The sequence below is a fragment of the Aeromonas hydrophila subsp. hydrophila ATCC 7966 genome, assembly GCF_000014805.1.
Taxonomy (GTDB): Bacteria; Pseudomonadota; Gammaproteobacteria; order Enterobacterales; family Aeromonadaceae; genus Aeromonas; species Aeromonas hydrophila.
The window spans coordinates 217,501-275,171 of sequence record NC_008570.1 but is presented as its reverse complement, the minus strand read 5'-3'; the positions used below and the strand labels follow the sequence as shown (position 1 = coordinate 275,171).

General features: G+C 61.1%; 45 protein-coding genes, 1 tRNA gene, 3 rRNA genes and 1 pseudogene (2 of these 50 only partly in view). 24 read left to right on the top strand and 26 right to left on the bottom strand.

Going from position 1 to position 57,671, the window contains the following annotated elements; all coding sequences use genetic code 11:
* The 6 genes from AHA_RS01235 to AHA_RS01210 form a co-directional block, all read right to left on the bottom strand.
* Nucleotides 1-142, bottom strand: the beginning of a protein-coding gene (locus AHA_RS01235; protein WP_011704258.1) for an Rrf2 family transcriptional regulator. Its footprint begins 311 nt before the window's first position; 142 of the gene's 453 nt are visible here — the first part of the coding sequence; the start codon lies at nucleotides 140-142; its stop codon lies beyond the left edge, outside the window.
* A gap of 299 nt (nucleotides 143-441) precedes the next feature.
* Complete coding sequence (locus AHA_RS01230; RefSeq protein ID WP_011704257.1) at nucleotides 442-1,281, bottom strand: PfkB family carbohydrate kinase; 840 nt, start codon at nucleotides 1,279-1,281, stop codon at nucleotides 442-444.
* A 119-nt stretch (nucleotides 1,282-1,400) separates the two neighbouring features.
* Nucleotides 1,401-2,516: an alanine dehydrogenase gene (gene ald / locus AHA_RS01225; protein ID WP_011704256.1), complete on the bottom strand. Its 1,116-nt coding sequence runs from the start codon at nucleotides 2,514-2,516 to the stop codon at nucleotides 1,401-1,403.
* The gene (locus AHA_RS01220; RefSeq protein WP_011704255.1) at nucleotides 2,513-3,268 is read right to left on the bottom strand and encodes a glutamine amidotransferase-related protein; all 756 of its coding nucleotides are present in this window, start codon (nucleotides 3,266-3,268) and stop codon (nucleotides 2,513-2,515) included. Before AHA_RS01220 ends, ald begins: the two co-directional genes overlap by 4 nt.
* 84 nt (nucleotides 3,269-3,352) lie before the next feature.
* Entirely contained in the window at nucleotides 3,353-4,849 is a 1,497-nt protein-coding gene (locus tag AHA_RS01215) for a CoA-acylating methylmalonate-semialdehyde dehydrogenase (RefSeq protein WP_011704254.1), read from the bottom strand.
* A gap of 98 nt (nucleotides 4,850-4,947) precedes the next feature.
* Nucleotides 4,948-6,279 (bottom strand): aspartate aminotransferase family protein, encoded by a 1,332-nt coding sequence (locus AHA_RS01210; protein WP_011704253.1) that lies wholly within the window; start codon nucleotides 6,277-6,279, stop codon nucleotides 4,948-4,950.
* A gap of 185 nt (nucleotides 6,280-6,464) precedes the next feature.
* On the opposite strand from AHA_RS01210, the gene AHA_RS01205 reads away from it, so the two are divergent.
* From AHA_RS01205 to AHA_RS01185, 6 genes are all read left to right on the top strand, one after another.
* A complete protein-coding gene (locus tag AHA_RS01205; RefSeq protein ID WP_011704252.1) occupies nucleotides 6,465-7,007 on the top strand; it encodes a cupin domain-containing protein in 543 nt (180 codons plus the stop codon).
* Between the two features lie 261 nt (nucleotides 7,008-7,268).
* Nucleotides 7,269-8,765, top strand: a complete 1,497-nt coding sequence (locus tag AHA_RS01200; protein WP_011704251.1) for an aldehyde dehydrogenase — start codon at nucleotides 7,269-7,271, stop codon at nucleotides 8,763-8,765.
* A gap of 125 nt (nucleotides 8,766-8,890) precedes the next feature.
* Nucleotides 8,891-9,064: a hypothetical protein gene (locus AHA_RS21745; RefSeq protein ID WP_016349064.1), complete on the top strand. Its 174-nt coding sequence runs from the start codon at nucleotides 8,891-8,893 to the stop codon at nucleotides 9,062-9,064.
* A gap of 125 nt (nucleotides 9,065-9,189) precedes the next feature.
* The gene (gene rarD, locus AHA_RS01195; protein WP_011704249.1) at nucleotides 9,190-10,092 is read left to right on the top strand and encodes an EamA family transporter RarD; all 903 of its coding nucleotides are present in this window, start codon (nucleotides 9,190-9,192) and stop codon (nucleotides 10,090-10,092) included.
* Between the two features lie 67 nt (nucleotides 10,093-10,159).
* Nucleotides 10,160-10,978, top strand: a complete 819-nt coding sequence (locus AHA_RS01190) for an AraC family transcriptional regulator (protein ID WP_011704248.1) — start codon at nucleotides 10,160-10,162, stop codon at nucleotides 10,976-10,978.
* Nucleotides 10,979-11,057: 79 nt separating this feature from the next.
* On the top strand, nucleotides 11,058-11,705 hold the full coding sequence (locus AHA_RS01185; protein WP_045790883.1) for a LysE family translocator: 648 nt from the start codon (nucleotides 11,058-11,060) through the stop codon (nucleotides 11,703-11,705).
* Nucleotides 11,706-11,804: 99 nt separating this feature from the next.
* On the opposite strand, the gene mgtA is transcribed toward AHA_RS01185, so the two are convergent.
* Complete coding sequence (gene mgtA, locus AHA_RS01180) at nucleotides 11,805-14,573, bottom strand: magnesium-translocating P-type ATPase (protein WP_011704246.1); 2,769 nt, start codon at nucleotides 14,571-14,573, stop codon at nucleotides 11,805-11,807.
* A 1,230-nt stretch (nucleotides 14,574-15,803) separates the two neighbouring features.
* On the opposite strand from mgtA, the gene AHA_RS01175 reads away from it, so the two are divergent.
* A complete protein-coding gene (locus AHA_RS01175; RefSeq protein ID WP_164927510.1) occupies nucleotides 15,804-17,426 on the top strand; it encodes a methyl-accepting chemotaxis protein in 1,623 nt (540 codons plus the stop codon).
* A 125-nt stretch (nucleotides 17,427-17,551) separates the two neighbouring features.
* Entirely contained in the window at nucleotides 17,552-18,661 is a 1,110-nt protein-coding gene (locus AHA_RS01170; protein WP_172583076.1) for a YeeE/YedE thiosulfate transporter family protein, read from the top strand.
* Nucleotides 18,662-18,747: 86 nt separating this feature from the next.
* Here AHA_RS01170 and AHA_RS01165 read toward each other — a convergent pair whose 3' ends face one another.
* Together AHA_RS01165 and AHA_RS01160 are read right to left on the bottom strand one after the other, a co-directional pair.
* Nucleotides 18,748-19,941 carry a DUF2920 family protein gene (locus AHA_RS01165; protein ID WP_164927509.1) on the bottom strand — a complete coding sequence of 398 codons (1,194 nt, stop codon included), beginning with the start codon at nucleotides 19,939-19,941 and terminating at the stop codon, nucleotides 18,748-18,750.
* A 126-nt stretch (nucleotides 19,942-20,067) separates the two neighbouring features.
* A complete protein-coding gene (locus AHA_RS01160) occupies nucleotides 20,068-20,688 on the bottom strand; it encodes a LysE family translocator (RefSeq protein WP_011704242.1) in 621 nt (206 codons plus the stop codon).
* Between the two features lie 101 nt (nucleotides 20,689-20,789).
* On the opposite strand from AHA_RS01160, the pseudogene AHA_RS01155 reads away from it, so the two are divergent.
* A pseudogene (locus AHA_RS01155) lies at nucleotides 20,790-21,674 on the top strand (LysR substrate-binding domain-containing protein).
* Between the two features lie 9 nt (nucleotides 21,675-21,683).
* On the opposite strand, the gene AHA_RS01150 reads toward AHA_RS01155, so the two are convergent.
* Nucleotides 21,684-22,358: a chromophore lyase CpcT/CpeT gene (locus AHA_RS01150; RefSeq protein ID WP_172583075.1), complete on the bottom strand. Its 675-nt coding sequence runs from the start codon at nucleotides 22,356-22,358 to the stop codon at nucleotides 21,684-21,686.
* A gap of 271 nt (nucleotides 22,359-22,629) precedes the next feature.
* Here AHA_RS01150 and AHA_RS01145 point away from each other — a divergent pair, with 271 nt between their 5' ends.
* From AHA_RS01145 to AHA_RS01135, 3 genes are all read left to right on the top strand, one after another.
* Nucleotides 22,630-23,286 (top strand): DUF3313 domain-containing protein, encoded by a 657-nt coding sequence (locus AHA_RS01145; protein WP_011704238.1) that lies wholly within the window; start codon nucleotides 22,630-22,632, stop codon nucleotides 23,284-23,286.
* Nucleotides 23,287-23,383: 97 nt separating this feature from the next.
* Nucleotides 23,384-23,896 carry a cupin domain-containing protein gene (locus AHA_RS01140; RefSeq protein ID WP_011704237.1) on the top strand — a complete coding sequence of 171 codons (513 nt, stop codon included), beginning with the start codon at nucleotides 23,384-23,386 and terminating at the stop codon, nucleotides 23,894-23,896.
* Nucleotides 23,897-23,976: 80 nt separating this feature from the next.
* Nucleotides 23,977-24,426 (top strand): SRPBCC family protein, encoded by a 450-nt coding sequence (locus tag AHA_RS01135; RefSeq protein ID WP_011704236.1) that lies wholly within the window; start codon nucleotides 23,977-23,979, stop codon nucleotides 24,424-24,426.
* Nucleotides 24,427-24,514: 88 nt separating this feature from the next.
* Here AHA_RS01135 and AHA_RS01130 read toward each other — a convergent pair whose 3' ends face one another.
* Complete coding sequence (locus AHA_RS01130; protein ID WP_011704235.1) at nucleotides 24,515-25,015, bottom strand: DUF1993 domain-containing protein; 501 nt, start codon at nucleotides 25,013-25,015, stop codon at nucleotides 24,515-24,517.
* Nucleotides 25,016-25,295: 280 nt separating this feature from the next.
* On the opposite strand from AHA_RS01130, the gene ydfZ reads away from it, so the two are divergent.
* Nucleotides 25,296-25,493, top strand: coding sequence for a putative selenium delivery protein YdfZ (ydfZ, locus tag AHA_RS01125; RefSeq protein ID WP_011704234.1), 198 nt, complete (start codon nucleotides 25,296-25,298; stop codon nucleotides 25,491-25,493).
* A 491-nt stretch (nucleotides 25,494-25,984) separates the two neighbouring features.
* Nucleotides 25,985-27,145 (top strand): CgeB family protein, encoded by a 1,161-nt coding sequence (locus AHA_RS01120; protein ID WP_011704233.1) that lies wholly within the window; start codon nucleotides 25,985-25,987, stop codon nucleotides 27,143-27,145.
* 92 nt (nucleotides 27,146-27,237) lie between these two features.
* Here the strand turns inward: AHA_RS01120 and AHA_RS01115 are convergent, their stop codons facing one another.
* A complete protein-coding gene (locus AHA_RS01115; protein WP_011704232.1) occupies nucleotides 27,238-27,750 on the bottom strand; it encodes a hypothetical protein in 513 nt (170 codons plus the stop codon).
* Nucleotides 27,751-27,924: 174 nt separating this feature from the next.
* Here AHA_RS01115 and AHA_RS01110 point away from each other — a divergent pair, with 174 nt between their 5' ends.
* The 3 genes from AHA_RS01110 (at nucleotide 27,925) to AHA_RS01100 (ending at nucleotide 31,114) form a co-directional block, all read left to right on the top strand.
* Nucleotides 27,925-28,362, top strand: a complete 438-nt coding sequence (locus tag AHA_RS01110) for a DUF2846 domain-containing protein (RefSeq protein WP_011704231.1) — start codon at nucleotides 27,925-27,927, stop codon at nucleotides 28,360-28,362.
* A gap of 86 nt (nucleotides 28,363-28,448) precedes the next feature.
* Nucleotides 28,449-29,561, top strand: a complete 1,113-nt coding sequence (locus AHA_RS01105) for a DUF262 domain-containing protein (RefSeq protein ID WP_164927507.1) — start codon at nucleotides 28,449-28,451, stop codon at nucleotides 29,559-29,561.
* On the top strand, nucleotides 29,558-31,114 hold the full coding sequence (locus AHA_RS01100; protein ID WP_011704229.1) for an AAA family ATPase: 1,557 nt from the start codon (nucleotides 29,558-29,560) through the stop codon (nucleotides 31,112-31,114). The genes AHA_RS01105 and AHA_RS01100 overlap by 4 nt, the downstream gene beginning before the upstream one ends.
* A gap of 99 nt (nucleotides 31,115-31,213) precedes the next feature.
* On the opposite strand, the gene uvrD is transcribed toward AHA_RS01100, so the two are convergent.
* Nucleotides 31,214-33,385, bottom strand: coding sequence for a DNA helicase II (gene uvrD, locus AHA_RS01095; RefSeq protein ID WP_011704228.1), 2,172 nt, complete (start codon nucleotides 33,383-33,385; stop codon nucleotides 31,214-31,216).
* A 432-nt stretch (nucleotides 33,386-33,817) separates the two neighbouring features.
* Here uvrD and AHA_RS01090 point away from each other — a divergent pair, with 432 nt between their 5' ends.
* The 4 genes from AHA_RS01090 to AHA_RS01075 all read left to right on the top strand — a co-directional run bounded on the left by AHA_RS01090 (nucleotide 33,818) and on the right by AHA_RS01075 (nucleotide 38,646).
* Nucleotides 33,818-34,816, top strand: coding sequence for a BMP family lipoprotein (locus AHA_RS01090; protein WP_024944638.1), 999 nt, complete (start codon nucleotides 33,818-33,820; stop codon nucleotides 34,814-34,816).
* An 83-nt stretch (nucleotides 34,817-34,899) separates the two neighbouring features.
* A complete protein-coding gene (locus AHA_RS01085; protein WP_011704226.1) occupies nucleotides 34,900-36,480 on the top strand; it encodes an ABC transporter ATP-binding protein in 1,581 nt (526 codons plus the stop codon).
* An 82-nt stretch (nucleotides 36,481-36,562) separates the two neighbouring features.
* On the top strand, nucleotides 36,563-37,678 hold the full coding sequence (locus tag AHA_RS01080; RefSeq protein ID WP_005307647.1) for an ABC transporter permease: 1,116 nt from the start codon (nucleotides 36,563-36,565) through the stop codon (nucleotides 37,676-37,678).
* Nucleotides 37,679-37,680: 2 nt separating this feature from the next.
* Entirely contained in the window at nucleotides 37,681-38,646 is a 966-nt protein-coding gene (locus tag AHA_RS01075) for an ABC transporter permease (protein ID WP_011704225.1), read from the top strand.
* A 56-nt stretch (nucleotides 38,647-38,702) separates the two neighbouring features.
* Here the strand turns inward: AHA_RS01075 and AHA_RS01070 are convergent, their stop codons facing one another.
* On the bottom strand, nucleotides 38,703-39,608 hold the full coding sequence (locus AHA_RS01070; protein ID WP_005307641.1) for a LysR substrate-binding domain-containing protein: 906 nt from the start codon (nucleotides 39,606-39,608) through the stop codon (nucleotides 38,703-38,705).
* Nucleotides 39,609-39,727: 119 nt separating this feature from the next.
* Here AHA_RS01070 and AHA_RS01065 point away from each other — a divergent pair, with 119 nt between their 5' ends.
* Nucleotides 39,728-40,855, top strand: a complete 1,128-nt coding sequence (locus AHA_RS01065; RefSeq protein WP_005307638.1) for an S-(hydroxymethyl)glutathione dehydrogenase/class III alcohol dehydrogenase — start codon at nucleotides 39,728-39,730, stop codon at nucleotides 40,853-40,855.
* 49 nt (nucleotides 40,856-40,904) lie between these two features.
* On the top strand, nucleotides 40,905-41,741 hold the full coding sequence (fghA, locus tag AHA_RS01060) for an S-formylglutathione hydrolase (protein ID WP_011704224.1): 837 nt from the start codon (nucleotides 40,905-40,907) through the stop codon (nucleotides 41,739-41,741).
* 53 nt (nucleotides 41,742-41,794) lie between these two features.
* Here fghA and AHA_RS01055 read toward each other — a convergent pair whose 3' ends face one another.
* Complete coding sequence (locus AHA_RS01055) at nucleotides 41,795-42,517, bottom strand: head GIN domain-containing protein (protein ID WP_011704223.1); 723 nt, start codon at nucleotides 42,515-42,517, stop codon at nucleotides 41,795-41,797.
* 364 nt (nucleotides 42,518-42,881) lie between these two features.
* Between AHA_RS01055 and ovoA the strand changes: the two genes are divergently transcribed.
* Nucleotides 42,882-45,032: a 5-histidylcysteine sulfoxide synthase gene (gene ovoA, locus AHA_RS01050; RefSeq protein ID WP_011704222.1), complete on the top strand. Its 2,151-nt coding sequence runs from the start codon at nucleotides 42,882-42,884 to the stop codon at nucleotides 45,030-45,032.
* Between the two features lie 57 nt (nucleotides 45,033-45,089).
* Here ovoA and AHA_RS01045 read toward each other — a convergent pair whose 3' ends face one another.
* The 11 genes from AHA_RS01045 to AHA_RS00995 all read right to left on the bottom strand — a co-directional run.
* Nucleotides 45,090-46,061, bottom strand: coding sequence for a bile acid:sodium symporter family protein (locus AHA_RS01045; RefSeq protein WP_010635494.1), 972 nt, complete (start codon nucleotides 46,059-46,061; stop codon nucleotides 45,090-45,092).
* A 211-nt stretch (nucleotides 46,062-46,272) separates the two neighbouring features.
* The gene (locus AHA_RS01040; RefSeq protein ID WP_011704221.1) at nucleotides 46,273-47,709 is read right to left on the bottom strand and encodes an amino acid permease; all 1,437 of its coding nucleotides are present in this window, start codon (nucleotides 47,707-47,709) and stop codon (nucleotides 46,273-46,275) included.
* A gap of 166 nt (nucleotides 47,710-47,875) precedes the next feature.
* On the bottom strand, nucleotides 47,876-48,214 hold the full coding sequence (locus AHA_RS01035; protein WP_164927506.1) for a tRNA-binding protein: 339 nt from the start codon (nucleotides 48,212-48,214) through the stop codon (nucleotides 47,876-47,878).
* A gap of 76 nt (nucleotides 48,215-48,290) precedes the next feature.
* On the bottom strand, nucleotides 48,291-49,736 hold the full coding sequence (locus AHA_RS01030; protein ID WP_011704219.1) for an amino acid permease: 1,446 nt from the start codon (nucleotides 49,734-49,736) through the stop codon (nucleotides 48,291-48,293).
* Between the two features lie 102 nt (nucleotides 49,737-49,838).
* Nucleotides 49,839-50,294, bottom strand: coding sequence for a beta-galactosidase subunit beta (locus tag AHA_RS01025; RefSeq protein ID WP_011704218.1), 456 nt, complete (start codon nucleotides 50,292-50,294; stop codon nucleotides 49,839-49,841).
* A complete protein-coding gene (gene ebgA / locus AHA_RS01020) occupies nucleotides 50,291-53,365 on the bottom strand; it encodes a beta-galactosidase subunit alpha (protein WP_011704217.1) in 3,075 nt (1,024 codons plus the stop codon). Before ebgA ends, AHA_RS01025 begins: the two co-directional genes overlap by 4 nt.
* Before the next feature lie 321 nt (nucleotides 53,366-53,686).
* On the bottom strand, nucleotides 53,687-54,652 hold the full coding sequence (gene ebgR, locus AHA_RS01015) for a transcriptional regulator EbgR (protein WP_011704216.1): 966 nt from the start codon (nucleotides 54,650-54,652) through the stop codon (nucleotides 53,687-53,689).
* Between the two features lie 154 nt (nucleotides 54,653-54,806).
* Nucleotides 54,807-54,921: ribosomal RNA gene (gene rrf, locus AHA_RS01010) — 5S ribosomal RNA — on the bottom strand.
* A gap of 23 nt (nucleotides 54,922-54,944) precedes the next feature.
* Nucleotides 54,945-55,020 (bottom strand) — tRNA-Thr (locus AHA_RS01005).
* A 106-nt stretch (nucleotides 55,021-55,126) separates the two neighbouring features.
* Nucleotides 55,127-55,241 (bottom strand): 5S ribosomal RNA (gene rrf, locus AHA_RS01000).
* Between the two features lie 117 nt (nucleotides 55,242-55,358).
* Nucleotides 55,359-57,671: ribosomal RNA gene (locus AHA_RS00995) — 23S ribosomal RNA — on the bottom strand (it continues 576 nt past the right edge of the window).

Sequence of the window (57,671 nt, the reverse complement as noted above, 5' to 3'; positions counted from 1 at the left end):
GATGCACTATCTTGACCACGTGGTTGCGGGAGATGGCAAAGGTATCGGCCACCTCGGTGATGGTCGACAGGCGATCTCCCGGCTGGACCGCCAGAAAAGTCAGGGTACGCAGGGCATAGTCGGTAAATCGTGTCAGTTGCATGGTCGCACTTGCCTCTTACTACAAGTCAGAAATCAGGACGACAACCTAAAGCTAAGAGGCGGGGAAGCGCTTGCGCCCGCGCAAGGTCCGCATCTTAATCTGAGTCGTGGAATGACAAGGTTAAGAGCAGCTCAGGCGGGTGTCGATGAAGATGCACATAAATCGACACTTTCTTTGATTGATCGCAAACTTGCAGGGTTAGTCCAAGGTTTTGGGGGGTTATGGCGGTTAAATTCGCCGGTTTTCCCCTCCGCCTCGGCCCGTACAAGGCGACCTCATCGGCAACAGTTCATGGCGGCTCAGTGCGGCTGCCTGAGCCAGTTTTTCAGGGCGCTGGAGGGGATGGAACTCTCGGAGGCGACCGCGAAGGCACCCCAGTCCACCGCGCACTGCAGCGCATCCCGGATCGCCATGCCTCGCGCCAGCCCGTGGATCAGGCCGCCGGCGAAGGCATCTCCCGCCCCCGTGGTGTCCACCACCGACACCGGCCGTGCCGCCACCCGGATCTGCTCCTCGCCGTGAATGGCCACCGCCCCCGCCTTGCCTTCGGTCAGCACCAGCCAGGCCAGCTGCTCGCCGGCGATCTGGCGGGCGTGCTGCCAGGGATCGTCCACTTCGCCGAGGTCGGAGCGGGAAGCCACCAGCACGTGGCAGGGGCGACGCGCCTGGCCGCCCTTGGGATACTGAGCCACCACGAAGCTCTTGCCGAGCATCTGGCGCATGTAGCCGATGATGGCGGTGCCCGGGTAGTTCACGTAGAGGCAGTCCACCCCCTCGCTCGGCAGATCACCCGGCAGGTCCGGGCGCCGTGGCCGCCTGAGGATGGTGCGCTCGCCGGTGGAGTCCACCAGGATCAGCAGCTCGCCGGTCTCGCCGCCAAAGCGCTCCACATGGCTGCAATCCAGGCCGTAGCCCGCCGCCTGCTCCAGCAGCCAGTCGCCAGTTTCGTCCAGCCCGATGCGCGAGGCGATGGTCACCTCGTGGCCGGCCCACACCAGCCCGATGCCGGTGTTGGCGGCGCCACCGCCGAGCCGGCGACCCTGATCCAGGTATTGCAGGCGGGCACCGGCCACCAGGGGTTCGGAGAGGGAGAGCACGTGATCACAGTTGAGATTGGCGAGCAGCAGAATGCGGGACATGAAGAGACCTCACTGACAGGGGAGCCCAGTATATGAGAAAGGGCCGTGGCGGCCCTCCCTGAAATCGCGGGGTTTGTGAGCCCGCTCGACGTTTGCCGAGCGGGCGCGCAACGGCTGCGTCAGCCCAGTACCGACTCGGCGCTGACGTACTCGTAGCCGAGTGCCTGCGCCACCGCCGCCTGGGTTATCTTGCCCTTGAACACGTTCAGACCGGCCCGCAGGTGACGATCGTCCTGCAGCGCCCGGGCATAGCCCTTGTCCGCCAGCGCCAGCACGAACGGCAGGGTGGCGTTGGTCAGCGCGAAGGTGGAGGTGCGCGCCACCCCGCCCGGCATGTTGGCCACGCAGTAGTGGATGATGCCGTCCACCACGTAGGTGGGCTCCTCGTGGGTAGTCGGGTGGGAGGTCTCGAAACAGCCGCCCTGATCGATGGCCACGTCCACCAGCACCGAGCCCTTGCGCATCAGCTTGAGCATGTCGCGGGTCAGCAGCTTGGGCGCCGCCGCCCCCGGGATCAGTACGGCACCGATCACCAGATCGGCCTGGGCGATGCACGCCTCTATGTTGGTGCGGGTGGAGTAGAGGGTCTTGAGGGCCGGGCCGTACAGGCTGTCCAGCTCCCGCAGCCGCGGCAGGGAGCGATCCAGGATGGTGACGTCGGCCCCCAGTCCCAGCGCCATGCGCGCCGAATTGACGCCGACCACCCCGCCACCCAGCACCACCACCTTGGCGGGCGCCACCGCGGGCACCCCGCCCAGCAGGGTGCCGTTGCCTCCCTGCGCCTTCTCCAGGCTGTGGGCACCGGCCTGGATCGCCATCCGCCCCGCCACCTCGGACATGGGCGCCAGCAGCGGCAGGCCGCCGCGATCATCGGTCACCGTCTCGTAGGCGATGGCCACCGCCCCCGAGTGCACCAGCAGCTGGGTCTGCACCGGGTCCGGCGCCAGGTGCAGGTAGGTGAACAGCAGCTGACCCGGCCTGAGCAGTTCGCACTCCTCCGGCTGGGGCTCCTTCACCTTCACTATCATCTCGGCCCGGGCGAAAATCTCCGCCGCGCTGGCCACCAGTTCGGCACCGGCTGCCTGGTACTCGGCGTCGGACAGCCCGATCGCCTCGCCTCCCTGCTGCTGCACCAGCACCTTGTGTCCCCGGGCCGTCAGCTCCTGCACTCCGGCGGGAGTCATGCCGACCCGGTATTCATGGTTTTTGATTTCCTTGGGTACGCCAATAATCATGCTCGCTCTCCTGCTGTGATCCCGCCGGCAGCCGTGTCGGCGCCGGGCAGGATGCCCAAAAATTGCAACAACCACTGCATCATGGTGGCCGAATCCACCTCCCCCTCCAGCGAGGAGAGGCTGCGCTGGTAACGATCGTCCGGCAGCAGATCCCGCCGCCGCTCGATCAGCGCCCGGTTGTACTCCACCGAGAATTCCGGATGTCCCTGGATGGCCACTATGTGGTCACCCTGCAAAAACATGAAATTGGGACAAAAATCATTGCCCGCCAGCCGGGTGGCCCCCGGCGGCAGCTGCTCCACCTGATCCTGGTGGCTGGCCAGGATCCGGATGGTCTCGAGCCCAGGCTCCATCCAGGGTTGTCGCGCCAGCATGGGATGGACCGACACCCCCAGCCCCCAGCCCTTGGTGGATTTCATCACCTCGCCCCCCAGCGCCTGGGCGATCACCTGGTGGCCGAAGCAGACCCCGGCCAGCTTGACGTCGGCATCGTGGGCGCGCCGGATCCAGTCGCGCAGCGCCCGGATCCAGGGGATGTCGCTGTAGGCATCGTGGCGCGAGCCGGTGATGAGCCAGGCATCGCACTCGTGCAGATCGGCCGGCAGCTCGCCATCGAGCGCCGACCAGACCCGAAACTCCAGCCCGGGGGCCAGTGCCCGGAAGCCCTTGATAAACATCTCGGAGTAAACGGGGCCGAAATCCCCCACCAAGTCGGGGTCCAGCCGGTCACAATCGAGAATTCCCAGTCGCATCTGTTACTCCTTCACAGTGATAGCGGCGAACGAAGGTGGATTCCTGCCACCGGGCCATGTCCGGGCTAGCTGCTGCATGGTTGATTACTTCATGGTCGGCATGGAGAACTCCGCGCCCGCCCGCAGGCTCTGGGGCCAGCGGGCAGTCACCGTCTTCATCCGGGTATAGAAGCGCACCCCATCCGGCCCGTGCATGTTGAGCGGCCCGAAGATGGACCGCTTCCAGCCACCAAAGCTGTGAAACGCCATGGGCACCGGGATGGGAACGTTCACCCCTACCATACCGACCTGCACGCGGGCGGTGAAGTCCCGCGCGGTGTCGCCGTCACAGGTGAAGATGGCGGTGCCGTTGCCGTACTCGTGTTCGTTGATGAGCCTGAGCGCCGTCTCGTAGTCTGGCGCCCGCACGATGGCAAGCACAGGGCCGAAGATCTCCTCCCGGTAGATGCGCATCTCGGGGCCGACCCGGTCGAACAGGCTGCCGCCGATGAAGTAACCCTCGCCGTGGCTCAGGCCCCGACCGTCCACCACCAGCTCGGCTCCCTCGGCCACCCCCTGATCCACATAGCCGCGCACCTTGGCCAGGTGCTCGCGGCTGATGAGCGGCCCCATCTCGTTCTCCGGGCTCTGGCCCAGCCCCGGGCCCACCCGCAGCGCCGCCACCAGCGGCGACAACCTGGCCACCAGCGCATCGGCCGTCTCGTCCCCCACCACCACGGCCACCGAAATGGCCATGCAGCGCTCGCCGGCCGCACCGTAGGCCGCTCCCATCAGGGCGGAGACCGCCAGTTCGAGATCAGCATCCGGCATCACCAGCATGTGGTTCTTGGCGCCGCCCAGCGCCTGCACCCGCTTGCCGTGGGCCGAGGCGGTGGCATAGATGTACTGGGCGATGGGGGTGGAGCCGACAAACGACACGGCACCGACCCGCGGGTCGGTCAGCAGCACGTCTACCACCTCCTTGTCACCGTTGACCACGTTGAGCACCCCGTCCGGCAGGCCGGCCTGCTTGAGCAGCTCGGCCATGCGCAGGGAGAGGGAGGGATCCTTCTCGGAGGGCTTGAGAATGAAGGTGTTGCCGCAGGCGATGGCCACCGGGAACATCCACAGCGGCACCATGGCCGGGAAGTTGAACGGGGTGATGCCGGCGCAGACACCCACCGGCTGCATCATGGAGTGGCTGTCGACCCCGCGCCCCACGTTGAGGGAGTGCTCCCCCTTGAGCAGGTGGGGAATGCCGCAGGCAAACTCCACCACCTCGAGGCCACGAGTCAGCTCGCCCTGGGCGTCGGAGAACACCTTGCCGTGCTCGCGACTGATCAGCCGCGCCAGATCGTCCCTGTGCTGCTCCATCAACTCCTTGAAGCGAAACAGCACCCGGGCTCGCACCAGCGGCGGAGTCTGCGCCCAGTCAGCCAGGGCGCGCTCGGCGCTGGCGATGGCATCCTGGCACTCGGCGGCGGTGCTGAGCACCACCTGACCCTGCTGCTGGCCGGTGGCCGGGTTGAAGATGGCTCCGAAGCGCTCGCTGCGGCTCTCGGTCGTCTCGCCGTCGATGAAGTTGCTGACCCTGTATGTCATAAATCCTCCGTGATGGGTTATGCGTGCCTGCCCGCGCCGCCCCGGGGAGCAGGCACGGGCAAGTGGCGCCGCGACGGGCGCCATCAACCGGTTAAAAGTCAGTCCTGGGCCTGCAGGGCGTCCTGCAGCAGGGTGAAGAGATCGTCGATCTGGCTGCGCTCGATGATGAGGGGCGGCGACAGGGCGATGATGTCGCCGGTGACCCGGATAAGCGCCCCCTTCTCGAAGCAGCGCACGAACACCTCATAGGCGCGCTTGCCCGGCGCATCCGGCATGGATTCGAGCTCGATGCCCGCCACCAGCCCGTAGTTGCGCACATCCTTCACGTGCTTGCAGCCCTTGAGCGAATGGGCCGCCTCCTCCCAGTAGCCCGCCAGATCGGCGGCGCGGCTCAGCAGGTTCTCGTTGCGATAGATTTCGAGGGTCGCCAGGCCCGCAGCGGCGGCCACCGGATGGCCGGAGTAGGTGTAGCCGTGGAACAGCTCGATGGCTCCCTTGCCGGCCGCCATCATGTCGTCATAGATGGCGTTGCTCACCAGCACGGCCCCCATGGGGATGGCGCCGTTGGTCAGCCCCTTGGCACAGGTGATCATGTCGGGAATGACGTCGAACTCCTGGGCGGCGAAGGGAGCACCGAGGCGACCGAAACCGGTGATCACCTCGTCGAAGATCAGCAGGATGCCATGTTTGGTACAGATCTCCCGCAGCCGCTTGAGGTAGCCTTTGGGGGGCATCAGCACGCCGGTACTGCCGGCGATGGGCTCGACAATCACTGCCGCTATGTTGCTGGCATCGTGCAGGAAGACGATCTTCTCCAGCTCGTCGGCCAGTGCCACATCCTCCTCGGGCAGCCCCTTGGTGAAGGCATTCTTGGCGATGTTGAGGGTGTGGGGCAGGTGATCCACCCCGCCCAGCAGGGAGCCAAACCACTTGCGGTTGCCGGGAATCCCACCCACCGAGATACCGCCGAAGCCGACCCCGTGGTAACCGCGCTCACGGCCGATCAGCCGGGTACGGGTGCCCTGGCCGCGCGCCCGCTGCCAGGCCAGCGCGATCTTGAGCGCGGTATCCACCGACTCCGAACCGGAGTTGGTATAGAAGACGTGGCCAAGCCCCTTGGGGGCGATCTCCACCAGCCGGTTGGCCAGCTCGAACGGCAGGGGGTGCCCCATCTGGAATGTGGGGGCAAAATCGAGGTGAGAAATCTGCTGGGAAACTGCCTCGGCAATCTCGCGCCGACCATGACCCGCGTTGCAACACCAGAGCCCGGCAGTGCCATCCAGTATCTTGCGGCCATCCTCTGAGTGATAATACATCCCCTCTGCCGACTTCAGGATGCGCGGCGCCGCCTTGAACTGCTGGTTGGCGGTGAACGGCATCCAGAAAGCGGACATGTCGGAGGGGGTATTGATGTCGCTGATCGGTTTCATGGTCACCTCATCCTTAAGGTGTTTAGTAACTATCGGCCAATGCCTATTAAATTAAACACCTGAAATCTTAAAAAAGGGCTCAAACTTGCCCCATATGGTATCACCCGGCTAGCTGCTCTGAGCGGGGTGGTATAAGATATTTAACACAAATTTAATAATAGTAAACAGTCAAGGAGTGTCTATCGATGGATATCGGTCACCGCCTCAAGGCGGTTCGCACCAAGGCGGCCCTCTCCCAGCGCGAGCTGGCGAAACGCTCCGGTGTGACCAACGGCTTTATCTCCCAGATCGAGAAAAATCAGGTGAGCCCCTCGGTCGCTTCTTTGCGCAAGGTGCTGGAAGGCATTCCCATGTCGCTGGCCACCTTCTTCACCGATGAGACGGAGATGGACTCCGAGGTGATCTTCCGCGCTGCCGACATGCCGGATCTCGGCACCCACCCCATCAGCTACCGCCTGGTGGGCCACAGCCGCGCCAACCGTGCCATCGGCATGATGCAGGAGATACTGCCACCGGGCGCCGACACGGGTGACGACATGCTGAGCCACGAAGGCGAAGAGTGCGGCATCGTCATCCAGGGTCAGGTGGAGGTCACCGTCGGCGAGCAGGTCTACCTGCTGACGCCAGGGGACGGCTACTACTTCGACAGCCGCACCCCGCACCGTTTCCGCAATGTGGATGAGCACGAATGCGTGCTGATCTCGGCCAACACCCCCGCCAGCTTCTAAGCCATGAGAGGGGAGATCCCGCCCCTTGGCGGACCCGGCACAGCGACCAACCCCTTCGCGCCGGCCTCTGCTTCGGCAGGCGCCGACGGCCCGCGCTTGCGGAGCGGTTTGCCCCGCCGGATACCCTCGCCGGGACGGATTCCGGATGAGGCCAAATCAGCAAAGTGTTTAACGAATTGTTACAAGATGGATTTACAAGCGGCAGGATGTTTAGCATATTGATACGCGGAAACTGACTTTTTGCCGGTTCAAGGAGTGAACATGAGTGACCTGACCCTGGCCCAGTGGCAACACAAGGCCTCCCACCTGACCCTGCCCTCGCAAGCCTTCATCGACGGCAGCTACCGGGACGCCATCAACGGCGCCACCTTAGACTGCATCAACCCGGCCAACGGCAAGCTGCTGACCAAGGTCGCCGCCTGCGACGCCGCCGATGCCGAACTGGCAGTGCAGGCTGCCCGCGCCGCCTTCGACGACAAACGCTGGAGCGGTCTGCCACCCAAGCAGCGCAAGCAGATCCTGCAGCGCTTCGCCGAGCTGATGCGGCTCAACAAGGTGGAGCTGGCGCTGCTGGAGTCGCTCGACATGGGCAAACCCATCGGCGACGCCATGGGCTATGATGCCCCCGCCGCTGCCAACTGCATCGCCTGGAACGCCGAAGCCATCGACAAGATTTACGATCAGGTCGCCCCGGTCGAGGAGTCCGCCCTAGCGCTGGTGACCCGCGAGCCGCTCGGGGTGGTCGCCGCCATCGTGCCGTGGAACTTCCCGCTGGTGATGGCCTGCTGGAAGCTGGGGCCGGCACTGGCCACCGGCAACTCGGTAATCCTCAAACCCTCCGAGAAATCCCCGCTCACCGCCCTGCGCATCGCCGGTCTGGCCAAGGAGGCCGGCATCCCCGACGGCGTGTTCAACGTGCTGCCCGGCTTCGGCCACACGGTCGGTGAGGCGCTGGCCATGCACATGGATGTGGACTGCATCACCTTCACCGGCTCCACCAAGATCGGCAAGCATCTGGTGCAGTGCTCCGGCAAGTCGAACCTCAAACGCGCCTTTATGGAGTGCGGCGGCAAGAGCCCCAACATCATACTGGCGGATGCGCCGGATCTGGACGCTGCCGCCAAAAGTGCGGCCGGCGCCATCTTCTACAACCAGGGCGAGGTGTGTACCGCCGCCTCCCGCCTGCTGGTGCAAAACAGCATCAAGCCGCAGTTCATGGACCGGCTGCTGGCCCATGCCCGCGAATGGATCTCGGCCAACCCGCTCGACCCTGCCACCCGCATCGGCGCCATGGTGGATCACATCCAGATGGAGCAGGTGCTCAACTACATCGCCATCGGCCAGCAGGAAGGCGCCAAGCTGCTGCTGGGGGGCAAGCGCACCAATACCGAGAGCGGCGGCTTCTACATCGAGCCCACCATCTTCGACGAGGTGACCCCCGAGATGCGCATCTTCCGCGAGGAGATCTTCGGCCCGGTGCTGGCAGTGACCGGCTTCGACACGCTGGAAGAGGCCATTGCGCTGGGCAACGACACCGACTACGGTCTGGCCGCCGCGATCTGGACGGCGGATCTCAACAAGGCGGTGAAAGGCTCCCGCGCCCTGCGTGCTGGCACCGTGTTCGTCAACAACTGGGATGGCGGCGACATGACCATGCCGTTCGGCGGCTTCAAGCAGTCCGGCAACGGTCGCGACAAGTCACTGCATGCGCTGGAGAAGTACACCGAGCTGAAAAGCACCTGGATCCAGCTCGAATAGCATCAGAAATGACGCTTATCTGCGAATTGGGGGGAGAAATCCCCCTTTTTCATTTTTGCCCTTTCATCGCCAGCCTCAATCGATATAATCATCAAATAGACAAGCCCTTAAATATAAAGATAAAAATGTTATTTTTTCTGGGAAGTGTACTGTTTCTGGTGATAGGACTGCCGCTGCTGTTCTACATGCTGGGACACGGCGAGGCCTACGTGACTTGGGGTCCGTGGATCTCCGCCATCGCGCTTATGCTGTGGCTGTTGCTGGATGTGGACAAGATCCGCCGTGGCGGTGGCCGCTGAGCCGGGCACTACGCCGTTAAAATCCGCTGATCATCATTTATTAACTTCTTTCCCCGCAAAAGGATCGCTACACTGATTTTTTGCGATGTTTTCCCGCATCCAACTCTCCAGTGAAGGTTATCCGCATGCAGCAACACGTTCAGCGCCAGGGCGTCATCTACGCCTTGTGCGCCTATACCCTTTGGGGGTTGGCCCCCATCTATTTCAAGACCATTGCCGCCGTGCCGGCCGCCGAAATCCTGACCCACCGGATGATCTGGTCGTGCGCCCTGCTGATGGTGCTGACCCTGCTCGGCCGCCAGTGGCACAAGGTACAGGCGGTGCTGCGCCAGCCGAAAGTGCTGCTCACCCTGGCCTTCACCTCCATCACGGTCGGTGGCAACTGGCTGCTGTTCATCTGGGCCATCAACAACGGCCACATGCTGGATGCCAGCCTCGGCTACTACATCAACCCGCTGTTCAACGTGCTGCTCGGCATGCTGTTCCTGAGCGAGAAGCTGCGCCGGTTGCAGTGGTGGGCGGTCGGGCTGGCGGCGATCGGTGTCGCGATCCAGATCATCGCCTTCGGTTCCCTGCCCTGGATCGCGCTGGTGCTGGCCTCGAGCTTCGCCATCTACGGCCTGATCCGCAAGAAGCTGGCCCTCGATGCGCTGACCGGCCTCTTGATCGAGACCCTGATCATGCTGCCGCCGGCCGCCATCTATCTGTGGGGATTTGCCGACAGCCCCACCAGCCATCTCACCCAGAATGACTGGCACCTCAACCTGCTGCTGATCGCCGCCGGTGCCGTCACCACGGCTCCCCTGCTCTGCTTCACCGCCGCCGCCACCCGGCTCAAGCTCTCCACCCTGGGCTTCTTCCAGTACATAGGGCCGAGCCTGATGTTCATCCTGGCGGTTACCCTCTATGGCGAGGCGCTGGCGCTGGACAAGATGATCACCTTCGCCTTCATCTGGAGCGCGCTGGTGCTGTTCAGTCTGGACGGGCTGCGCAGCGGCAAGCGCCGGCAGGCAGCGGAGCAGGCTTGACGGCAAGGGGGCGCCACGCTGCAATAATCTACAAGCCCACGTTCGGGTTTCAGGTTATCAATAGTCGATGAGCGCACCCCAATCCCGCATCCACTACTGGCAATCCCGGCTGCTGCCGGGGGTCGAACTCTCCCACTCCCACCACAGGGAATTCAGCTATGGCCGCCATGTGCACCTGGACTACCACATAGGTCTGGTGCAGCAGGGCGGCCAGAAATTCATCCACAAGGGCAGCAGCCACCACCTGGTGCGCGGCGAGCTCTCCACTGTCAACCCGGACGAGATGCACGACGGCCTCAGCCTGCTGCCGGAAGGGTACGAGGTGCGGGTGTTCGCCATCGCCCCCGAGCAGCTGGCTCGCTGGCTGCCGGACAGCCCGGAACCCTTCTTCGACCAGGGGCTGCAGCGCCGCCCCGACCTCTATCAGGGATTTGCCCGGCTGCACATGTACCTGGACAACCCCAGCCCCGACGGCCTGCTGGCGGAGAGCGAGCTGCTGGCCCTGCTCGGCGAGCTGCTGCACCTGGCACCGGAGCGCCACGCCCTGGCCGACCCCCAGCTCAGGTATCTGCGCGACCATCTGCTGGCCCGGCTGGATGAACGCCACAGTCTGGAGGATCTGGCCGCCCTGTTCGGACTGGATCGCTTCGCCTTCCTGCGCCAGTTCAAGAAGAAGACCGGCATGACCCCCTACGCCTGGCTCAAGCGACTACGGCTCGAACAGAGCAAGCGCCTGCTCGGCAGCGGCCTGCCGGTGAGCGAGGTGGCGCTGGCGGTCGGCTTCTTCGATCAGAGCCACTTCCACCACGGCTTTCGCCAGGCGTTCGGCCTCACCCCCGCCGATTTTCGCCAGCAGATGCTGGCCGCCAGTGGGCACGCCGACTAACTCCGCACTGCAATCTTTTACAATCCGGCGACCCCGCAATCCGCCATGCTGTGAACTCGATACTGTCCCAGAGGTTTCCATGTTCACCAGCCTGTTTCTGACCATAGGTCTCATCCATCTCATCGCCCTGGCGAGCCCGGGCCCGGACTTCGCGCTGATCCTGCGCACCAGCTTGCACAGGCCCACCGCCCTCGGGGCGGCGCTCGGCATTGCGCTCGCCATCCTGGTGCACGCCACCCTCAGCCTCACCGGCATCAGCCTGCTGATTGCCGAACACCCCTGGCTGTTCATCACGGTGAAGGTGGTCGGCGCCCTCTATCTGGGCTGGCTCGGCTGGGGAGCGCTCAAGGCGGCCTGGCACAGCTCGGCCGAGCTCGCCCTGCACGCCGGCGGCGAGGCACAGGGTTGGCGCAAGGGGGTGCAGCGCGGCATTGCCACCAACCTGCTCAACCCCAAGGCGCTGCTGTTCTTCATGGGGCTGCTGGCCGCCATGGTGACACCGCAGGTAGACGGCCTGACTCGCGGCCTGCTGGTGCTGGAACTGTTCCTGCTCTCTCTGATCTGGTTCGGCGTGCTGGCCTGGAGCCTCTCCACCGTGCGGGCCCAGCGCCTGCTTGGCCGCGTGCAGCGTCCGCTCAATCTGGTCACCGGCTTGCTGTTTGGCGCGGTCAGCCTCTCCATCCTGACCGGCATGGCCGGCGAGGCCTATGCCCTGGTCCTGCACTGACACCCGTGTGCCAGCCATAAAAAAGAGGGATGGCCCAGGCCATCCCTCTTTACGTTCATTATTTCTGGCCGGGTAACCGGCCCTCTCACTGGCCCTTCATCAGAACCACTGGCCGTGGCGCTTGATGTAGATGCTCTTGACGGTCTGGGTCAGCCCCATGTAGGCCAGCATGGTGATCACCAGCCACATGAAGTACTTGGGCCCATCCAGAGTGATGAAGCCGAAGTGCTCGGCCAGCGGCGAGAACGGCAGGTAGCAGCCGATGGCGATGGCGATCGAGGTGGAGAGCAGCACCGGCAGAGTGGCGGTACTCTGCAGGAAGGGGATCTTGCGGGTACGCAACATGTGCACCACCAGGGTCTGCGACACCAGCCCCTCGATGAACCAGCCTGAGTTCATGATGGCCTGACCGTTGACCAGCGGATCCATGCTGCCGTTGGCGGTGGCATAGAGGGCACCGGCACCGAACACGAACCACATCAGGCAGTAGGTGCTGATATCGAACACCGACGAAGTCGGGCCGAGCCACAGCATGAAGCGCTTGATGTTGCTCGCCTCCCACTTGCGCGGCCGCTTGAGGAACTCGGGGTCCATCTTGTCCCACGGCAGCAGCATCTGGGAGACGTCATACACCAGGTTCTGGATCAGCATCTGCATCGCCAGCATGGGCGCCCAGGGCAGCCAGGCGGAAGCCACCAGCACCGAGAAGACGTTGCCGAAGTTGGAGCTGGCGGTCATGTTGAGGTACTTCAAGATGTTGCCAAAGGTCTCGCGCCCCTTGATCACCCCTTCTTCCAGTACCATCAGGCTCTTCTCCAGCAGGATGATGTCGGCGGTCTCCTTGGCGATGTCGGCACCGCTGTCCACCGAGATACCCACGTCCGCATCCCGCAGCGCCGGCGCATCGTTGATGCCGTCACCGAGGAAACCCACTGTGTTGCCGTTGGCCTGCAGCGCCTTCACCACCCGCGACTTCTGCAGCGGGGTGAGCTTGGCAAAGATGGTGGTGTGTTTGACCACGGTGCACAGCGCCACGTCGTCCATCACCTCGATATCCTTGCCAAGCAGCGGCACGCCGGGCTCCAGCCCCACATCGCGACACACCTTGCTGGTGATGATGGGGTTGTCGCCGGTCAGCACCTTGACCGCTACGCCGTACTCATTGAGGGCGCGAATGGCCGGCGCGGCCGAATCCTTGGGCGGATCGAAGAAGGTGAGGAAGCCGCGCACCACCAGCTTGACCTCGTCGCTGGTGCGATAGCTCTGCTTGCACTCGGTAGCCGGGATCTCGCGGGTCGCCACGATCAGCACCCGATAACCGTCGGCGTTGAACTCCTCGCTCTGGCGCAGCAGGGCGCGGCGATCCGCGTCGGTCAGCTCCCTAACCTCCTGGCCATCGGCGATCTGGCTGGAGACGGCCAGCATCTCTTCCACCGCCCCCTTGGAGACCATCAGCTGCTGGCCCAGATCATCCTGCACGATCACCGACAGGCGCCGGCGCACGAAGTCGAACGGCAGCTCGTCCACCTTGCGGTAGTTGGCCGGCTTGCAGCTCTCCCCCAGCGCATCGGCGTGCTCGACCACCGCGATGTCCATCAGGTTCTTCATGCCGCTCTGGTGAAAGCTGTTGAGCCAGGCCAGCTGCAGGATCCGGTCGTCCCGCTTGCCACGCACGTCGTAGTGGTGCTCGAGGATGATCTTGTCCTGGGTCAGGGTGCCGGTCTTGTCGGTGCAGAGCACGTCCATGGCGCCGAAGTTCTGCACCGAGTTGAGCCGCTTCACCACCACCTTGCGCTTGGCCATGGCCACCGCGCCGCGCGCCAGGTTGGCGGAGACGATCATCGGCAGCATCTCGGGGGTGAGCCCCACCGCCACCGCCAGTGCGAAGGTGAGCGCCGACATCCAGTCACCGCTGCTGACCCCGCTCAGCATGAAGACGATGGGCACCATCACCAGCATGAAGCGGATAAGCAGCTTGGTGACGCTGTTCACACCGCGATCGAAGCTGGTCTCGATGCGCTTGTGGCTCACCACGTTGCGGGCCAGCGAACCGAAATAGGTGTCGCTGCCGGTGGCCACCACCACGGCGCGGGCGGTACCGCTCACCACGTTGGTCCCCATGAAGCAGATGTTGGGCAGATCGAGCAACCCAGCCTCCCCTGCGCCGGTGCCGGTGCCGTCCGCCGACTTGCCGGCCACGGCGCCCAGGGTGTCGTACTTCTCCACCGGCAGCGCTTCGCCGGTCAGCACCGCCTGGCTGATGAAGAGATCGCGGGATTCGATCAGCTTGATGTCGGCCGGGATCATGTCCCCCGCCTGCAGGTGCACTATGTCACCGGCCACCAGCTCGGTCATGGCCACCTCCTTGCGCTGGGGGGCGACCCCGGGCGAGGGGCGGCGCTGCACGGTAGCGGTGTTGCGCACCAGCGACTTGAGCGCTTCGGCCGCCTTGGCAGAGCGGTACTCCTGCCAGAAGCGCAGCAGACCGCTCAGGCCCACCATGACGCCGAGGATGGTCACCTTGACCCAGTCCTCGTCGCCCGGCTCGGCCATCAGCACGTCCATCACGTAGCTGACCAGCCCGAGCACGATCAGCACCATCACGAAGGGGTTCTTGAACGCCTGCAGCAGCTGGATCAGCGCATGGGGCGGCTTGTCGTGGGTCACCTCGTTGGGACCAAACTGGATCAGGCGGTTGGCGGCCTCGGTCGCGGTGAGGCCGTCGATGTTGCCGCGCACGGCGGTGAGGGTGTACTCGAGGGACTTGTCGGCCTCATCGAGCACCCGGGAGGAGAGTTTCTCCCTGGCACTGGCCGGGGCAACGAACCCCTGCTGCTTGTGCCGGCTGGCGGTATGTTGTTGTTTCATGACTCGTTATCCTGATTTCTACGCGCAAGCGGGCCCTGTCGCGGGCCGGGCCTGGCGTCAGTACAGATGTGAAAAGGCAATGGACCCGGCAGCGAACAGGCAGTCGCCACACACAGGGCGGCCCGCAGACAGCTGTCTGCGCGACCACATCGGCATGCTCGGGTCGGATCAGGGGTCAGGACACCGTATCCCGTTCCCCGCAGGGGATCAGGAGTGGGTAGGCGTGGACCCCGAGGGTCTAGGTTTGGGCTCTTCGGTCATGACGGTTCCTCCGAGTTGAGCGGCAGCAAGCCGGCCCCGGCATATCGAGGGCACGGCAGGTCATCGCCGGCGGGCAGATCCGCGCGGCGGCGTTATCGGCAGGAGGCAAGGGCCGCAACGGGGCGACCAGGACCGATAAAGGAGATCAGGATAACCACAGGCAACAATAACGGCATGATGGCCGAATAATAATGAGGAGGGTTCATGGTTCGGTCATATGAGAAATCAACCGCACCCCATGAATATATTGAGAAATAGCCAGCGCATATTTCCAAATATATAAGGAAGAGACCTTCATTATTTAAATTCGCAACGCAGCCTATCGAAAACCACATTGTTTTCAATACGAGCTGTCCATCCTGTTATTTCACGCCGGCCTGTTTGTCCCTGCTCGCCAAAGATCCGGTGAACGGGCGCAACGGGCAGCCCCGGGCCCATGACAAAGGGCGTACGTGGCAAGGCGTGCAATTGCTGGGGCGCGAGGCGGCATGGCTCGCAGAGGGAGTGGAACAATCCGGGGAGCAACGCAGATCCCGGCGGGACTGGGTTGCAAGAGTCGGGATGACTCGCTAGATGCCACACTCTGAGCGATCAGAGTGAGGGAGAAGAAGGAATATCAACCTCAGTTCTGATTAGCCCACATCGCGCTGTGCAATCGGCTACAACTGTCGCTTTCCATAATATCCTTCCATCTGTTGATAACACGCCAAGATTCTACCCAGAAATATTTGGCGGCGCAAAATATAAATTCATATTTTAATAAATCACCAGCCATGAATTGCCATTCTCCTATTTTTTCGCAAACGCTTCTCAACGCCTATTTGAGAATGGCTCAACCGACCGGCCGTGATGTCGATCGCTCCGTCAGCCCTCACTGACAGCAACGCCCGCCGCGATATGGCCCGCGCGGCAGGTCTTTATACGGGATGGGACTATGCTATCCATGTGCCGGATTCATATGGGGGTTACATGTTCAAGGCAATCCATGATCGTTCGCTGCTGTTCAGTCAGGCGCTGGGCATATTGATCTTCATCATCCTGATATCCATCAGCTTCTTTGGCCTCTACTCGGTGAAGAGCGCAGCGGACAAGATGGGCGAAGGCAAGGATGTCGTCGCGGACATACTGCCGCCCCCGCTCTACCTCATCGAGGCGCAACTGCAGGTCTATACCCTGCTGCATGCCGCGGCGAGCGAGCGGGAGGGGTTGCTGCAATCACTCGCCCGCCTGGAGCAGGAGTTCAACGACCGTAATCGCTTTTGGCAGGAGAGCACTCTCGACGACCAGCTCAAGCAGAGCCTGCTGGGGGAACAGCGCACCCAGGCCGAACGTTTCTGGCAACTGCTCGACAGTCAGTTCATTCCGGCCGTGCAGGCCGGCCGGCTCGAGCAGGCAGCGGCCATCGCCGCCCAGCTGCGCACCCTGTACCTGGCCCACCGGCTTGGAGTCGATACCACCGTCAGCCGTGGCAGCCAGTATGCCGCCGAGCAGCTGGCGCAGCTCAGCCTCACCGCCCGGATGTGCTACTGGCTTCTGCTCGTCGCCGCGCTGACCGGCTGCGCCCTGGTCTTCTGGCTGGGCCGACCGACTCAGCAACGGTTGCTGGCCGCCGGCAGGGCGACCGCAGCCATTGCGGAGGGGGCCCTCGACAGCCCCATGCCGCCTCCCGGCGACGATGCCATCGGCGATCTGATCCAGCGTATCGGTCGGATGCGGGATCAACTCTCCACCCTGGTCGCCGCCCTGCAGCAGAGTGCGGGAACGCTGCATCAGCAGGCCACCGGCTTGAGCAGCCTCTCTCGCCAACATGTGGACGACAGCCTGGCCCAGGTGGACGCAGCCCGTCAGGTGGAAGAGGTGATCGAGCAGCTGCAGGCCCTGATCCAGCAAAGCGATGCCCAGCTGCAACAGGTCACCGGCATGACATCGGGCTCCGAGGCCCACGCCAATGCCACCCGGCTGGTCATTCAGGAGGTGGAGCAGGTGATCCGCGCCCAGGCTGACGGAGTGAGGCGGGTCTCCGGCACCATCGGCGACCTGGCCGGCTTGTCCCAGCAGATCTCCGGTCTGGCGGGGGCCATTCATGGCATCGCCGAGCAGACCAACCTGCTGGCGCTCAACGCCGCCATCGAAGCCGCCCGGGCCGGTGAACAGGGGCGCGGCTTTGCGGTCGTGGCCGACGAGGTGCGCTCCCTTGCCAGCCGCACCGGCGAGGCCACGACGGAGATCACCAGCATCATCGGCCGGATCCAGGATACCAGCCAGCGGGCCGTCAACGAGATGGACACCGAGCTGGCCAGGGTGGGCAAAACGGTGGAGCACGTGGCCGACGCCAAGCAGAGCATCACCCGCATTGAAGAGGGCTGCGGCGAGATCTGCCAACGGATCGATCAGGTCGGAGCCCTGCTGGAGCAGGAGAAGAGCCTGATCCACGCCATCAACAGCAACGTCGGCGAGATGTCCCGCCTTGCGGCCAAGGTCAACGACAGCGCCCGCCATGCGGCGAGCGAAGCCGATACGGTGGCGACTAACTCCCAGGCACTGACCCGCCAGACCCAGCACTTTCACCTCGCGCCACCACCCCGCCATTGATCCCCGGGGCAGGGCCCGTCCTGCCCCCATTCGCACCCAGCTGGGTTAAATCGATAGCCTTGGACTCAATGAGGGAATAGGATCCGCACTCCCAATTCTTCATCCAGCTATAAGGATCAACAGGCATGAATCGAAAATGGTCGCTCCCCATCGTGGCAATCGCGGGGGGAGCGTTACTCTGGCTCGGCAACACCTTTGGTATGAAATGGGCTCTGATGGCCCTGATCGGATTCGGCTTCGGCTTCACCCTCTCCTTCAGCCGCTTCGGCATCGTGTTCGGTTGGCGCGAGATGCTGACCAAGCGCAACAGCTACTACGTGCGGGTTCACCTGCTCACCATCGCCATCGAAATTCTGCTGTTCACCTGCTTCCTCTCCTTTAGCCACGCCCTGTTTGGCGATGCCATGGTGGGCAACGTGATGGCCATCGGCATTCCCTTCATCGTCGGCGCCTTCCTGTTCGGCATCGGCATGCAGCTGGCGGGTGTCTGCGCCACCGGCACCCTTTACTGCTGCGGCGAGGGGCAACCCCGCTTCTGGCTGGTGCTGCTCTGCTACGGCATAGGCACCCTGATCAGCAACCAGCTCCGCCCCGAACTGGAGGCCACCTTCTCCAGCCATGTGGTACTGGCAAAAGACCTGACCGGCAATATCTGGAGCGGCATGCTGCTCAACCTGGCGCTGGTCGCCGCGCTGTTCCTGCTGTTTCGCAAGAGCGAGCTCAAACGCACTGGCGAGCTCAAGCCCCTCTTCAGCGGCGGCAACCTGTTCTGGCGCGATGGCCGCTTCACCGTGCTGACCGGCGGCATCATCATAGCTCTGCTCAACTCCAGCGTCGTCGCTCTGCACGGCTCGGCCTGGACCATCACCGGCGCCGTCTATGACATGGCGCTGCGCGGTGCCTCCCTGTTCGGCCTGTTCGAGGGGAACCCCAAGCTGGCCCAACCGCTGTTCATCAACCCCATGGTCGGCATGTTCTGGCTGGGGATCCTGGGGGCCATGCTGGCGCGCTGCATTAGCGGTGGCGGCACCTTCGCCCCGATGCGGCTCGGCAACAGCCTGGCCTCCATCCTCGGCGGCCTGCTGATGGGGATGGGCGCCATGTACAGCGCCTGCAACCTCGGCGGTTTCTTCGACGGCACCGCCTCCGGCAGCCTGCACGGCTGGGTCTGGATGCTGATGGCCCTCGCCGGCAGCCTGATCGGCATCCGCCTGCGCCCGCTGTTCAAGCTCTGAACCGCGAGCCATCGATAACAACAACGGGGGCCAAGCCCCCGTTGTTTATTGGCAAGCACCCTGCGCCAGGCTCTCGGCGGAGGCCGTCAGGCCTCGATACGCTGGCGTTGCAGCCGCACCTCAGGGTTGGCAAAGTTCAGCTGATAGACCGAGTGACCGGCATGCAGAGTCACCTCGGCGGCGCGAGTGGCCGTAAAGGCAGGCGAGCGTTCGGCCAGCAGCGCCAGCCCCTGCGCGAAGAACTGCAGCATGGAAAGCCCCATGCCGTGCTCCATGTTGCGAATGAACTCACCATCGACACTCGACTCGTCGAACAAGATCAGCTCGGCATTGAAGCCCCGTGCCAGCATGGCGCGTGCCATGGCCAGTTTGGCATCGGCAGGGGCGATGGCGTCATGGATGGCGTGCACCATCAAACAGAAGGTCTGCGTCCCCCCCTGCGCGGCCATCTGATCGAGCTGGGAGGCACTGAACGCCCGGATGATGAAGGCATCCACATCGAATTCGTGCGGGTGCCCGACCACCATCCGCCAGGGGGAGTCCACACACAGCGCCAGCTCCACTCCACCTTGCAGGCTGCACTGATACTCCACCGCGCCGATGTCCTGTCCCACCACATAGGCCAGATTGGGCTCGGCCCAGGAGGAGTTGTCAAACAGGGCGCGGGCATAGCCGGGGCGAAACTTGTTGACCAGCTGCGCCAGGTAGCCGCCGTAGGAGGAGCCAACCAGTATCAGGTTGTCGCGATTGCCGCCGTAACGGAGCATCGCATCTTCGATGGCATTGAGGATATCGAGGGCAGCCATCACCCCGAAGTTCTGGTAGGCCCCATCGGGGGGTACCAACACCCCCTGAAAGCGCAACGGTGCAGCTGGCTGCACCCCATCCAGCGCACGCAGCAGCGCGGTATCGGGTGTTTTGGCCGGCAAGCCCAACAGGGCGAGTGCACGCTCACGCTCCTCTGGCAGCAAGGAGATGGCGGCCCCCACCGCCGGGCGCGAACGCATGCAGAAATAGTCGACACAAAGTGCAGCCATGCCGTGCTGCGCGGCCACCTTCTCGCAAAAGACCTGGCTGTAGGCACCCAGATCACCGCCAAATCCCGGGATATAAACCACCAGGCCGCTGCCGGCCTGTTCGGCACCATGGATCCGGTAGCGTACCTGACGCTCGCCACACAACCCCAATTCCACGTCGGGATGACCGACCACCTCGTGTTCGTAATAGGACATGTTGCCAACCTTGTTGAAAGGCCATGCCATGGGCATCGCCTCGACCATGTCAGTTGGGGTCCTGATTATCCGTGCCCCACTCCCTGAACCGGGGAGCATGCTGCACAAAGAGCACCAATGGAATCTTATTTTTCCTCCTCACCCCATTCGGGATGCTCGCTGCCGTTTCTTCCCCTACCTCAACCCCTTGAACAGCAGCAACAGGGCGAAGCCGGTGAACATCACCGCCGACAGCCGGTTGATTCCCCTGGCGAAGCGTTCGCCATAGCCTTGCGCCCCCACCCAGTGGAACACCAGGCAGTAGCCGCCATGCACCACCAGCACCACGGCGCTGAAGGTGACCGCCAGCAGCATGCACTGGCCCAGGGCCCCGTGACGAAAGTCGATGAACTGGGGAAACAGGCTGGTAAAGAAGATGATCGCCTTGGGGTTGAGCAGGCTGATGAGCGCCCCCTTGATGAAGCTGCGGCGGCAATCCCGATCCGGCCCGGCCCCCGGCACCGGGCTCACCGCCCGCTGGCGCCAGGAGTTGAGCCCCAGATAGAGCAGATAGAGTGCGCCGCCCAGGGTGAGGATCTGCTGGCCCGCGGCCAGCCAGCGGGTGAACCAGAGCACCGCCAGCGAGGCCAGGCTCGCCACCAGCAGGATGCCCACCGCCACCCCGCAAAAGCCGGCGATGGCGTGGCGGGTGCCCCGGGTCAGGGTGTTGCCTATGGTGTAGATCACGGCGGGCCCCGGGCTCAGCACAGTGCCGATGGCGAGCAGCAGATAGAGGGTGTAATAGTCGAGTGTCATCGTACAAGATTCCAGCGTGGATTGGCTGCCGCCCAGTATATTGACAGCCGCGACGCCAGCCAGACATAGTGGCGCTCGGCTTTATAAACCAGGAGTTTAGAGTGGATCGCTTGACGGCCATCGAGATCTTCGTCGAGGTTGCCCGCGCGGGCAGTTTCGCCGCCGTGGCGGAGCGTTTCGCGATGACGCCGGCCATGATCGGCAAGTACATCAAGTGGCTGGAGGCCAGGGTCGGCTCCCGCCTGCTCAATCGCAACACCCGTCGCCAGAGCCTGACCGAGGCGGGTCAGTAGTACCTCGCTGGCTGCCAGAACCTGTTGCAGCACTACCGGGAGCTGGAGCAGAACACCCTGGCCAATACCGGCCAGGCAGCGGGCAGGATCCGCATCAATGCCCCCGTCACCTTCGGCAGCTACCGGCTGACGCCGCTGCTGTGCCGCTTCATGGAGCGTTACCCGCAGATCCGCATCGAGCTGGATCTGTCGGATCGACTGGTGGACGTCATCGGTGATGGCTTCGATCTGATTTTCCGGGTCGGTCAGCCCAAGGACGCCGGCTACATCGCCCGGCCACTGGCCAGTTCCGATTCGGTAATCTGCGCGTCCCCGCACTACCTGCAACGCCACGGTACTCCCCTCACGCTGGCGGATCTGGCCCGCCACCACTGCCTGGGATTCAGCCCCTGGCTCGGCCAGTCGAACCTGGCCGAGGCCTTTCCACTCGAACAGCTGCACCTGTGGGATAGCCCCTTCATCAGCAACCACGGCAGCGCCCTCAAGGTGGCCGCCCTCAACCACGCCGGCATCCTGCTGCAGCCGCGCGCCCTGCTGCGCGAGGAGCTAGAACGCGGCACCCTGCAGGAGATCCTGGCGGATGCCCTGCCCGCCCCGCGCCCGGTCAACCTGCTCTACCCGGCCAGGGAACCCCTGCCACTGCGCCTGCGGCTGCTCATCGACTACCTGAGCGAGCAGCGCCACCAGCTGTAGGACACAGCCTTACTCGCCGCGCTGTTTCACCCGGCGCAGATAGACATAACCCTCCCCCGGGCTGCCCCAGCGCTGATGGGCCTCGGTGTCATAGGCCCGATCCAGCAGTCTCACGCTGTGGGGGCCGATCCAGAGGTACTGCACCAGGGTGCTGGCGCCGCCAAAATTGGTGGAGCAGCTGCCCACCTTGCTGTGACCGGCGTACTCCCCCGACGGCTGGCGGGTCAGCCAGATCTCGCAGCCCTGACGCAAAGAGAGTTGTTGCGGTGTGAGGGAGTCGAGCAGCTCGGGCTGGCGCCAGGCGCCGGCGAAGTCGATGGCCCGCGGCATGGTCAGCTCGGCCATCAGGATGCGGCCGTCAGGTACCAGCGAGAAGCGATAGATGCGCTGGCGGAACGGGCGTACCGCCCGCTCGGTCAGGAACTGCTCGGCATAGACCCAGCGAAAACCCTTGTAGCCGGGCCAGATCTCCACCAGCCGCAGCTCGGCGCTGGTGAAGCGGTTGTCGTAGCTGGCCTGCTCGCGACTGGAAAACTCGCCGGTAAACCAGGAGAGCAGCGGCTCCATGCTGGCGGAGGGTGCCGTGATGGTGCTGTCAGGGGGCGTGGTGACGAAGGGGGTGGGTGCCGCCCAGGCCAGGCAGGAGAGCAGCAGCCCGCACAGGGCCGCCATCAGGCTGGTCATCGAATCCTTCCGAATCAGTTTCATGGCGGCGATTATATGAGCGAACGGCGCCAATATCCGCAACCTTGATCAAATGATTGCCGATCCGAAGCAAAATCATCGTATTAGCGTCATGTCCCGGCCAACGGGTGGCTGCCGCCTGCGGGCTGGATCCCGCCTGAACGCCGCTGCACTCTTCGCTTGTGGGCGCTCTTTGAATCGGTTATTTCTCTTGCAATGCCCTGCGCACCGGATGCCAGGGTCGGGCAAGCGCCGCAATCAGGAGCAAAAGATGAAAAGAGCCGTAATCGCGGGCATGGTGGCCATTCTGCTGGGTGGCTGCGCGGTGAAGAACCAGGTCTCCCACAGCCTGCAGGCGATTCCGCTGACCGCCTTCCAGCAGAGCGAAAGCAACCCCAACCAGCGTATCTACAAGGAGCCCGGCGTGGATCTGCGCCAGTACCATCAGGTGCTGCTCGATCCCTTGCAGTTCATCCGCCAGGAGAACGGCCAGTGGTACCTGCTGACCGCCAACGAACAGAACGAAATCGGCCGCTACTACCACGCCACCTTCCAGCGCGAGCTGATGAACCACGGCGTCAAGATTGCCAGCGCCCCCGGCCCCGGCGTGATGCGGGTGCAGGCCGCCATCACCAACTTCGACCTGACCCGGCCCGACCCCAAGCTGCGGGATCTGCTGCCCGCCAAGATCGCCATCAATGTCACCCGCGAGGTGATCGGCAAGGAGCCCTATCTGCTCAAGGTGGGCAGCATGGCCCAACTGCTCGACTCCCAGAACGGCAAGCTGCTGGTGCGGGTGATGGATGCGCGCGAGAGCCCGGACACCACCCACAAGGACAGCCCCATCACCGCCAGCGAGATGGAGAAGATGATCGACCAGTGGGCCGCCGGCCGCGCCAAGCAACTGGCCGACAACCTGGGCCGCTAGTCCGGCTCGCCATCTCCCGGGTGCAAGACGCTCACTTCCGGCCCCGTGCGCCCGCACGGGGCCGCTTGCTTCCCCTTTCATTCGACAAGGAGCCGTCATGAACCGTCACCCCAGCATCAAGCACTGGCGCGAACTGCAGGAGCCCGAGCCCGGCCGCTACTCCGGCAGCGAGGAGCCGCTCTCCCTGGGCAGCGCCCTCGGCAGGCACTACGGCTTTGCCCGCCTCGGCATTCACCACGAGCTGCTGCCGCCGGGCCGGCACACCAGCTGGCCCCACGCCGAGGAGACCGAGGACGAGTTCGTCCACGTGCTGGAAGGCACCCCGGACGTCTGGCTCGATGGCGTGCTGCATCGGCTGCAGCCCGGCGACTCGGTCGGCTTTAAGGCCGGTGACGGGCTGGCCCACACCTTCATCAACAATACCGATCAGCCGGTGCGGCTGCTCTGCGTGGGCGACACCGATCGGGCGGACAACCACATCCACTACGCCATGCACCCCGAGCGCAACCGCTTCATCGGCGAGCGGCACTGGGATGCAGTGCCCGAGCGCGAGCTGGGGGATCACGACGGCCTGCCCGACCAGCTGCGCGAGCGCAACGGCCCCTTCTAGGGCGCCACTGCCGGCCAGCCGTCGGCAAACGGACGCAACCGGCTATCCTTGATGGACCCAAGGCAACGAGGAACAGAGAGATGAGGACAGGAACAGTGCGGCTGCACCGGGTGCTCAAGGCACCTCCGATGCGGATCTACCGGGCCTTTATCGAGGCCGATGCGCTGGCCAAGTGGCTGCCGCCCTATGGCTTCACCTGCCGGGTGGAGCAGCTGGAGGCGCAGGTCGGCGGCCACTTCCGGATGGCGTTCACCCATTTTGGCAACGGCAACAGCCACGCCTTTGGCGGCGAATACCTGGAGCTCGAACCGGGCAAGCGCATCCGCTACACCGACCGGTTCGACGATCCCAACCTGCCGGGAGTGATGCACGTGACCGTGATCCTGACCGGGGTGGTGTGCGGTACCGAGCTCGCCATCGTGCAGGAGGGGATCCCCGAGGTGATCCCGGTGGAGATGTGCTACCTCGGCTGGCAGGAGTCGCTGGCCCAGCTGGCCGCCCTGGTGGAGCCCGAAATCCCGGCGCAGTAACCCGCCCACGGTGACCCCGAAAACGACAGAGCCTGCCACAGTGGCAGGCTCTTTTTATGCTGGGCAAAGCCCGAATGACGGGATGAGCTTATTGCAGGTTGATGGCGCCCAGGTAATCCCCCTTGCCGAGCTCGACCCCGGCCTTGCGCAGCAGGGCATAGGTCATGGTGAGGTGGAAGTAGAAGTTGGGAATGCCGTACTCATGCACGCAGGTGTGGCCGTCCATCCCCTTGCCACCGGCCCAGTAGGGGTAGTAGTGGCCGCTCGCATACTGACTGAAATCGGCATCCAGCTTGCTCTGCAGATAGGTGAGGGTCTTGGCCACGTGGGCGCGCAGATCCGCCATGGTCTTGGGGTCATCCCCCAGCACCGGCGGCTCGCTCAGGCTGGCGGTGGCCACCACGGCGCGGGCGCTGTCGCAGCAGATCAGCACCTGCTTGCTGAATGGCAGCATGTCGACGATCAGCCGATCGCCGAAGAAGTTCTCCACATTGAATTTCTTGGCGGCGGCGTGGGCCTCGGCCTTGGCCAGGCACTGGTCGAGGTTGGTCAGCATCTTGATAAACTGGGCGACGATATCACGATTCATAATGCGCTCTCGGTTGGTTGAAGGCAGTTATACGAGCGGCATCCACTATAGCGTATCCCCCCGTTTGTTCGAGCCCACCCCCGCAAAAAGCAGAATCCACCTACCTTCCCAGCGACAGGATTGGACGACCCCGCGCGGCAGGCCCGCTCGCCCTTGCCGACGCACCAAGTCCCTCTTTGGCTCTTTTTTGATCTGTGACATGCATCACGCTTTGGCAGGGGCGTAGGCTGATCCGCGCAGCCCAGGCATACCGCCGGGCCCCACAAAAAAGGAGAGTGCCATGAAAATCTATGACCGAAACCGCAATGCGCTCACACCCGGTCAACGCGTGATGATCGCCGCCACCGGCGCCGTCGACTTTCTGAAAGAGGCTCACACCGACAACCTGACCCCTTATCAGGCCGAGCATGAGAAGTGCGTGCTGCTGGCCAACTCCCGGGAGCAGTACGCCCCCATCGAGTTGATTAGACTAGGCTGATACCCCGCGTTCTCTGTCACCCTACTCTTTACAATTCACCCGGCCACCGCGCCCCGTCAGGGCCGGGTTTCTGATTTCTCCTCTCTGTTTTACCCACCTTCCCATTGCACTGATTCGATTAGCCCAGCGTCATCAAGCGTTAGCAGGCTCGAGCTTATGGGAAGCAAGGTGGGTGCCTGCATCTGAAAATCTGTCATTCGTTGGCACCTACTTGGGTGACCGTTGGCCAAATAGCTTCACCCGAGACTCAATACTGCGTTATAAAGGCACAATTGAGACCGACCCAAACAACGTCGCCCTGGCCACTCCTCTGTGCTGACAAGCCAAGAGGCGAGGGCCAAAAACAGGCGCCGCACATGATATGGGTCGCAAAGCACTCATCAGAGCTTTACGAGGGTACAGGGCCTCAGGGTTGTCACCGGGCAGGAGTCTCCAAGTGCTTGCGGCGCCCTCTCCTTGACGAGACACACGCGGGATAATGGGGAGAAAACATGAAGGATCAGGCTGCAACCGTACTCTGCTTTGAGCATGTCACCATAGCGAGAGACTGCATGGACACACTCCAGGCACTGGGGTTTAACGTGATTCGCATCGCCTATTCTGCCGAGGTGTTTACCAAGCTGCCATTTCTCAATTTTGATTACCTCTTCAGCATCAACTTCAACCCCCTCCTCTCTCAAGCGGCCGAAGCGTTGCGCAAGCCCTACATTGCGTGGGTGGTCGATACGCCTTGCTATGGCATGCATCATGACGCCATCTCCAACCCCTTTTCCTTCACGTTTGTCTACGACCTTGCCGTAGCAAGCAGGCTCAAGGAGCGGAGCAATGGCAACGTCTACTACCTGCCGGTCGCCGTCAACGAGCAGCGCCAACTGTCAGCCGAGCCGGGCTATGACCACGATATCTCCTTCATCGCCAACCTGACCCCGCCGGAATACCAGACCCACATCAAGCCACGGCTGGCCCCCGGACCGCTGCAAACGCTGGAAGAGTTGATTGGACACATCGATCTGTACCTAGAGGGGCGGCCCCTGACCGCACAACTCACCGAATCTCATATACGGCTTGTGAAAGAGGTGTATCCGCTAAGCGGGCTAGCCTACCTGAGCGAATATGAAAAACTGGCGTATCTGCTGGGGCGCGAACACTCCTATCGGGAAAGGGTGTCCTGCATCCAGGCTCTGGCGGCTCGGTTTGAGCGGGTAGCCGTGTATGGAAACCCGGAGTGGGCGACACACACAGAGACCTATAGCGGATACGCAGAGCATTACCAAGCAATGCCACGCCTGTTTCAACGCAGCAGGATCAACCTGAATCTGGTCCGCAGCTTCGTCGAGTCGGGGCTCCCCATGCGGGTGTTTGATATTCTTGGCGCCGGTGGATTCATGGTGACCAATGACAAGGAGGATCTGCATCATCTCTTCACCCCAGGCAAGGATCTGGTGATCTTCCGCGATAAGCAGGACCTGCTGGAGATCTGTCGCTATTACCTGAGCCACGAGGAAGAGCGCGCCGCCATCGCCGCCCATGGGCAACAGACGGTGCTGATCCACCACACCTATCGAGCGCGCCTGATCAGCTTGTTCCAGACCGTCCAGAGTACGCTGGCAAGCATGCAACACCCTGGCGTAAAAGCGCATTCAAATCACTGACGGCCATGTTTGATATCAGACGGTGAGTGGCCATTCCCCCTGTCAGCCCGTGTAGGTTCGATTAGCGAAGCGTCATCGAGCGCTCCCATTGGTCACGGTTTGTCTGCAAGGCGGCTCATTTCTGGCTGGGTGGCTGGCGCCACTACAAATAGCCGCCTGCCAAGCTGGCGGATCAGCAGCAGCGGCGCCAGCAGGGTGAGCAGCAACCAGTGGGTGTGGGGCAGGATAAAGGTCCAGATGATCTCGTGGGGCAGCCAGGTCGACGCGGTTGCAGTCATAAAGGCGATGTCATAGGTCTGCCACAACCAGAGCCCGGCAAAGAGCGGCAGCAACAGCGGGCGGGGTGTCAGCAGAAACAGCGGCAAGAAGGCGCAGGCGAGCACGGCGCTGAACTCCAGCATGGCAGGGACCAGTTCGGCAAAGGTCCACCCTTGGGAGAAGCCGCTCCATTCGAGAGACGTATCCTCGGCCATTGCAGGCCACCAGGATGCGTATTGAAACAGGGTAAACGAGATCATAAACAGCAGGCTGGTCAGCAGCGCCAGCGTCGCTTTTCGTAACAACCACCACCCCAACCGGTGCAGTGTCGGCATCCACTTAGACATCAATGACTCCCATCTTGTGACGGGGCAGTATGCCGCGGTTCGCCGTGCCGCACCATGCCGGTTAATTGTCGGAATATTGAATCCCGTCACACCGGCAGCGGTTTGAGTGGTTGCCCGGCCACAAAGCCTCATGCGAACCTTTAAACCCCGTTAACCCACTCAAACCAAACCTCTATGTTCAGGCAAATAATGATGAGTGCTGCCCTGCTGTCGGCGGCGCTGCTTTCCGGTTGTGCTTCCGTACCCATGGCCGAAGCCACCGCAGACGCTCAGGCCAAGCAGTTTGTGGCGCCCAAGGATGCGGCCAACCTCTATATCTATCGCAACGAGACCTTCGGTGCGGCGGTGAAAATGCCGCTGCTGGTGGATGGCATGGCGGTCGGCGATACCGTGGCCCATACCTATATCCTCAAACAGGTGACGCCGGGCAGCCACACCATCACCTCCAAGTCGGAGAACGATGCCACCCTGACCCTCAGCACCGAGGCGGGTAAAAACTACTACGTCTGGCAGGAGGTCAAGATGGGCCTGCTGATGGCCCGCTCCAAGCTGAGTCAGGTCAGTGAAGAGGAGGGCAAGCAAGGGGTGATGGAGAGCAAGCTAGTCAAGTGAACGTATCTATAGGGGATAAATTGCTATTCCCAATCGTATCTCTATGTTATTTTTATTTCATTTTAAATTTATTTAAATGGTATCACATGAAGATAAAACAAACAGATCCTGATATTGACACTATTTTTGGTCGTATAGAAAGAAAATATATTGATTTACAACCTGATTTTCAGCGAGATCTTGTTTGGAATACATCTAAGAAACAAAGTTTAATTGATACGATCCTGAGAGAGTGGCAATTTCCGCCAGTTTTTTTAATATTGGTAACTGATGGTTTACATGAAGTTCTTGATGGGCAGCAAAGATTAAATGCAATTCATGAATTCATGACAAATAAATTGCGTGTTAATGGAAATATTGAGCCTTTCGATGACAATATAGCTCGTCTAAATGGTTTAACTTATGAGCAGTTGCCGCAGGATGTAAAGCGACGGTTTGGCTTATATTCAATGCGAGTATGTGAACTTTATGATTATAAAGAAGATGAACCATATGAGTTATTTTTCCGTCTGAACCAAGGTAGTGTTTTAACTCCAGCAGAAAAACGAAATACACTTTATGGCCCAGTGAGAGAGCAAGTCCGTGAACTTGTCCATGAAATGGACCTGAAAGGACTGAATATAGATCGAATTGGCTTTAACAATAGTCGGCTAGCTTATCAGGATGTCATCTCACGCTTTTTATATGCCCTACAACATCGAAGCATCGAAAAAAAGATTACAGACCAAATGTTAATTGATTTCTTTAGGTATCCAACAGGTGTTGATAAAGAAACTTATTTAAGTGCAAAAAAAACCATCGATAAGCTATCCTCACTCATTCATGAAAAGGTGAAGCTAAATAAACCAACACTATTCACTTGGTTACTTTTCATAAATTACGAGGGTGCGATAGAAGAATTATTCCTACACATGAATGATTTACGTGGTAAATCTCGAAGTGGTGATATAGGGGATCCTTTCCAGCTTTTTTTAATTGAGCTCTACCAAGATAAGTCCGCGACAAGTGTTAATGATGCAGCACCTGTTAAAATAAGACTCTTGGTTTTATACCTAATGGGGATTCATATTGGGTTAAATTTTAATTCAGAAAATGGATTAATTGCTCATAGTATATATATTAAAATTATTTCTGAAAATAATCCGACAGAGAGTTTACTGCTTGATTATATGTCATACTCGAATTGGGGGGCGCTATGAAGTTTGCAGCCATCCAAGACTGTTGGAGGAGTTTACAGAGACCATTGCATGCTGCAAATGGCATTACTAAAATAGAGCAGCATTTATCGAAATCCGCTATTACATACAATCCTGATGGGGTGTTCGCGGTTGTAGGATTAAATGGTGCGGGTAAAAGTTGTTTTTTCAATTACTTGACAGATCAAAGCTACAGCAAGATTTCATTCAAAAAACATACGATAACATTGAATGATGGAAATGTTTTACATTTTCCTGGCGATAAAATAAACGCAACTGTTATCGATATATCAAAGGAGCTAAGAAATAGTACCAAAGCTTTACTTGACGTAAAAAGCACATGGGGACAACAAGATGCTACTAGTTTTAAAGAAGATGAAATCTCATTATTTAATTATGTATTGAGTACATGTTATAGTGATGTGCTCTTTGAAGAGGTATTGGTGTCTGAAGATGAATCTGTACCACTTTTTTCTGTTGTTAAGAATGGCGTTGAGTTAAATTTCGAAGCTCTTTCATTAGGTGAAAACCTAGTTTTTTATATATTCTGGTGTCTAACTAGAAAATATAGCTCCCCTGGGATATTCTTCGTTGATGAACCTGAATCAGGTCTTTCCCCCATAGCTCAAGAACGATTAGTAGACCTTCTAGTATATATATCTTCAAAGAAATCAAAACAAATTTTTATATCTACACATTCCCCATTCATTGTATCTAAGCTAGGCGAAGAAAGAGTCATTCTAATGACTAAAAATGTGAGTGCAGAATGGTCTCATACTACATCTGATAATTGCCTAGAAGAGCTTGGAATGAAGCCAGGAATAAAGGGAATTATATTTTTTGAGGATAATAAAGCAAAGGTATTTGCCGAGCAGTTATTTTCATTATACGGAAGCAAATTAATTAAGACTCATAAGTTGATTTTCCTTAAAGGAGAATCAGATGTATATGAAGTAGTAAGCAGAATACCAAAATCAAGTGACAGTTTTAATGTATTTGGGCTTCTTGATGCAGACCAAAGAAATGATAAAAGATATGTAAAAGGTTTGAATAGTCAGTTTTTCTTTCTGCCTGGAATATATGCTCCTGAGCAAGAACTTATTAATGCAATTAAAGAAAATATAGATGAGTACTCGAAAAGTCTGTTGTTTAATAAATCGGAGTTGGAACGTAAAATAAAAAGTTGTGAAGGTTTGGACCATCATGATTTTTTCGAGGAATTATCCAAAAAGTTATATGGAAATGTAAATACAAAAGTATATCAAGATGCTTTTAGAGTATGGCTATTTAATTATGGCGATTTAAAACAGATTCACGGTCTGATGTCTGCAATTGATCCAAATCTAACAAAAGAAAACTTTGATTACGTTGATGAATTGTTTAATTCTGATCATGGTAAACAACCGGATGGTCACGAAGAATTTTATGATGCTATTAATCTCATCCAACCACAGCCACAACCACAACCACAACCACAACCACAACCACAACTAATTAGAGAGAAAGAACTCCATATAAAATTATTTGATAAAATTATGCGCTTTTTATCCAGCTAATATGACTATAAAAATAAGCAGAAAATTAGGCCGAACGAATGTATTCATATCAAAGCCAGGGGAAAATTGACCCTGGCTTGATGCGATATGATTGAAAAGCTAAAGAGTCTCCAATCTCGCGTAAGCGGTGACCAGCCACTTGGCGCCGACGTCGTCGAACTGGATCTGCACCCGGCTCTGCTGGCCGACCCCTTCGAAGTTGAGCACTATGCCTTCCCCGAATTTCGGATGGAGCACCCGCTGGCCGAGCTTGATGCCGCTGGCGTCGAAGCTCTGCTGCACCTCGTTCTGGCTAAAGCGGCCGTACTGGGTGGGACGGCTCACCTGGGTGCGCAGCCGGATCTCTTCCAGACACTCGGCGGGCATCTCGCGGATAAAGCGGCTCGGCTTGTGGAACATCTCGCGGCCGTAGATGCGGCGGCTCTCCGCATAACAGATGTAGAGCTTCTCCATGGCGCGGGTCATGCCGACGTAACAGAGGCGGCGCTCCTCTTCCAGCCGGCCCGACTCCTCGGTCGATTGCTGGCTGGGGAACATGCCTTCTTCCACGCCGACCAGCAGCACCAGCGGGAACTCCAAGCCCTTGGCACTGTGCAGGGTCATCAGCTGCACCGCGTCGGCATATTCGTCCGCCTGATTCTCGCCGGATTCCAGCGCCGCGTGGGCGAGGAAGGCGGAGAGATCGCTCATGTCTTCCAGCTCGTCCGGGCGCTGGTACTGGCGGCAGGCGGTGACCAGTTCGTCCAGGTTCTCCACCCGCGCCTGGGATTTCTCGCCTTTTTCCGCCAGATACATCGCCTTGAGGCCGGAGTGCTGGATGGCGATATCCGCCTGCTGGTGCAGCGGCAGCAGGGAGACCTGCTCCTCCAGCGCGTCGATGAGATCAACAAAACCGCGCACCGCGTTGCCGGCGCGGCCGGTCAGCACCTTGTCACCCAGCAGGGCCTTGGCGGACTGCCACAGGTTCTGGCCCTGATCGCGGGCGTTGTTTCGCAGTATCTCGAGGGTGCGATCGCCGATGCCGCGGGTCGGGGTATTGACCACCCGCTCGAAGCTGGCGTCGTCGCCACGGTTGTTGATAAGGCGCAGGTACGCCATGGCGTCCTTGATTTCCTGGCGCTCGAAGAAGCGCAGGCCGCCATAGATGCGGTACGGCATGGCGTCCTGCATCAGCGCCTCTTCCAGCACCCGCGACTGGGCGTTGGAGCGATAGAGGATGGCGCAGTCGGCGAGCAAGCCGCCCTTCTCTTTCCAGTCCTTGAGGCGGCCAACCACGAAGCGGGCCTCGTCCACCTCGTTGAAGGCGGCGTACAGCGAAATCGGCTCGCCCTCGGCGCCCTCGGTCCACAGCTCCTTGCCAAGGCGCTCGGCGTTGTTGGCGATGACGCAGTTGGCCGCTTTCAGGATGTTGGCGGTGGAGCGGTAGTTCTGCTCGAGGCGGATGGTCTCGGCCCCTTGATAGTCGGTCAGGAAGCGCTGGATGTTCTCGATCTTGGCGCCGCGCCAGCCGTAGATGGACTGGTCATCGTCGCCGACGATCATCACCTTGCCGGTGTCGCCGGCCAGCATCCGCAGCCAGGCGTACTGGATGCCGTTGGTATCCTGGAACTCGTCCACCAGGATGTTCTGGAAGCGATCGCGGTAGTGCTCGAGGATGTGCGGCTTGTTCAGCCACAGCTCGTGGGCGCGCAGCAGCAGCTCGGCAAAATCCACCAGCCCGGAGCGATCGCAGGTCTCCTGATAGGTCTTGTAGATCTGCTGATAGGTGCGGGTGACGGGATCGCCGTAGAGGTCGATGTCGCCGGGGCGCAGCCCCTCGTCCTTCTTGCCGTTGATATAGCCCATCACGGCGCGCGGGGCCCAGTGCTTCTCGTCGAGGTTGAGCGCCTTGAGCACCCGGCGGATGAGCCGGTACTGGTCGTCGGAGTCGAGGATCTGGAAATCCTGCGGCAGCCCCGCATCCAGATGGTGGGCCCGCAGCAGGCGGTGGGCGATGCCGTGGAAGGTACCGATCCACATGCCGCGCACGCCGTCACCGATCACCTTCTCGACCCGGCCGCGCATCTCGGCCGCCGCCTTGTTGGTAAAGGTCACCGCGATGATGGAGAAGGGTGAACAGCGTTCCACCTGCATCAGCCAGGCGATACGGTGCACCAGCACCCGGGTCTTGCCCGAACCGGCACCGGCCAGCACCAGCAGGTTGCAACGGGGGGCCGCCACCGCGTCTCTTTGCTTGTCATTGAGCCCGTCGAGCAGGGTTGAAACGTCCATCACCACTCCTGTTTATTTATACAGGCGGGGATTATACGACCTGCGGCGCCACAGACCAAATCGGCTTGTCGGTGATCGTTACAAGCCGGTTTATTGCCACCGAGGATGACGCGTTCCAACCGAGAAAAATCCATCAGCTGGCACCATTGGAAGCCACTTTTTGTACAATCTGAAGAAAACGCTTGCTTATAACCTCATGAATACAAACAGAAATGTCATTTGGAGCCAATTATTCACAGAATTTAAATCTGAAAACAGGCATCAAAACAACCACTTATAAAGCGATTTGCTTATATTTCAAACCGTTAACGCAAACGTTTTTCCTTTATGATCTCCTTGACCCACACCGTGGCTCACTTACAGTTAGCCAGCGTGCTTTATGGCCTGCCCCGGCAGGTTGTGGACCCTCACATAACAATCAAGGATACGATCGTGACTAAAGTGCTCAAGCTGGCCACCGTTGCCGCCCTCACTCTCGCTGCCCTTTCTGCCCAGGCAGCCTCCCAGCCCGCCGTCATCTACGACACCGCAGGTAAATTCGACAAATCGTTCAACGAAGCCGTGTTCCGCAATGGCGTCGAAGTCTACAACAAAGACAAAGGCGTCAAGGTCAAGGAGTTCGAACCCCAGAACGAAGCCCAGCGTGAGCAGGGTCTGCGTCGTCTGGCCAGCCGTGGCAACGGCCCGATCGTTGCCGTCGGCTTCAACATGGGTTCCGCGGTAGAGAAAGTAGCGACCGAGTTCCCGAAAACCCAGTTCACCATCATCGACATGGTGGTCGACAAGCCGAACGTCCAGTCCGTCATCTTCAAGGAGCATGAAGGTTCCTTCCTGGTGGGCGCGCTGGCTGCCATCGCTTCCAAGACCGGCAAGGTCGGCTTCGTGGGCGGCATGGACATCCCGCTGATCCGCAAATTCGAGTGCGGCTACGAGCAGGGTGCCAAGTACGTCAATCCGAAGATCGAAGTGTTCCAGAACATGACCGGCTCCACCCCGGCGGCGTTTGCTGACCCGGCCAAGGGTGCTGAACTGGCCAAGTCCCAGTTCGCCAAGGGCGCCGACGTAGTCTATGCCGCCGCTGGCGGTACCGGCATCGGTGTTTACCAGGCCGCCAAGGACGAAGGCAAGCTGGCCATCGGCGTGGATTCCAACCAGAACCACCTGCAACCGGGCACCATGCTGACCTCCATGGTCAAGTCGGTTGGCCTGGCCGCCTACCAGACCTGGGATGACGCCGCCAAGGGCACCTGGAAACCGGGTATCAAGAACCTGGGCCTGGCCGAGGGTGGTGTGGATTGGGCACTCGACAAAGACAACGAGAAGCTGATCACCCCCGAGATGAAAGCCAAGGTGGACGCCATCAAGGCCGAAATCATCTCCGGCAAGGTCAAGGTGCACGACTACATGAGCGACAGCACCTGCAAATACTGAGTAACCGCTACTACTCTCAACCCAACGACCGGCCCGCACGGGCCGGTTTTTAGTCTCTTTTCATGACCCGCAAGGACTGCATCATGGACCAGACAGATCGCTATGCCATCGAATTAAGGGGTATCGATAAGCGGTTTGGCGAAGTGTACGCCAACAAGCAGATCGACCTTAAGGTTCGTAAAGGCAGCATTCACGGTATCGTCGGCGAAAATGGCGCCGGCAAGTCGACCCTGATGAGCATCATCTACGGTTTCTACCACGCCGACAAAGGCGAGATGTTCATCGACGGCAACCCGTTCAAACCCCATGGCTCACAAGATGCGATTGCCGCAGGCGTGGGCATGGTGCACCAGCACTTCATGCTGGTGAACAACTTCACGGTTTTGGAAAACGTCATTCTCGGCGCGGAAAACGGCTGGCACCTGGGCAAGAGCCTGGCAGCGGCCGAAAAGCTGCTGGGCGAGCTGGCACGGGACTATGGTCTCGAAGTGCCGCTGCACGAGAAGGTCGAGGATCTGCCGGTAGGCCTGCAACAGCGGGTCGAGATCCTCAAGGCGCTCTATCGCGGCGCCCGCATCCTGATCCTGGACGAGCCGACCGGGGTACTGACCCCGCAAGAGGCGGATCACCTGTTCGAGGTGCTCAAGAAGCTGCGCGATCAGGGCGCCACCATCATCCTCATCACCCACAAGCTGCGCGAGATCCTGGCCATCACCGATCAGGTCTCCATCATGCGCCGGGGTGAAATGGTGGCCCACGTCGCCACCAAGGATACCGACAAGGAGCAGCTGGCCGAACTGATGGTGGGCCGCAAGGTGCGCCTCAAGGTCGACAAGGGGCCGACCCAGCCTGGCGACGCCAAGCTCAAGGTCGATGGCCTCAGCTATGTGGACGACGCCAGGGTGGAGCGGGTCAAATCCATCAGCTTCGAGGTGCGGGCCGGTGAAGTGGTCGGCATCGCCGGCGTCTCCGGCAATGGCCAGTCCGAGCTGCTCAGCCTGCTCGGCGGCATCCTCAAGCCCAGCAAGGGCAGCTTCACCATCACCGGTGGCGGTCAGGCCCACGAAGTGAGCGTGAGCCACCCGGCCGACCCGGAGCGGGTGCGCAACTTCGGTCTCGGCCACGTGCCGGAAGACAGACACAAGATGGGTCTCATCAACCGCTTCGAGGCGAAAGAGGCCTTCATCCTCGGCTATCACCGCCGTCCCCAGTACAACAAGGGCTGGCTGCAGAACAAAGAGGCGATCCTGCAGGATTGCCAGGCCAAGATGGACAAGTGGGACGTGCGCCCGCCCCATCCCGAGCACAAGACCGCCAACTTCTCCGGCGGCAACCAGCAGAAGCTGGTGATCGCCCGGGAAGTGGAGCAGGACCCGGATGTGCTGCTGATCGGCCAGCCGACCCGCGGGGTCGATATCGGCGCCATCGAGTACATCCACCAGCAGATCATCGCCATGCGCGACAAGGGCAAAGCCGTGTTGCTGGTCTCGGTGGAGCTGGACGAGATCATGAGCCTCTCTGACCGCATCCTGGTCATCGCCGACGGTCGCATCGTCGGTGAGCTGGATGCCGCCAAGGCGGATGAACGCACCATCGGTCTGATGATGGCGAACATAGTTCCTGACGAGGTGGCGGCAAGCCAATCACAAGGAGCCACATCATGAAGGTCACAGCCACTTGTAACGGATTCGGCCTGCTGATGGTCAACCCCCCCGTCTCCGACCAGATTGCCAAGGAGGCTCGCCCATGAGCCAAGCACGTATCCCTGCCTGGATCTCCGTGGGCGTACTGCCCGCGGTCAACATCCTGCTGGCCTTCCTGGTGTCGGCCATCCTGTTCTACTACCTCGACATCAACCCGGTCGATGCTGCCGAGATCATGTGGTACGGCGCCTTCGGCACCGGTGAAGGGGTCGGTTTCACCCTCTACTACGCGACCGGCTTCATCTTTACCGGTCTGTCGGTGGCGGTGGCCTTCCACGCCGGTCTGTTCAACATCGGTGGCGAGGGGCAGGCCTATATCGGCGGCCTCGGCGTCGGTCTGGTCTGTCTGCTGCTGGGTGATTCCCTGCCGTTCGCCCTGCTGCTACCGCTGGCCATCATCGCCGGCGGCCTGTTCGGTGCGGCCTGGGCCTTCATCCCTGCCTGGCTGCAAGCCAAGCGCGGCAGCCACATCGTCATCACCACCATCATGTTCAACTTCATCGCCGCCTCCCTGATGGCCTACCTGCTGGTCGAGGTGTTCAAGCCGGCGGGCTCCATGGCCACCGAGAGCAAGGTGTTTGCCGAGGCGAGCTGGCTGCCGAAGATGAGCGAACTGGCCGGGGCATTCGGCATGGAGATGTCGAACAGCCCGCTCAACATCAGCTTCTTCTGGGCACTGCTCTGTGCGGCCCTGGTGTGGGTCTTCATCTGGCATACCCGCTGGGGCTACGAGATCCGCTCGGTCGGCGCCAGCCAGAGTGCGTCCGCCTATGCCGGCATCTCCTATCCCAAGGTAGTGATCCTGGCCATGGTGATCTCCGGCATGCTGTCGGGCTTCTTCGCCCTCAACGTGCTGCAGGGTGAACTGCACCAGATCAAGCTCAACTTCGTGGAAGGTTTCGGCTTCACCGGCATCGCGGTGGCGCTGATGGGGCGCAACCACCCGGTCGGCGTCATCATCGCCAGCCTGCTGTTCGGCTTCCTCTATCAGGGTGGCGCCGAGCTCAGCTTCGAGTTCGGGGTGGACCGCAACATAGTGGTGGTGTTACAGGGTCTGGTGATCCTGTTCTGTGGCGCCCTTGAGCACATGATGCGTCCGCGCATCGAGCAGCTCTATCTGGCGTTTGCCAACCGCTCTGCGCAAGTTAAGGGGGCCTGATCATGTTCGAAATTCTGATCCTGATGCTGGATGCCACCATCCGCACCGCGCCGCCACTCATTCTGGCGGCCATGGCCGGCATGTTCTGCGAGCGCTCCGGGGTGGTCAACATCGCCCTGGAGGGCAAGCTGCTGGCGGCGGCGTTCGCCAGTGCGGCGGCGGCAGCCGTCTCCGGCTCTGCCTGGATTGGGCTGGGTGCCGGGGTGGGTGTCTCCATCCTGTTCGCCCTGATGCACGGCTTTGCCACCATCACCCACCGTGGTGATCAGGTGGTGAGCGGCATGGCCATCAACATCCTGGCGGCCGGCCTGACCGTCACCCTGGGCCGTTACTGGTTCGATCAGGGCGGTCAGACCCCGGCGCTGTCCGGCGCGGCCCGCTTCGCCCCCATCGACCTGCCCTATGCCAAGGAGCTGTATGACGTGCCGGTCATCAGCCAGCTCTACAGCGAGCTGCTGAGCGGCCACTCCCTGCTGGAGTACGTGGCGTTCGCCGCCGTGCCGCTGGCCTGGTGGGTGCTGTTCCGTACCCGCTTCGGCCTGCGCCTGCGGGCGGTGGGCGAGGCGCCGGCAGCGGTCGATACCGCCGGTATCTCGGTGGTGCGCATGCGCTACACCGCGCTCATCATCGGCGGCCTGCTGGCCGGTATCGGCGGCACCTACCTGGCGGTGGCCCAGACCGCCCAGTTCATCCCCAACATGAGCGCGGGCAAGGGCTTCATGGCGCTGGCGGCGCTGGTGTTCGGCAAGTGGCGCCCCTGGAACGCCATGGCGGCCTGCCTGCTGTTCGGCTTCCTCGATGCAGTCGCCATCCGGCTGCAAGGGGTCAGCATCGGCGGTTTCCCGATCCCGGTACAGGCCATCGAGGCGCTGCCCTACATCCTGACCGTGTTCCTGCTGGCCGGCTTCATCGGCAAGGCGGTGGCACCCAAGGCGCTCGGCACCCCCTACGTCAAGGAGCGGGAATAGCCCCGCCCTTGCCATGCAAAAGGCCCGCACATGCGGGCCTTTTTTATTGAGCGAACTCAGCCGACAGGGCGCACCAGCGCGGGCTGATGGGGATCGCTCAGGCGCTCCGCCAGATAGTCCACCAGCAGCCGCACCTTGGGAGAGAGATGGCGGTTGTGGGGATAGAGGGCCCAGATCCCCTCCGCCGGCGCCCGCAGCTCCGGCAGCAGCTCGATAAGCTCGCCTTGGGCCAGGTGGTCACTCACGTAGTAGTCCGGCAGCTGGATGATGCCGATCCCCTTGAGCGCCGCATCCAGCAGGGCGTGGCCGCTGTTGCAGTGCAGCAGGCCGTGCACCCGCACGCTGTGGGGGCGGCCATCCAGGGTGAAGTGCCACTCGTCGCTGTTGCCCACCAGGCAGGTGTGGCGGGTGAGCTCGGAGAGGCTGTTGGGCATGCCGTGGCGGGCGGTGTAGGCGGGAGAGGCGCACACATAGGGCACCCGCTGCGCCAGCTTGCGTGCCACCAGGCTGGAGTCCTTGAGGTGGCCGAGCCGCAGCGCCAGATCGTAGCCCTCGTGCACCAGATCCAGCAGCTGGTTGGTCAGGTTGAGGGTCACCTCCAGCTGGGGAAAGCGCACCATGAAGTCGTTCACCAGCGGGGCGATGCGGCTCTCGCCGTAGGAGACCGGGGCCGTGATGCGCAGAGTGCCCTGCGGCACCGCCTGATGACGCCCCACCGCCAGCTCCGCCTCGTAGAGGTTGTCCAGCAGCTGGCGACAGTGGCGATAGTAGATCTCGCCGAGCTCAGTGAGCCGCACCTGACGGGTGGTGCGCAGCAGCAGCTTGGCCTGCAGCCGATCCTCCAGCTGTGCCACCTGCCGGCTGACTTGCGCCACCGACACCCCCAGCTTGCGCGCCGCCGGGGTAAAGCCCCCCTGCTCCGCCACGCTGACAAACTCACAGATCCCTTCCCAGCCGAACATTATTACCTGTCTGTAAAAGTGATTTCAGATTTCGCCTTATTATCACCAAATAAGCGGGAAACTACACTGAATGTCCGAACCCATTCTCCTCACCCTGCTCAACAATAAGGACATCCGTCATGGCACAGGTTCAAAGCATCAAGTGTAAGGCCGCCATCGCCTGGGGCCCGGGCCAGCCCCTCTCCATCGAAGAAGTCGAGGTCATGCCGCCCCAGGCGGGCGAAGTGCGGGTGCGCATAGTCGCGACCGGCGTCTGCCACACCGATGCCTTCACCCTCTCCGGTGAAGATCCGGAAGGGGTCTTCCCCTGCATCCTCGGCCACGAGGGGGGCGGCATCGTCGAATCCGTCGGCGAGGGCGTCACCAGCGTCAAGGTGGGCGATCACGTGATTCCGCTCTACACCCCCGAGTGCGGCGAGTGCAAGTTCTGCAAATCCGGCAAGACCAACCTGTGCCAGAAGATCCGCGCCACCCAGGGCAAGGGGCTGATGCCGGACGGCACCACCCGCTTCTCCAAGGATGGCCAGCCCATCTATCACTACATGGGCACCTCCACCTTCAGCGAATACACGGTGCTGCCCGAGATCTCCATCGCCAAGGTGGACCCGGCCGCCCCGCTGGAAGAGGTCTGCCTGCTCGGCTGCGGCGTCACCACCGGCATCGGCGCCGTGATGAACACAGCCAAGGTGAAAGAGGGTGAGAGCGTCGCCATCTTCGGGCTGGGCGGCATCGGCCTCTCCGCGGTGATCGGCGCTCGTCTGGCCAAGGCCGGCCGCATCATCGCCATCGACATCAACGAGAGCAAGTTCGAACTGGCCCGCAAGCTGGGCGCCACCGACTGCATCAACCCGAACGACTACGACAAGCCCATCCAGGAGGTGATCGTCGAGCTCACCGACGGCGGCGTCGACTTCTCGTTCGAGTGCATCGGCAACGTCAAGGTGATGCGCGCGGCGCTGGAGTGCTGCCACAAGGGCTGGGGCGAGTCGGTCATCATCGGCGTGGCCGGCGCTGGCCAGGAGATCAGCACCCGTCCGTTCCAGCTGGTCACCGGCCGAGTCTGGCGCGGCAGCGCCTTCGGCGGCGTGCGCGGTCGCAGCGAGCTGCCGAGCTACGTGCAGCGCTACATGCAGGGTGAATTCAAGCTGGACGACTTCATCACCCACACCATGGGGCTTGAGCAGATCAATGAGGCGTTCGATCTGATGCACGAAGGCAAGAGCATCCGCAGCGTCATCCACTACTGAGCATGATCACCCCGCCCACCACCGTGGGCGGGGTGCAGGAGTTCCCCCGATGAATCTGGACATAATCAGCAGCAACAAGAGCTTCGGCGGCTGGCACAAGCGCTACAGCCACGCCTCCGAGGTGCTGGGTTGCGAGATGCGCTTCGCCATCTATCTACCGCCCCAGGCCCTCACCGGCCAGAAGGTACCCGTGCTCTACTGGCTCTCCGGCCTCACCTGCACCGATGAAAACTTCATGCAGAAGGCGGGCGCCCAGCGCATCGCCGCCGAACTCGGCATCGCCCTGGTGGCGCCGGACACCAGCCCGCGCGGCGAAGACGTAGCGGACGACCCCGGTTACGATCTCGGCATGGGCGCCGGCTTCTACGTCAACGCCACCCAGCATCCCTGGCGCGATCACTACCAGATGTACGACTACGTCACCCGCGAGCTGCCCGAGCTCATCGAGACCCACTTCCCGGTCTCGACGAAGCGTGCCATCAGCGGCCACTCCATGGGTGGCCACGGGGCGCTCATCGCCGCCCTGCGCGAGCCAGGTCGCTACCGCTCGGTGTCGGCCTTCAGCCCCATCAGCCACCCGAGCCGCTGTCCCTGGGGCCAGAAGGCACTCGGCGCCTACCTCGGCAACAACCCCTTGCTGTGGCAGGAGTGGGACGCCTGCCAGCTGTTGCGCCACCACCCGGTGACGCCGCTGCCGACTCTGGTGGATGTAGGGCTGGACGATCCCTTCCTGGCCGAACAGCTGCACATCGACGCCCTGGCCGATGCGGCCGCCGGCAAGGAGTGGCCGCTGGAGCTCAACCGCCACGCTGGGTACGACCACAGCTACTACTTCGTGGCGAGCTTCATCGAGGCGCACCTGCGCTTTCACGCCCGCCACCTCTGATCGAAACAGGCCCGTAACGGGCCTGTTTTTTTCTGCTCGGTGGACAAAACCAGTCAGCTGCCCTGCCGGCTCACCTCGCCGGAGCCGGCGATCTCGCTCTGCAGCACGGGATCGCCCCAATAGCTGACCGAGCCCGAGCCGGCGATGCCCACCTTGAGCCGCTCCTGGGCCCGAACCTCCACGTCGCCGCTGCCGGCGATATTGACCTCCACCTCGCGCCCCTTCAGCTCGGCCCCCAGCACATCCCCCGAGCCGGCGATGTTGAGCTCGACCGCCCTGGCCGTGCTGTTCCCCAGATCCAGGCTGCCTGCGCCCGCGATGTTGCCCTCCAGCCGATCCAGTTCGAGCCCGTCGGCGACGATGTCACCGACCCCGGCCACCGACAGCACCAGCGCCTCCCCCTTGAAGCCGCGCAGCTCACCGTTGGCAACCCCTGCCAGCGCCAGCTCATGGAGCGCGGGCAGGGTGATGGTGATCTCCAGCGGCTCGGTCGGATCGAGCCGGTAGCCGTCCTTCACCTCGATCTCCAGCTTGTCGCCCCGCTCGCTCAGCACCAGGTAGGGCAACAGGTTCTCCTGCCCGCGGATGCGCAATCCGCGCGGCTCGCCGGCCACCAGATGGACGCTGGCAGGCACCCCGGCCAGCACCCGGGTCACCTGCCGGCCCACCCCGTGCTGCTGCTCGATCACGGCCCCAGCCCCGCTCACCCGGGTATCATCCAGCCAGCTGCACCCGCTGAGCCCGACCGCCAGCACCACGCCCATCATCCATTTCATCGCCACTCTCCTCATTGTGTATTGGCCAGTCGTGGCCCCTTGGTCAGCATCCATCGCAAAGCCTGTGCCAGTTAGTCAACTACATGATTTTCAATAAAATATCCATTTTTACGCTACATGATCACAACAAATGGAGAGTCATTCAGACCATAATCTGGCGAATCTGACCATCCCCGAACGGGCAGGTGGACGACCGATTGGCGAGCCGTTCACGGGGTCGCTATGCTGACAAGCCGTGGAAGTTTTTGGTTGCCGAGCCGGTCTGTTGAGCCAATAGTGGTACCTTGTGCGTACAAAGCTCTCCATTGCGGTAATGCCATTACCACTGTCTTGTCAGTCTTCACTGTCAACAAGGAGTCAGAGCGTGACCCAAGCCACTCTTCTCTATTCCACCGCCACCGGCCTGCCGGAACCGACCCGTACCCCGCTGCTGACCGGCAGCGATCCCGACCACAAGCGCCGCGAGCTGCTCGCCTACTTCTGCCAGACCTTCGATCTCTACGACTCGCTGTTCGACTGCCTGGCCGACGAGCGGGCCTGGTTTGACAAGGCGATCCCCCTGCGCCACCCGCTCATCTTCTACTACGGCCACACCGCCGCCTTCTTCATCAACAAGCTGCTGGCGGCCCGCCTCATCGAGGGTCGGCTCGATGCCCGCATCGAGGCCATGGTCGCCATCGGGGTGGACGAGATGAGCTGGGACGATCTCGACGAGACCCACTACGACTGGCCCACCGTCGCCGAGCTGCGCGACTATCGCGGCCGGGTGCGCGCGCTGGTGTGTGATGTCATCGAGCGGATGCCGCTGACCCTGCCCATCGACTGGCAGAGCCCGGCCTGGGTCATATTGATGGGGATAGAGCACGAGCGCATCCATCTCGAGACCTCCAGCGTGCTGATCCGCCAGCTGCCGCTGGCCTGGGTGCGCAGCCAGCCCCGGTGGCCGGTCTGCCCCGAGGCGCGGCGTTGCCGTGACGAGGTGCCCGCCAACAGCCTGCTGCCGGTGGCCGGTGGCCGGGTGCGACTCGGCAAACAGGACGCCACCTACGGCTGGGACAACGAATATGGCGAGCGCCACATCGAACTGGCCCCCTTCCAGGCCAGCCGCATGCTGGTGAGCAACGCAGAATTTTTCGATTTCGTGCAGGCGGGCGGCTACCAGACCCGCGCCTGGTGGGATGACGAAGGCTGGGGCTGGCGCCAGTATGCCAGGGCCCGCATGCCCACCTTCTGGGTCGGCGACCCCCTCGAACCCGAGCAACTGCAACTGCGGCTGATGACCGAGCAGGTCACCATGCCCTGGGACTGGCCGGTGGAGGTGAACCAGCTGGAGGCCGCCGCCTTCTGTCGCTGGCAGGCGGCCCAGACCGGGCTGCCCGTCCAGTTGCCGAGCGAGGCGGAGTGGATGCTGCTGCGCGAACAGCTGGCCGGCGATCAACCTGACTGGATCGAGGCACCCGGCAACATCAATCTGGCCCGCTTCGCGTCGTCCTGTCCGGTGGATGCCTGCCCGCAGGGCAGCTTCTTCGATCTGGTGGGCAACGTCTGGCAGTGGACCAGCACCGCCATCGACGGCTTCGAGGGGTTCAAGGTGCATCCCCTCTACGACGACTTCTCCACCCCCACCTTCGACGGCAAGCACACCCTGATCAAGGGAGGCAGCTGGATCAGTACCGGCAACGAGGCACTCAAGTCCTCCCGCTACGCCTTCCGCCGCCACTTCTTCCAGCATGCGGGCTTTCGCTATCTGGTCTCCCGCTATCAGGAGCCGGTCGTCGTCAATCCCTACGAGACCGACACGCTCGTCGCTCAGTATCTCGACTTCCAGTACGGGCCGACCCACTTCGGGGTCGCCAACTACGCCCAGACCCTGGCCGGCCTGGCCAGCGAACTGTGCAGCCGCCATGAGCGGGCGCTCGACATCGGCTGCGCCACCGGCCGCGCCAGCTTCGAACTGGCGCGCCGCTTCGCCCACGTGGACGGGGTCGACTACTCGGCCCGCTTCATCGACGTGGCGCTGGCGCTCGCCAGCCAGGACAGCTTCCGCTACGCGGTGCCGGTGGAAGGGGAGCTGGTGGAGTATTGCGAGGCGCGGCTCTCCCGCCATGAGCTCGGCCGCGAACAGAGCGAGCGGGTCCACTTCAGCCAGGGGGATGCCTGCAACCTCAAGCCCAGGTACGGCGACTACGACCTGGTGCTCGCCTCCAACCTGATCGACCGGCTGCGGGAACCCGCCCGCTTCCTGCGGGACATTGCGCCCAGACTGCGCAGCGGCGGCCTGCTGGTGCTCACCAGCCCCTACACCTGGCTGACCGACTACACCCCCAAGGCCAACTGGCTCGGCGGTGTGCGCGAGAACGGCGAGGCCCTCGGCACCTATCAGGCGCTGCAACGGCTGCTGGCGGCGGAGTTCGAGGAGCAGATGCCCCCGCGGGATGTCCCCTTCGTCATCCGCGAGACCGCCCGCAAGCACCAGCACACGGTGGCCCAGCTCACCGTCTGGCGCAAACGCTGACGAGGCAGCAAACGAAAGAGGGAGGCCCATGGCCTCCCTCTTTTTTATCCGGACCGCTTACCCCTGTTGAACCTGGGGCACGGCCTCCTGCTCGTGGTAGCGACGAGCCAGCACGGCGCACACCATCAGCTGGATCTGGTGGAAGATCATCAGCGGCAGCACCATGACCCCGACGCTGGCGGCCGGGAACATGACGTTGGCCATCGGCACCCCGTTGGCCAGGCTCTTCTTCGAGCCGCAGAAGACGATGGTGATCTCGTCCGCCCTGTTGAAGCCGAGGCGGCGGCTGATCCAGACGTTCCAGCCCAGCACCAGTGCCAGCAGCACGCAGCTCAGCAGCACGATACTGGCCAGATCGTACCAGCCGACCTGATGCCAGATCCCCTGCACCACCGCCTCGCTGAAGGCCACATAGACCACCAGCAGGATGGAGCTCTGGTCCAGCTTGCCAATGAGCGGCCGGTGGCTGTCGACCCAGCGGCCGATAAGCGGGCGCGACAGGTGGCCCACCACGAACGGCAGCATCAGCTGCACCATGATGGCCTGAATGGAGTGCCAGGTATCGACCCCCTCCCCCTGCACATTGATCATCAGCCCCACCAGCACCGGCGAGAGGAAGATGCCGAGGATGCTGGAGGCCGAGGCGCTGCACACCGCCGCCGACACATTGCCGCCAGCCATGGAGGTGAAGGCGATGGCCGACTGCACGGTGGCAGGCAGGGCACAGAGGTAGAGGAAACCGAGGTAGATGGCCGGGCTCAACCAGTGGGGCACCAGCGGCGTGAGCAGCAGCCCCAGCAGTGGAAACAGCACGAAGGTGCTGGCCATCACCACCAGGTGCAGCCGCCAATGGCCGAGGCCCGCCAGCAGGTTTTGGCGCGACAGCTTGGCGCCATGCATGAAGAACAGCAGCGCCACCGCCAGCTTGGTCAGCAGACCGAACCAGACGGCCACCTGCCCCTCGCAGGGGAAGAAGGAGGCCAACGCGACCACCACAATCAGTACAGAGGTAAAGGGATCCAGACGCACGAGCGGTCTCCGGTGAAAGCAGATCCCGTCCCCGCGCGGGGCCGGTGATCGGGGACGACAGGAAACACAACAGGAGCTGTGGCACAGCTCCTGTTGAAACGAATCCCCAGCTTACCCCGATAAGCGGGAGGCGCAAAGTTGAGCGGCCCCCCTTTATCTGCCGGAAATTAAGCAAGCCCGGCTGGCCACCGGATCCGGCCAGCCTTGTGCTTCAACTCTGCTTGGCCAGCTTGCCGCCGGCTGTGCCGGTGGCCTGCTTGCGGGCTTGGCGCTTCTCGAAGCGGGAGATCCACCAGTAGGCCAGCGCCGAGAAGACCGCGGTCATGAAGACGTTGATGAAGAAGGCGCGCACCAGATCCACCCCGCTCGGGAAGGCGGAGGCGCTCATGCTCACCACGAAGATGGCGATCAGCACCGACACCACCCCCATCCCGAAGGTGCGCGATCCCATGCGGAACTCGCGCGGGGTGTCGTCGTGTTTCCAGCGGAACACGAAGTAGGCCACCATGATGAAGATCGGCGGCAGCATGGCGGTACCGGCGGTGAGGTTGATGGCGGTGTTCATCATCTGCTGCACGGATTCCGAGCCGAAGCCGTTGACCACCAGCATCACGAACACGAAGGCGAACTGCCACCAGGCGGCGCGTACCGGCACGCCGTGCTCGTTGAGCTGGGTGGTCTTCTCGCCGTAGACACCCTGCGGGATCTCGGAGAAGTGGATCTTCACCGGCGCCGAGGTCCACATCATCATGGAGCCGAACATGGCGATGAACAGCACCACGCCGACGAAGCGGCCCACCAGTGCTTCCGACAGCTGGAAGTACTGGGCCATGCCGGTGAAGATCTCCACCATGCCGCCGGCATAGGTGAGGCTCTCGCGCGGCACGAACACGTTCACCAGCAGGGAACCGACCGCATACATGGCACCGATGACGATGCCGGCGCTGATGATCACCTTGATGAAGGACTTCTGGCCCCCCTTCACGTCATTGAGGTAGGCCGCCGCCGTCTCAGCACCGCCCGCCGCCTGGAAGATCCAGCACATGATGCCGAGCGTCGCCCAGTTGACGGTGGGAGTCATGGCTTCCAGGGTGATGGGCTGGGCCGGCACATGATCGCCACTCAGGGCCATCAGGGCGCCCAGCACATAGATGGCGAACAGGGCAAACACCCCGTAGGCCACGATCTCGGCAATCTTGCCGAGCCAGCTCGCCCCCTTGGTGGAGATGTGGGTCGCCGCCGCAAACAGCACGATGGAGATGACCGAGGTGACCATGGGCGAGAAGCTGTACTCGTACCCCAGCATGGCGTAGGAGGCGTAGGCGATGACGTTGGGCAGCAGGGAGACGAACCAGAACAGGTTCACGAACCAGTAGAGAAACGAGCCCAGATAGGCCATCCGGGTGCCGAGCGGCTTTTTCAGCCAGTCGTACATGCCCGACTCGGAGTTTTTGTTGGCCGAGACGAACTCGGCGATGATGAAGACGAACGGGATGAAGTAGACCAGGGTCGCCAGCAGGAAGATGGGGGCGGAGCTGAGCCCCAGCTCGATGTTGTTGTTGACGATGTTGCGCACGTTGAACACGGCGGCAAAGGTCATCGACAACAGGGCAAACTTGCCTATGGTGCCGCGTACGGATTCAGACATGGTGTCCTCCAGTGGACTCGCGCTCCCTGCGGGTAACGCTGTGACTCTGTGATGTGTTTGGCAAGGGTCTGTCGGCCCCGCCCTTTACTCTCTTGTTATGATCGGACCGCGTGGACGGCCTCGTTGGTGAACCGGTGCCGTCTCCCGCACCGGTTCGCAATCTCAGTCAGACGATCGGAGTGCCCGGCGCCATCGGCACCCGCGGCTGCAACAGCACGCTCTGGCTCTCGTCCGGGGTCTCGGCGCAGAGCAACATGCATTCGGATCGCTCGCCGCGCATCCTGGTGGGCTTGAGGTTGGTCAGCACCACCACCTCGCTGCCCATCAGCTCCTCTTCGCTGTAATAGGGCACCAGGCTGGTGACGGTCTGCAGCGGCTGCTCGCCACCCACGTCGATCTGGACGATATAGAGTTTGTCGGCACCGGGGTGGCGCACCACCTCCAGCACCTTGCCCACCTTCATCTCGACCCGCTTGAATTCGGCAAACTCGATCGTCTCGCTCATGCTTTTTTCCTTTTCTGGTTCAACGGTTTGCGGGTGGCCAACGACCACCCGGTTTGATTGGGAGTCAATGCAGTGGCTATGGCGTCTGCATGGCGACCTGCGCCGCCGGCTGGGCCTCTTTCGCACGCGCCTCGGCGCTGAGAGAGGCCTCGTATCTGTTGTATTTCCACCAGGCGAAGCCGAGGAAGATCAGGATCCCGCCGACGTTGTAGAAGACGATGGTCATGATGTCTGCGCCAGTCGGGAAGGTGGAGGCGAGGAAGCCCACCGAGAAGATGGCGATCAGCACCGACACCACGGCGATGCCGGTGGTGCGCGACCCCATCTTGAACTCCCGCGGCAGGTGGTCGAGCTTCAGCCGCAGATTGAGGTAGGCCAGCATGATGAACAGCGGCGGCAGCATGGAGGCGGCGGCGGTCATGTTGATGACGGTGTTCATCAGATCCTGCGCGGTGTTGGAGCCCAGGGTCGGGATCACCATCAGCGGCAGCACGATGAGGTACTGGATCCAGGCTGCCCGGGCGGGCACGCCGTTCTCGTTCAGCTCGACCGTCTTCTTGCCGAAGATGCCGGCCGGGATCTCGGAGAAGAAGATCTTCACCGGGGTCGCGGTCCACATCAGCAGGGAGCCGAACATGGCGGTGAAGGAGACCAGCCCGACGAAGCGGTTCATCAGGATCTCCGGCAAGCCGAAGTAGGCCGCCAGCCCCTCGAACACCTGCACCGAGCCGCCGGTGTATTTCAGGGTGTCACTGTGGACGAACACGTTGATCAACAGCGAGGCGATGGAGTAGAGCACGCCGATAAAGATCCCGGCGACGATGATCACCTTCACGAAGGATTTGGAGCCCCCTTTCACGTCATTGACGTAGACCGCCACCGACTCGGCGCCCCCGGCCGCCATAAAGATCCAGGTAGTGATGCCGAGGAACGCCCAGCTGAAATCGGGGACCATGGCCTCGACCGTGATGGGGTCGGCCGGCTGCACGCCGCCCACCAGAGCCGCACCTGCCAGCAGGATGTAGGAGAGGGTCAGCAGCAGCATCAGGGACGAAGTCACCGAGGTGATGGGGCCCAGCATCTTGGCGCCGTTGGTGGAGACATAGGTGGCAAAGGCAAACAGCACCATGCTCAAGGCCGTGGTCGCCACCGGGGTGAGAATGTACTCGTAGCCGAGAAAGGCATAGGAGGCGTAGGCGATGACCCGCGGCAGCAAGGAGGTGAAGAAGAAGAGGTTCACGAACCAGTAGGTGTAGGCGGAGATAAAGGCCCAGCGACCGCCGAGGGAGCTTTTCACCCAGGCATACACCCCTGCTTCGGAGTTTTTGTTCAGTGATACGAACTCCGCAATGATCAGGCAGAACGGAATGAAGTAAAAAATGGTGGCCAGAAAGAACATCGGGGCCGAGGCCAGACCGATCTCGATGTTGTTGTTGATGACGTTGTTGAAGCTGAATACCGCCGCGAAGGTGAGCGACAGCAGACCAAACTTGCCTATCGTATTGCGTTTGGAATCAGACATGGTGCATCTCCAGACCTGTAGTTATCTCGCGAAAGAGCGGGGCATGATTTGTAGGGTGAGCCCCGCCCTTCCGGCTTTTATCAGTGCAGAACCGGCGGCTTGTTATTTGTTCTTGAAGTAGCCGCCTTCGACGGTGACCTTGATGATCAGCTTGCGTACCGGCGCATCACCGACGAATCGGTAGGCCTCGTCGTTCTCGAAGATCACCACCTGCCCGTTACCCACCTGCTGGCGCTCACGCACCTCACCGACCAGCCACTCGCGGTCTGTGGTGTCGTCATAGCCCTGCTCGACCCGCAGGTCCGACTTGGCAGCCCACTCCACCGTCTCTTCCCCTTCCAGGTAGTAGTGAACGTCGAAGTAGCGGCGCTGCCCCTCGAACAATGAGGTGGCCGGGCTGGCCCCCTCCTGCAAGCGATAGGTGAGGGAGTCGCCGATGGAGTGGCAGATGCCGGGCTTGAGGTTGGCCAGGTTGTTGATGGCCTCCACGCAGCGGCCCCACTTCTTGCCCTCCCGGTAGATGTTTTTGAACAGGGTCAGGTTGTCCAGGGTGATCATGCGAGGTTCCTCCCGCCGTTGATGGTGAGATCGAGCCCGGCCAGCGCAGCCGGATTGAGGTTGCCACGGGCGATGGGCAGCAGGGTCAGGCCGAAGCTGAACGGCTCGAAGCGCACCCGCCAGGAGTCCAGCACCTCGGAACCCCAGGAGTTGGAGCCCAGCCCCAGTACCTTGTGATCCAGATTGAGGGTGAGATAACCACTCGGCTCCAGCTCGTTGATGTGCTGCGCCGCGTGGATGTGCTCCCAGCTGTAGGGCCAGACGCTCAGGTTGATGGGGGCATCGGGCCGCACGTAGAGACCGGCGCCGTGGCGATTGGTCAGGGTCGCCCAGCGCACCTGCTGGCGGTTGCCGTTGTCCTGCGGGAAGGGGTAGTGCTCCCACATCTCGCCGACTGTGCTCTGGAAGCTGTCGATCCAGTTGCTCTGGCGGCTGTCCTGATAGTTCTCGCCCGGCCCCATGCCGTAGTAGTGCACCCGGTCGAGATCCTGACGAATACCCAGCTCGAAGCCGATCTTGGGAATGATGTCGTCATAGCCGCCGTAGGGCTGACCGGACAGTGCCACGTGCAGCTGGCCGTTCGGGCTCAGGGTGTAGACGTAGCGGCAGCGCATGCCGAAGTCGAACACCGGCGGCGCGATCAGGCTCTCCACCGTCACCTCGACCACCTCACCCAGCTGACGCCAGCTCAGAGTGCGGAAGTGCTCCTGCATGATCTGCAGGTGGTTCGGGTGCCACAGGCTCTCGTACTCCTGCTTGTGGTTGTCGATCATCGGCTTGAAGAAGGTGAGGCGCGGCGCCCGCTCGATAAGCTCATTGCCATCCTGCTGCCAGCTCACCAGCTTGCCGTCGAGGCGCGAGAAGCGCAGGGCGAAGCCGCTGCCGCTCAAGGTCAGCGCAAGCCGCTCATCGGCAATCTGCAACGCCGTGGCATTGGGGTTGGCAAAGGGCTGCAGCTGGCGAGTCGACTCTTTCAGCTGGAACTGGTACTGGCCCAGCTCGTGCTCCGCCGCGCTGTAGCGGGTGGCAGTGGCCTTGATGACCCGCAGCTGGACGAAGGTTTCCCGCCCATCGAGGGATGGCAGTTCGAGTTGCAGCTCGGTGGTGGCACCGGGAGCCACCCCTTCCAGCCGGATCTGCTGGCTGGCCAGCAGTTCGCCCTCGGCCTTCACTTCGACCAGCAGACGGATGTCGTCGAGATTGGAGAACCAGTAACGGTTTTCCACTTCCAGCTTGCCGCTGGCCAGATCCAGCGCGCGCACCTTGACCGGGCAGATCACCTGCTTGTATTCGCGCAGGCCCGGCCCAGGGGTCTGATCAGGATAGATGAGGCCATCCATGCAGAAGTTGTAGTTGTTGGGGTAGTCGCCGTAGTCGCCACCGTACTTGTAGACCGGGCGGCCCTGCTCGTCCTGATCCAGAATGCCGTGATCGCACCACTCCCAGATGTAGTGACCCTGAATGTGGGGATGACGGTCGAACACCTGCTGATATTCGCTGAGGCCACCCGGGCCGTTGCCCATGGCGTGGGCGTATTCGCAGAGGATGCGCGGCTTAGGCATAGGGAACTCGCCGAAGCAGTTCATCTGGGAGACGCGCGAATACATGGTGCTGACCAGATCCACCACCTCGGCATCGCGGTCTTCCTCGTAGTGCACCAGTCGGGTCGGATCCATCTGCTTGCAGCGGCGGTACATGGCCCTGATGTTGCAGCCGTAGCCGGACTCGTTGCCCAGCGACCAGATGATGATGGAGGGGTGGTTCTTCTGGGCGTGAACATGGCGCTCGATGCGATCCACGAACACCGGCTCCCAGAAGGGATCGTCTGTGATGCGGCTGAGATCGCCGACGTTGGCAAAACCGTGGGTCTCCACGTCTGTCTCCGCCATCACGAACAGGCCGTACTGATCGCACAGCTCATAGAAGCGCGGGTCGTTCGGGTAGTGGGCAGTGCGCACCGAGTTGAGGTTGTGCTGCTTCATCAGCACGATATCGCGTTCCACCCGATCCATGCCGACCGCACGGCTCTTGAGGTGGTCGTTGTCGTGACGGTTCACCCCGTGCAGCTTGAGGTAGTGGCCGTTGACGTAGAAGAGGCCATCCTTGACCTTGATTTCACGCACCCCGACCCGCTGCGGGATCACTTCCAGCAGCTCGCCCTGTCCGTTGTAGAGGGAGAGTTGCAGCTGGTAGAGGTAAGGATCTTCGGCGCTCCACAGATGGGGGTTGGCCAGATCCAGCGTGAAGCGACAATCACACTTGCCGTCGATGGCGAGATGGTCGAGCGAGCCGCTGGCGATCTCGCTGCCCTGATCCAGCAGCGACCAGACCAGACGGTGATCACGGGCAGCTGCACCCAGGTTCTCGAGCTGGATATCGCAGCTAAGGGTGGCGCTCTGGTTGTCATCGGCCAGCGCGGTGCGGATGAAGAAGTCCTGCACATGGGCGGCCGGTTTGCCCACCAGATAGACGTCGCGGAAGATCCCCGCCATCCACCACATATCCTGATCTTCGATATAAGTGGAGTCCGCCCACTGCATCACCCGCACCGACAGCAGGTTCTCGCCAACCTTGGCGTAGGCACTGATATCGAACTCGGCGGTGAGACGGCTGCCCTTGCTGAAGCCGATGTAGTGGCCGTTCACATAGACCTCAAAGTAGGTCTCCACCCCGTCAAACTTGATGATCACCTGCTCGCCGTCCCAGGCCTGGCTCAGCGTGAAGCTGCGCTGATAGGCGCCGGTGGGGTTGTTGGTCGGCACGAAGGGCACATCGATGGGGAAGGGAAAACCTTCGTCGGTGTACTGCAGCTGCCCATGCCCTTCCATCTGCCACATGTTGGGCACGGTGATCTGGTCCCACTCGCTCATGGGGCTGTGATAGAAGGCCTCCGGCACCTGCAGGGGATGGTCGAAGTAGTGGAACTGCCACTGGCCGCTAAGGCTCAAAAAACGGCGGCTCAGTTCGCGCTGCATGGTGGCCGCCAGCGCATGGTCGGCATAAGAGAAGAAGTAGGCACGCGGAGCCAGCCTGTTTTCACCAACGAATTGGACGTTTTCCCAGTTATTCACATGTCCTCCCGGAACAAGGCAACGTTAACTGGGTAAACTCTAGATAAACATTTACTAAATATCAGCTTTGGATTGGTAAAGTTTTAACCTGATCACAATGCACAGATGGTTTTGTGAGCGAGATCAGAAGCGGGAGATAAAGGAGAGCAAACTATAGAGGAGTGGCATGGATGTTGATAATAGCTGGCTAAACTGGAATGAAATCAACTATAAAACAACATGATATGACGCAATGGAATGATATGGGAAAGAGGTTTGCTTGGGAGAGGTGTCGCACCACCGCAAGATGGTGCGACTAAAAAATGGATTATTTTACTAAAATCAGCGCGTAGTACCACGCAGGGTCAACTTACTCGGTACCAGCACCCGCAGCGGGACATCCCGCTCGTCCCGCAGCCGCTCAACCAGCAGATTGACCCCCTGGGAGCCCATCAACTCGGAGTGGATCCGCACCGTGGAGAGCGGCGGGAAGGTGAACTTGGCGGTCGGAATATCGTTGACGCTGATAAGCTCAATCTGTTGGGGAATCGCTATTCCCTTCTCATGGATGGCACGCAACACACCGATGGCGATGGAGTCGGAGGCGACGAACAGCGCCCTGGGCCAATCTCCAGCCAGCATCTCTTTGGCCAACTTGTAGCCGGAGGCGCTGGAGAAATCCCCGCGATAGAGGTCGCTCTCCTGCACCACACCAAGGCGCTGACCATAGTCGAGGAAAGCTAGCTCGCGCAGATCCGGGCCATCATCCTGGCCGCCGATATAGCCGATGCGCTGGTGTCCCTGGGCGATGAAGAAGTCCACTACCTGCTGGCTGATCAGCGCCAGATCCACGTCAATCGAGTCAAAGTCCCCCTGAGAACGGCAATCCACGAACACCAGCTGGGCAGAGAGGGAGTGGAGCGCGGCGAGACGCTCTGCAGGCAGATGACCGATGACCAGGATACCGTCGACCGCGGAGAGATCGCGCCCCTCGGCACCGTTGTAGAAGTGGGTCAGCTCGATGTTGAGACGGGCACACTGGGTCTCGATGCCATAGCGGATGGCTAGATAATAGGGATCGTTGACCTCGGTGCTCTGCGGGTAGGCATAGACCGCCAGGAAGTGCAGCTTGCTCTTGTGAACTCCCTTGCGGGCACCGCTGGTCTTGTACTCCAGCCGTTCGGCGATCTCGAAGATCTTCTGCTTGGTCTCTTCCTTGACGCTCAGCGTCGGATCTTCATTGAGCACCCGCGACACGGTAGCCTGGGAGACCCCCGCCTCCAGTGCAATTTCCTTCAACGTGGCCATGCATACTCCTCTGGCGATGACTCCCGACAATACCAGACCAAGAGTAACGGGCAACGTGCTGACATCCCAGCATTTTTACTAAAAGAAACCCATCAGGTCGGCAAAATTCCAATGCAAAAAGGCCTCCCGAATGGGAGGCCTCTTCTAAATAGGTGCCTGACAGTGTCCTACTCTCGCATGGCGAATGCCACACTACCATCGGCGCTACCGCGTTTCACTTCTGAGTTCGGCATGGGATCAGGTGGTTCCACGGCGCTATTGCCGTCAGGCAAAAGCTTTACTACTTCAATAATGGTGCTGATACCCAGAGTCGAACTGGGGACCTCATCCTTACCAAGGATGCGCTCTACCAACTGAGCCATATCAGCACACTAACCGGTAAAGACCGCACTGTGTGCGCTATCTAAATCTTCTGTCCAACACAACCTGACGTTGTATCGCGACCAACCACATCGCTGTGATTGCTTAATTGATGCCTGGCAGTGTCCTACTCTCGCATGGCGAATGCCACACTACCATCGGCGCTACCGCGTTTCACTTCTGAGTTCGGCAAGGGATCAGGTGGTTCCACGGCGCTATGGCCGCCAGGCAAATTCTTCAATCTTAGAAAGCTGACGTGAATAACGAACTGCCTGTTGGCGTCGCTATCACTGAATTAGTAGTTCGTTCATTCGCTACAAGGCCCAGAACACTTCTTGGGTGTTGTATGGTTAAGCCTCACGGGTAATTAGTATGGGTTAGCTCAACACGTCGCCGCGCTTACACACCCCACCTATCAACGTTGTGGTCTCCAACGGCCCTTTAGGACCCTCAAGGGGTCAGGGATGACTCATCTCAGGGCTCGCTTCCCGCTTAGATGCTTTCAGCGGTTATCGATTCCGAACTTAGCTACCGGGCAGTGCCACTGGCGTGACAACCCGAACACCAGAGGTTCGTTCACTCCGGTCCTCTCGTACTAGGAGCAACTCCCTTCAATCATCCAACGCCCACGGCAGATAGGGACCGAACTGTCTCACGACGTTCTGAACCCAGCTCGCGTACCACTTTAAATGGCGAACAGCCATACCCTTGGGACCGACTTCAGCCCCAGGATGTGATGAGCCGACATCGAGGTGCCAAACACCGCCGTCGATATGAACTCTTGGGCGGTATCAGCCTGTTATCCCCGGAGTACCTTTTATCCGTTGAGCGATGGCCCTTCCATTCAGAACCACCGGATCACTATGACCTACTTTCGTACCTGCTCGACCTGTCCGTCTCGCAGTTAAGCTGGCTTATGCCATTGCACTAACCTCCTGATGTCCGACCAGGATTAGCCAACCTTCGTGCTCCTCCGTTACTCTTTGGGAGGAGACCGCCCCAGTCAAACTACCCACCAGGCACTGTCCGCGACCCCGATTCAGGGGCCTGCGTTAGAACATCAAACATACAAGGGTGGTATTTCAAGGACGGCTCCAGCGCAACTGGCGTCACGCCTTCAAAGCCTCCCACCTATCCTACACATGTAGGTTCAATGTTCAGTGCCAAGCTGTAGTAAAGGTTCACGGGGTCTTTCCGTCTAGCCGCGGGTACACCGCATCTTCACGGCGAATTCGATTTCACTGAGTCTCGGGTGGAGACAGCATGGCCATGGTTACACCATTCGTGCAGGTCGGAACTTACCCGACAAGGAATTTCGCTACCTTAGGACCGTTATAGTTACGGCCGCCGTTTACCGGGGCTTCGATCAAGAGCTTCGCTTGCGCTAACCCCATCAATTAACCTTCCGGCACCGGGCAGGTGTCACACCCTATACGTCCACTTTCGTGTTTGCAGAGTGCTGTGTTTTTGATAAACAGTCCCAGCCATCTGGTCACTGCGACTCCCAACTGCTCCATCCGCAAGGGACTTCACTGTCAAGAGCGAACCTTCTCCCGAAGTTACGGTTCTATTTTGCCTAGTTCCTTCACCCGAGTTCTCTCAAGCGCCTTGGTATTCTCTACCCGACCACCTGTGTCGGTTTGGGGTACGATGACTTGTAATCTGAAGCTTAGAGGCTTTTCCTGGAAGCAGGGCATCAATGGCTTCCGCACCGTAGTGCGTTCGTCTCGTGTCTCAGTGTTGTGTCTCCGGATTTGCCTAGAAACACCACCTACGCACTTTCACCAGGACAACCGTCGCCTGGCCCACCTAGCCTTCTCCGTCCCCCCATCGCAATTACAAGTCGTGCAGGAATATTAACCTGCTTCCCATCGACTACGCCTTTCGGCCTCGCCTTAGGGGTCGACTCACCCTGCCCCGATTAACGTTGGACAGGAACCCTTGGTCTTCCGGCGAGGAGGCTTTTCACCCCCTTTATCGTTACTTACGTCAGCATTCGCACTTCTGATATCTCCAGCATGCCTCTCGACACACCTTCGCAGACTTACAGAACGCTCCCCTACCACTCACGCTTAGCGTGAATCCGCGGCTTCGGTGCCTGGTTTGAGCCCCGTTACATCTTCCGCGCAGGCCGACTCGACTAGTGAGCTATTACGCTTTCTTTAAATGATGGCTGCTTCTAAGCCAACATCCTAGCTGTCTGAGCCTTCCCACATCGTTTCCCACTTAACCAGAACTTTGGGACCTTAGCCGGCGGTCTGGGTTGTTTCCCTCTTCACGACGGACGTTAGCACCCGCCGTGTGTCTCCCGGATATTACTTACTGGTATTCGGAGTTTGCATGGGGTTGGTAAGTCGGGATGACCCCCTAGCCCAAACAGTGCTCTACCCCCAGTAGTATTCGTCCGAGGCGCTACCTAAATAGCTTTCGGGGAGAACCAGCTATCTCCGAGTTTGATTGGCCTTTCACCCCCAGCCACAGGTCATCCCCTAACTTTGCAACGTTAGTGGGTTCGGTCCTCCAGTTGATGTTACTCAACCTTCAACCTGCCCATGGCTAGATCACCCGGTTTCGGGTCTACACCTTGCAACTAGACGCCCAGTTAAGACTCGGTTTCCCTACGGCTCCCCTATACGGTTAACCTCGCTACAAAATGTAA

Bases quoted from the DNA above. Each gene is read 5' to 3' on its own strand.
- AHA_RS01230 (WP_011704257.1), bottom strand. From the start codon at position 1,281: ATGTCCCGCATTCTGCTGCTCGCCAATCTCAACTGTGATCACGTGCTC.
- AHA_RS01055 (WP_011704223.1), bottom strand. From the start codon at position 42,517: ATGAAATGGATGATGGGCGTGGTGCTGGCGGTCGGGCTCAGCGGGTGC.
- AHA_RS01160 (WP_011704242.1), bottom strand. From the start codon at position 20,688: ATGACACTCGACTATTACACCCTCTATCTGCTGCTCGCCATCGGCACT.
- AHA_RS01105 (WP_164927507.1), top strand. From the start codon at position 28,449: ATGAAGATAAAACAAACAGATCCTGATATTGACACTATTTTTGGTCGT.
- AHA_RS01170 (WP_172583076.1), top strand. From the start codon at position 17,552: ATGAATCGAAAATGGTCGCTCCCCATCGTGGCAATCGCGGGGGGAGCG.
- AHA_RS01025 (WP_011704218.1), bottom strand. From the start codon at position 50,294: ATGATCACCCTGGACAACCTGACCCTGTTCAAAAACATCTACCGGGAG.
- AHA_RS01120 (WP_011704233.1), top strand. From the start codon at position 25,985: ATGAAGGATCAGGCTGCAACCGTACTCTGCTTTGAGCATGTCACCATA.
- AHA_RS01035 (WP_164927506.1), bottom strand. From the start codon at position 48,214: ATGAGCGAGACGATCGAGTTTGCCGAATTCAAGCGGGTCGAGATGAAG.
- AHA_RS01070 (WP_005307641.1), bottom strand. From the start codon at position 39,608: ATGTTCGGCTGGGAAGGGATCTGTGAGTTTGTCAGCGTGGCGGAGCAG.
- AHA_RS01215 (WP_011704254.1), bottom strand. From the start codon at position 4,849: ATGACATACAGGGTCAGCAACTTCATCGACGGCGAGACGACCGAGAGC.
- AHA_RS01030 (WP_011704219.1), bottom strand. From the start codon at position 49,736: ATGTCTGATTCCAAACGCAATACGATAGGCAAGTTTGGTCTGCTGTCG.
- uvrD (WP_011704228.1), bottom strand. From the start codon at position 33,385: ATGGACGTTTCAACCCTGCTCGACGGGCTCAATGACAAGCAAAGAGAC.
- AHA_RS01210 (WP_011704253.1), bottom strand. From the start codon at position 6,279: ATGAAACCGATCAGCGACATCAATACCCCCTCCGACATGTCCGCTTTC.
- rarD (WP_011704249.1), top strand. From the start codon at position 9,190: ATGCAGCAACACGTTCAGCGCCAGGGCGTCATCTACGCCTTGTGCGCC.
- AHA_RS01110 (WP_011704231.1), top strand. From the start codon at position 27,925: ATGTTCAGGCAAATAATGATGAGTGCTGCCCTGCTGTCGGCGGCGCTG.
- AHA_RS01075 (WP_011704225.1), top strand. From the start codon at position 37,681: ATGTTCGAAATTCTGATCCTGATGCTGGATGCCACCATCCGCACCGCG.
- ebgR (WP_011704216.1), bottom strand. From the start codon at position 54,652: ATGGCCACGTTGAAGGAAATTGCACTGGAGGCGGGGGTCTCCCAGGCT.
- ydfZ (WP_011704234.1), top strand. From the start codon at position 25,296: ATGAAAATCTATGACCGAAACCGCAATGCGCTCACACCCGGTCAACGC.
- AHA_RS01040 (WP_011704221.1), bottom strand. From the start codon at position 47,709: ATGTCTGAATCCGTACGCGGCACCATAGGCAAGTTTGCCCTGTTGTCG.
- AHA_RS01100 (WP_011704229.1), top strand. From the start codon at position 29,558: ATGAAGTTTGCAGCCATCCAAGACTGTTGGAGGAGTTTACAGAGACCA.
- AHA_RS01140 (WP_011704237.1), top strand. From the start codon at position 23,384: ATGAACCGTCACCCCAGCATCAAGCACTGGCGCGAACTGCAGGAGCCC.
- mgtA (WP_011704246.1), bottom strand. From the start codon at position 14,573: ATGAAACAACAACATACCGCCAGCCGGCACAAGCAGCAGGGGTTCGTT.
- AHA_RS01130 (WP_011704235.1), bottom strand. From the start codon at position 25,015: ATGAATCGTGATATCGTCGCCCAGTTTATCAAGATGCTGACCAACCTC.
- AHA_RS01115 (WP_011704232.1), bottom strand. From the start codon at position 27,750: ATGTCTAAGTGGATGCCGACACTGCACCGGTTGGGGTGGTGGTTGTTA.
- AHA_RS01200 (WP_011704251.1), top strand. From the start codon at position 7,269: ATGAGTGACCTGACCCTGGCCCAGTGGCAACACAAGGCCTCCCACCTG.
- AHA_RS01220 (WP_011704255.1), bottom strand. From the start codon at position 3,268: ATGCGACTGGGAATTCTCGATTGTGACCGGCTGGACCCCGACTTGGTG.
- AHA_RS01150 (WP_172583075.1), bottom strand. From the start codon at position 22,358: ATGACCAGCCTGATGGCGGCCCTGTGCGGGCTGCTGCTCTCCTGCCTG.
- AHA_RS01085 (WP_011704226.1), top strand. From the start codon at position 34,900: ATGGACCAGACAGATCGCTATGCCATCGAATTAAGGGGTATCGATAAG.
- AHA_RS01135 (WP_011704236.1), top strand. From the start codon at position 23,977: ATGAGGACAGGAACAGTGCGGCTGCACCGGGTGCTCAAGGCACCTCCG.
- AHA_RS01080 (WP_005307647.1), top strand. From the start codon at position 36,563: ATGAGCCAAGCACGTATCCCTGCCTGGATCTCCGTGGGCGTACTGCCC.
- AHA_RS01065 (WP_005307638.1), top strand. From the start codon at position 39,728: ATGGCACAGGTTCAAAGCATCAAGTGTAAGGCCGCCATCGCCTGGGGC.
- AHA_RS01165 (WP_164927509.1), bottom strand. From the start codon at position 19,941: ATGGTCGAGGCGATGCCCATGGCATGGCCTTTCAACAAGGTTGGCAAC.
- AHA_RS01175 (WP_164927510.1), top strand. From the start codon at position 15,804: ATGTTCAAGGCAATCCATGATCGTTCGCTGCTGTTCAGTCAGGCGCTG.
- fghA (WP_011704224.1), top strand. From the start codon at position 40,905: ATGAATCTGGACATAATCAGCAGCAACAAGAGCTTCGGCGGCTGGCAC.
- ald (WP_011704256.1), bottom strand. From the start codon at position 2,516: ATGATTATTGGCGTACCCAAGGAAATCAAAAACCATGAATACCGGGTC.
- AHA_RS01190 (WP_011704248.1), top strand. From the start codon at position 10,160: ATGAGCGCACCCCAATCCCGCATCCACTACTGGCAATCCCGGCTGCTG.
- AHA_RS01205 (WP_011704252.1), top strand. From the start codon at position 6,465: ATGGATATCGGTCACCGCCTCAAGGCGGTTCGCACCAAGGCGGCCCTC.
- AHA_RS01185 (WP_045790883.1), top strand. From the start codon at position 11,058: ATGTTCACCAGCCTGTTTCTGACCATAGGTCTCATCCATCTCATCGCC.
- AHA_RS21745 (WP_016349064.1), top strand. From the start codon at position 8,891: ATGTTATTTTTTCTGGGAAGTGTACTGTTTCTGGTGATAGGACTGCCG.
- AHA_RS01145 (WP_011704238.1), top strand. From the start codon at position 22,630: ATGAAAAGAGCCGTAATCGCGGGCATGGTGGCCATTCTGCTGGGTGGC.